General features: G+C 63.7%; 61 protein-coding genes, 1 tRNA gene and 1 riboswitch (1 of these 63 cut by a window edge). Of the genes, 36 read left to right on the top strand and 26 right to left on the bottom strand.

Features of this window, described 5'->3' with window-relative positions:
- Positions 1–494, bottom strand: the beginning of a protein-coding gene (locus ACFMPD_RS13275; RefSeq protein ID WP_380995169.1) for a pentapeptide repeat-containing protein. The gene continues 1423 nt to the left of window position 1, outside the view; 494 of the gene's 1917 nt are visible here — the first part of the coding sequence; the start codon lies at positions 492–494; its stop codon lies beyond the left edge, outside the window.
- Positions 495–834: 340 nt separating this feature from the next.
- Between ACFMPD_RS13275 and ACFMPD_RS13270 the strand changes: the two genes are divergently transcribed.
- The 4 genes from ACFMPD_RS13270 (at position 835) to ACFMPD_RS13255 (ending at position 4029) form a co-directional block, all read left to right on the top strand.
- Complete coding sequence (locus ACFMPD_RS13270) at positions 835–1482, top strand: 50S ribosomal protein L25/general stress protein Ctc (RefSeq protein WP_380995167.1); 648 nt, start codon at positions 835–837, stop codon at positions 1480–1482.
- Positions 1483–1679: 197 nt separating this feature from the next.
- On the top strand, positions 1680–2384 hold the full coding sequence (gene pth, locus ACFMPD_RS13265; RefSeq protein WP_380995164.1) for an aminoacyl-tRNA hydrolase: 705 nt from the start codon (positions 1680–1682) through the stop codon (positions 2382–2384).
- Between the two features lie 84 nt (positions 2385–2468).
- On the top strand, positions 2469–3653 hold the full coding sequence (locus ACFMPD_RS13260; protein WP_380995161.1) for a serine hydrolase domain-containing protein: 1185 nt from the start codon (positions 2469–2471) through the stop codon (positions 3651–3653).
- Entirely contained in the window at positions 3643–4029 is a 387-nt protein-coding gene (locus tag ACFMPD_RS13255) for a DUF2237 family protein (protein ID WP_380995158.1), read from the top strand. Before ACFMPD_RS13260 ends, ACFMPD_RS13255 begins: the two co-directional genes overlap by 11 nt.
- On the opposite strand, the gene ACFMPD_RS13250 is transcribed toward ACFMPD_RS13255, so the two are convergent.
- The 12 genes from ACFMPD_RS13250 to trmB form a co-directional block, all read right to left on the bottom strand.
- Positions 4023–4829 carry a hypothetical protein gene (locus ACFMPD_RS13250; RefSeq protein ID WP_380995156.1) on the bottom strand — a complete coding sequence of 269 codons (807 nt, stop codon included), beginning with the start codon at positions 4827–4829 and terminating at the stop codon, positions 4023–4025. The genes ACFMPD_RS13255 and ACFMPD_RS13250 overlap by 7 nt on opposite strands.
- Positions 4830–4906: 77 nt before the next feature.
- On the bottom strand, positions 4907–6136 hold the full coding sequence (gene trpB / locus ACFMPD_RS13245) for a tryptophan synthase subunit beta (RefSeq protein ID WP_380995154.1): 1230 nt from the start codon (positions 6134–6136) through the stop codon (positions 4907–4909).
- Between the two features lie 106 nt (positions 6137–6242).
- Positions 6243–6695: a c-type cytochrome gene (locus ACFMPD_RS13240; RefSeq protein WP_380995151.1), complete on the bottom strand. Its 453-nt coding sequence runs from the start codon at positions 6693–6695 to the stop codon at positions 6243–6245.
- Between the two features lie 57 nt (positions 6696–6752).
- Complete coding sequence (locus ACFMPD_RS13235; protein WP_380995148.1) at positions 6753–7403, bottom strand: phosphoribosylanthranilate isomerase; 651 nt, start codon at positions 7401–7403, stop codon at positions 6753–6755.
- A 7-nt stretch (positions 7404–7410) separates the two neighbouring features.
- Positions 7411–7761, bottom strand: coding sequence for a lipopolysaccharide assembly protein LapA domain-containing protein (locus tag ACFMPD_RS13230; RefSeq protein ID WP_380995145.1), 351 nt, complete (start codon positions 7759–7761; stop codon positions 7411–7413).
- A gap of 4 nt (positions 7762–7765) precedes the next feature.
- Positions 7766–8047 carry an integration host factor subunit beta gene (ihfB, locus tag ACFMPD_RS13225; protein ID WP_027263109.1) on the bottom strand — a complete coding sequence of 94 codons (282 nt, stop codon included), beginning with the start codon at positions 8045–8047 and terminating at the stop codon, positions 7766–7768.
- Positions 8048–8332: 285 nt separating this feature from the next.
- Positions 8333–10009, bottom strand: coding sequence for a 30S ribosomal protein S1 (gene rpsA / locus ACFMPD_RS13220; RefSeq protein ID WP_380995141.1), 1677 nt, complete (start codon positions 10007–10009; stop codon positions 8333–8335).
- Between the two features lie 239 nt (positions 10010–10248).
- The gene (locus ACFMPD_RS13215) at positions 10249–10503 is read right to left on the bottom strand and encodes a hypothetical protein (protein ID WP_380995138.1); all 255 of its coding nucleotides are present in this window, start codon (positions 10501–10503) and stop codon (positions 10249–10251) included.
- 134 nt (positions 10504–10637) lie between these two features.
- Positions 10638–11261, bottom strand: a complete 624-nt coding sequence (locus tag ACFMPD_RS13210) for a (d)CMP kinase (RefSeq protein ID WP_380995136.1) — start codon at positions 11259–11261, stop codon at positions 10638–10640.
- A 46-nt stretch (positions 11262–11307) separates the two neighbouring features.
- Positions 11308–11814: a hypothetical protein gene (locus ACFMPD_RS13205; protein WP_380995133.1), complete on the bottom strand. Its 507-nt coding sequence runs from the start codon at positions 11812–11814 to the stop codon at positions 11308–11310.
- On the bottom strand, positions 11811–13175 hold the full coding sequence (gene aroA / locus ACFMPD_RS13200) for a 3-phosphoshikimate 1-carboxyvinyltransferase (RefSeq protein ID WP_380995131.1): 1365 nt from the start codon (positions 13173–13175) through the stop codon (positions 11811–11813). Before aroA ends, ACFMPD_RS13205 begins: the two co-directional genes overlap by 4 nt.
- A 110-nt stretch (positions 13176–13285) precedes the next feature.
- Positions 13286–13987, bottom strand: coding sequence for a tRNA (guanine(46)-N(7))-methyltransferase TrmB (gene trmB / locus ACFMPD_RS13195; protein WP_380995128.1), 702 nt, complete (start codon positions 13985–13987; stop codon positions 13286–13288).
- A gap of 417 nt (positions 13988–14404) precedes the next feature.
- Between trmB and ACFMPD_RS13190 the strand changes: the two genes are divergently transcribed.
- Complete coding sequence (locus ACFMPD_RS13190; RefSeq protein WP_380995126.1) at positions 14405–15208, top strand: hypothetical protein; 804 nt, start codon at positions 14405–14407, stop codon at positions 15206–15208.
- A gap of 82 nt (positions 15209–15290) precedes the next feature.
- Here the strand turns inward: ACFMPD_RS13190 and metK are convergent, their stop codons facing one another.
- The 4 genes from metK to ybeY all read right to left on the bottom strand — a co-directional run bounded on the left by metK (position 15291) and on the right by ybeY (position 19518).
- Positions 15291–16472 carry a methionine adenosyltransferase gene (gene metK / locus ACFMPD_RS13185; RefSeq protein ID WP_380995124.1) on the bottom strand — a complete coding sequence of 394 codons (1182 nt, stop codon included), beginning with the start codon at positions 16470–16472 and terminating at the stop codon, positions 15291–15293.
- A gap of 5 nt (positions 16473–16477) precedes the next feature.
- A riboswitch (SAM-SAH riboswitch) is annotated at positions 16478–16527 on the bottom strand.
- Positions 16528–16577: 50 nt separating this feature from the next.
- Positions 16578–18077, bottom strand: coding sequence for an apolipoprotein N-acyltransferase (gene lnt, locus ACFMPD_RS13180; protein WP_380995121.1), 1500 nt, complete (start codon positions 18075–18077; stop codon positions 16578–16580).
- The gene (locus ACFMPD_RS13175; RefSeq protein ID WP_380995118.1) at positions 18074–18982 is read right to left on the bottom strand and encodes a hemolysin family protein; all 909 of its coding nucleotides are present in this window, start codon (positions 18980–18982) and stop codon (positions 18074–18076) included. Before ACFMPD_RS13175 ends, lnt begins: the two co-directional genes overlap by 4 nt.
- A gap of 41 nt (positions 18983–19023) precedes the next feature.
- Positions 19024–19518 carry an rRNA maturation RNase YbeY gene (gene ybeY / locus ACFMPD_RS13170; RefSeq protein ID WP_380995115.1) on the bottom strand — a complete coding sequence of 165 codons (495 nt, stop codon included), beginning with the start codon at positions 19516–19518 and terminating at the stop codon, positions 19024–19026.
- A 128-nt stretch (positions 19519–19646) separates the two neighbouring features.
- Between ybeY and ACFMPD_RS13165 the strand changes: the two genes are divergently transcribed.
- Positions 19647–20459, top strand: a complete 813-nt coding sequence (locus ACFMPD_RS13165) for a hypothetical protein (protein ID WP_380995113.1) — start codon at positions 19647–19649, stop codon at positions 20457–20459.
- Between the two features lie 4 nt (positions 20460–20463).
- On the top strand, positions 20464–21117 hold the full coding sequence (locus ACFMPD_RS13160) for a Fe2+-dependent dioxygenase (protein ID WP_380995111.1): 654 nt from the start codon (positions 20464–20466) through the stop codon (positions 21115–21117).
- A gap of 69 nt (positions 21118–21186) precedes the next feature.
- Here ACFMPD_RS13160 and ACFMPD_RS13155 read toward each other — a convergent pair whose 3' ends face one another.
- The 3 genes from ACFMPD_RS13155 to miaB all read right to left on the bottom strand — a co-directional run bounded on the left by ACFMPD_RS13155 (position 21187) and on the right by miaB (position 24596).
- Positions 21187–22203, bottom strand: coding sequence for a PhoH family protein (locus ACFMPD_RS13155; RefSeq protein ID WP_380995109.1), 1017 nt, complete (start codon positions 22201–22203; stop codon positions 21187–21189).
- A gap of 163 nt (positions 22204–22366) precedes the next feature.
- Positions 22367–23101: an outer membrane protein gene (locus tag ACFMPD_RS13150; protein ID WP_380995106.1), complete on the bottom strand. Its 735-nt coding sequence runs from the start codon at positions 23099–23101 to the stop codon at positions 22367–22369.
- A 166-nt stretch (positions 23102–23267) separates the two neighbouring features.
- Positions 23268–24596 carry a tRNA (N6-isopentenyl adenosine(37)-C2)-methylthiotransferase MiaB gene (gene miaB, locus ACFMPD_RS13145; RefSeq protein WP_380995103.1) on the bottom strand — a complete coding sequence of 443 codons (1329 nt, stop codon included), beginning with the start codon at positions 24594–24596 and terminating at the stop codon, positions 23268–23270.
- A 122-nt stretch (positions 24597–24718) separates the two neighbouring features.
- On the opposite strand from miaB, the gene ACFMPD_RS13140 reads away from it, so the two are divergent.
- Positions 24719–25585, top strand: coding sequence for a hypothetical protein (locus ACFMPD_RS13140; RefSeq protein WP_380995101.1), 867 nt, complete (start codon positions 24719–24721; stop codon positions 25583–25585).
- Positions 25586–25601: 16 nt separating this feature from the next.
- Here the strand turns inward: ACFMPD_RS13140 and ACFMPD_RS13135 are convergent, their stop codons facing one another.
- Entirely contained in the window at positions 25602–26414 is an 813-nt protein-coding gene (locus ACFMPD_RS13135) for a phytanoyl-CoA dioxygenase family protein (protein WP_380995098.1), read from the bottom strand.
- 60 nt (positions 26415–26474) lie between these two features.
- The gene (gene irrA / locus ACFMPD_RS13130) at positions 26475–26900 is read right to left on the bottom strand and encodes an iron response transcriptional regulator IrrA (protein WP_380995095.1); all 426 of its coding nucleotides are present in this window, start codon (positions 26898–26900) and stop codon (positions 26475–26477) included.
- Positions 26901–27170: 270 nt separating this feature from the next.
- Here irrA and ACFMPD_RS13125 point away from each other — a divergent pair, with 270 nt between their 5' ends.
- From ACFMPD_RS13125 to ACFMPD_RS13045, 17 genes are all read left to right on the top strand, one after another.
- The gene (locus ACFMPD_RS13125; protein WP_380995093.1) at positions 27171–28043 is read left to right on the top strand and encodes a DUF2189 domain-containing protein; all 873 of its coding nucleotides are present in this window, start codon (positions 27171–27173) and stop codon (positions 28041–28043) included.
- Between the two features lie 127 nt (positions 28044–28170).
- The gene (gene fabA / locus ACFMPD_RS13120; RefSeq protein ID WP_380995090.1) at positions 28171–28683 is read left to right on the top strand and encodes a bifunctional 3-hydroxydecanoyl-ACP dehydratase/trans-2-decenoyl-ACP isomerase; all 513 of its coding nucleotides are present in this window, start codon (positions 28171–28173) and stop codon (positions 28681–28683) included.
- Between the two features lie 36 nt (positions 28684–28719).
- Positions 28720–29949 carry a beta-ketoacyl-ACP synthase I gene (gene fabB / locus ACFMPD_RS13115; RefSeq protein WP_380995088.1) on the top strand — a complete coding sequence of 410 codons (1230 nt, stop codon included), beginning with the start codon at positions 28720–28722 and terminating at the stop codon, positions 29947–29949.
- 10 nt (positions 29950–29959) lie between these two features.
- Positions 29960–30751, top strand: coding sequence for an enoyl-ACP reductase FabI (locus ACFMPD_RS13110; RefSeq protein ID WP_380995086.1), 792 nt, complete (start codon positions 29960–29962; stop codon positions 30749–30751).
- 309 nt (positions 30752–31060) lie between these two features.
- Positions 31061–32146 (top strand): tyrosine-type recombinase/integrase, encoded by a 1086-nt coding sequence (locus tag ACFMPD_RS13105; RefSeq protein ID WP_380995084.1) that lies wholly within the window; start codon positions 31061–31063, stop codon positions 32144–32146.
- A gap of 272 nt (positions 32147–32418) precedes the next feature.
- Positions 32419–32622, top strand: coding sequence for a helix-turn-helix transcriptional regulator (locus ACFMPD_RS13100; protein ID WP_380995082.1), 204 nt, complete (start codon positions 32419–32421; stop codon positions 32620–32622).
- Positions 32623–32627: 5 nt separating this feature from the next.
- Positions 32628–35036 (top strand): TOTE conflict system archaeo-eukaryotic primase domain-containing protein, encoded by a 2409-nt coding sequence (locus ACFMPD_RS13095; protein WP_380995080.1) that lies wholly within the window; start codon positions 32628–32630, stop codon positions 35034–35036.
- Between the two features lie 611 nt (positions 35037–35647).
- Positions 35648–35917 (top strand): hypothetical protein, encoded by a 270-nt coding sequence (locus ACFMPD_RS13090; RefSeq protein WP_380995077.1) that lies wholly within the window; start codon positions 35648–35650, stop codon positions 35915–35917.
- Positions 35914–37263, top strand: a complete 1350-nt coding sequence (locus ACFMPD_RS13085; protein ID WP_380995074.1) for a DUF4055 domain-containing protein — start codon at positions 35914–35916, stop codon at positions 37261–37263. Before ACFMPD_RS13090 ends, ACFMPD_RS13085 begins: the two co-directional genes overlap by 4 nt.
- A gap of 3 nt (positions 37264–37266) precedes the next feature.
- Entirely contained in the window at positions 37267–37875 is a 609-nt protein-coding gene (locus tag ACFMPD_RS13080) for a hypothetical protein (protein WP_380995072.1), read from the top strand.
- Between the two features lie 148 nt (positions 37876–38023).
- On the top strand, positions 38024–38407 hold the full coding sequence (locus tag ACFMPD_RS13075; protein WP_380995069.1) for a hypothetical protein: 384 nt from the start codon (positions 38024–38026) through the stop codon (positions 38405–38407).
- The gene (locus ACFMPD_RS13070; RefSeq protein ID WP_380995066.1) at positions 38400–38729 is read left to right on the top strand and encodes a hypothetical protein; all 330 of its coding nucleotides are present in this window, start codon (positions 38400–38402) and stop codon (positions 38727–38729) included. Before ACFMPD_RS13075 ends, ACFMPD_RS13070 begins: the two co-directional genes overlap by 8 nt.
- Positions 38726–39334, top strand: coding sequence for a hypothetical protein (locus tag ACFMPD_RS13065; RefSeq protein ID WP_380995064.1), 609 nt, complete (start codon positions 38726–38728; stop codon positions 39332–39334). The genes ACFMPD_RS13070 and ACFMPD_RS13065 overlap by 4 nt, the downstream gene beginning before the upstream one ends.
- Positions 39327–40106 (top strand): terminase large subunit domain-containing protein, encoded by a 780-nt coding sequence (locus ACFMPD_RS13060; protein ID WP_380995061.1) that lies wholly within the window; start codon positions 39327–39329, stop codon positions 40104–40106. The genes ACFMPD_RS13065 and ACFMPD_RS13060 overlap by 8 nt, the downstream gene beginning before the upstream one ends.
- Complete coding sequence (locus ACFMPD_RS13055) at positions 40099–40809, top strand: hypothetical protein (RefSeq protein WP_380995059.1); 711 nt, start codon at positions 40099–40101, stop codon at positions 40807–40809. The genes ACFMPD_RS13060 and ACFMPD_RS13055 overlap by 8 nt, the downstream gene beginning before the upstream one ends.
- Positions 40810–41080: 271 nt before the next feature.
- The gene (locus ACFMPD_RS13050; RefSeq protein ID WP_380995056.1) at positions 41081–41254 is read left to right on the top strand and encodes a hypothetical protein; all 174 of its coding nucleotides are present in this window, start codon (positions 41081–41083) and stop codon (positions 41252–41254) included.
- Positions 41251–41517 carry a hypothetical protein gene (locus ACFMPD_RS13045; RefSeq protein ID WP_055191820.1) on the top strand — a complete coding sequence of 89 codons (267 nt, stop codon included), beginning with the start codon at positions 41251–41253 and terminating at the stop codon, positions 41515–41517. The genes ACFMPD_RS13050 and ACFMPD_RS13045 overlap by 4 nt, the downstream gene beginning before the upstream one ends.
- A 154-nt stretch (positions 41518–41671) precedes the next feature.
- On the opposite strand, the gene ACFMPD_RS13040 is transcribed toward ACFMPD_RS13045, so the two are convergent.
- Positions 41672–42343 (bottom strand): hypothetical protein, encoded by a 672-nt coding sequence (locus ACFMPD_RS13040; RefSeq protein ID WP_380995053.1) that lies wholly within the window; start codon positions 42341–42343, stop codon positions 41672–41674.
- 99 nt (positions 42344–42442) lie between these two features.
- Positions 42443–42880, bottom strand: a complete 438-nt coding sequence (locus tag ACFMPD_RS13035; protein WP_380995050.1) for a hypothetical protein — start codon at positions 42878–42880, stop codon at positions 42443–42445.
- Positions 42881–43075: 195 nt separating this feature from the next.
- Between ACFMPD_RS13035 and ACFMPD_RS13030 the strand changes: the two genes are divergently transcribed.
- Together ACFMPD_RS13030 and ACFMPD_RS13025 are read left to right on the top strand one after the other, a co-directional pair.
- Entirely contained in the window at positions 43076–45283 is a 2208-nt protein-coding gene (locus tag ACFMPD_RS13030) for a hypothetical protein (RefSeq protein WP_380995047.1), read from the top strand.
- A 13-nt stretch (positions 45284–45296) separates the two neighbouring features.
- Positions 45297–45370: transfer RNA gene (locus ACFMPD_RS13025), tRNA-Gly, on the top strand.
- Between the two features lie 729 nt (positions 45371–46099).
- Here ACFMPD_RS13025 and ACFMPD_RS13020 read toward each other — a convergent pair.
- Complete coding sequence (locus ACFMPD_RS13020) at positions 46100–46531, bottom strand: FKBP-type peptidyl-prolyl cis-trans isomerase (RefSeq protein WP_380995044.1); 432 nt, start codon at positions 46529–46531, stop codon at positions 46100–46102.
- Between the two features lie 154 nt (positions 46532–46685).
- A complete protein-coding gene (locus tag ACFMPD_RS13015; protein ID WP_380995042.1) occupies positions 46686–47075 on the bottom strand; it encodes a VOC family protein in 390 nt (129 codons plus the stop codon).
- Positions 47076–47192: 117 nt separating this feature from the next.
- On the opposite strand from ACFMPD_RS13015, the gene ACFMPD_RS13010 reads away from it, so the two are divergent.
- The 9 genes from ACFMPD_RS13010 to ACFMPD_RS12970 form a co-directional block, all read left to right on the top strand.
- A complete protein-coding gene (locus ACFMPD_RS13010) occupies positions 47193–47882 on the top strand; it encodes a haloacid dehalogenase type II (protein ID WP_380995212.1) in 690 nt (229 codons plus the stop codon).
- Positions 47879–48709, top strand: coding sequence for an alpha/beta fold hydrolase (locus ACFMPD_RS13005; RefSeq protein WP_380995039.1), 831 nt, complete (start codon positions 47879–47881; stop codon positions 48707–48709). Before ACFMPD_RS13010 ends, ACFMPD_RS13005 begins: the two co-directional genes overlap by 4 nt.
- A complete protein-coding gene (locus ACFMPD_RS13000) occupies positions 48706–49683 on the top strand; it encodes a threonine ammonia-lyase (protein ID WP_380995037.1) in 978 nt (325 codons plus the stop codon). The genes ACFMPD_RS13005 and ACFMPD_RS13000 overlap by 4 nt, the downstream gene beginning before the upstream one ends.
- 37 nt (positions 49684–49720) lie before the next feature.
- Positions 49721–50545, top strand: coding sequence for a 3-oxoadipate enol-lactonase (gene pcaD, locus ACFMPD_RS12995; protein WP_380995034.1), 825 nt, complete (start codon positions 49721–49723; stop codon positions 50543–50545).
- Positions 50538–51251, top strand: coding sequence for an alpha/beta fold hydrolase (locus ACFMPD_RS12990; protein ID WP_380995031.1), 714 nt, complete (start codon positions 50538–50540; stop codon positions 51249–51251). Before pcaD ends, ACFMPD_RS12990 begins: the two co-directional genes overlap by 8 nt.
- On the top strand, positions 51251–52591 hold the full coding sequence (locus ACFMPD_RS12985; protein ID WP_380995028.1) for a lyase family protein: 1341 nt from the start codon (positions 51251–51253) through the stop codon (positions 52589–52591). The genes ACFMPD_RS12990 and ACFMPD_RS12985 overlap by 1 nt, the downstream gene beginning before the upstream one ends.
- Positions 52592–52647: 56 nt before the next feature.
- Positions 52648–53847 carry a TCR/Tet family MFS transporter gene (locus ACFMPD_RS12980; protein ID WP_380995025.1) on the top strand — a complete coding sequence of 400 codons (1200 nt, stop codon included), beginning with the start codon at positions 52648–52650 and terminating at the stop codon, positions 53845–53847.
- An 86-nt stretch (positions 53848–53933) separates the two neighbouring features.
- Positions 53934–55019 (top strand): Zn-dependent alcohol dehydrogenase, encoded by a 1086-nt coding sequence (locus ACFMPD_RS12975; protein WP_380995023.1) that lies wholly within the window; start codon positions 53934–53936, stop codon positions 55017–55019.
- 16 nt (positions 55020–55035) lie between these two features.
- Positions 55036–55237, top strand: a 202-nt coding sequence (locus tag ACFMPD_RS12970; protein ID WP_380995020.1) for a hypothetical protein, incomplete at its 3' end; no start/stop codon positions are given.

The raw sequence follows: 55237 nt of genomic DNA, 5'->3' as shown, positions 1-55237 counted from the left end.
GCCGGCCCCGCGATGTAGAGCAATGTCGCCGATGCGACGACACCAAGAATGCCGAGCGGGCTGGACTCGATACATGGCGGTTCATCTGGACGGCGCCACCGCCGCACGTGCAGAGCAAATTCCGATACAAGCCAAGGCTCGATCTGTGAGGCAACTCTTTGGTCGTCGATGCACGATGGCAGTTGCGCCAGACCGCGCCAAAGCTTTTCAAGAAAGACATGAATATAGATATTCACCGCAGTGACGATACCCGCGCCAAACAAGAAAAAGAGTGGAACAGGCACGGAGACACCGATTAGCGGAAGCTCGGCCCCACGGTCGAGAGCGAAAAAGTCTACATCCTCGACATCCAGCAGTGTGACCGTAACGAAAGCCAGCGTAATTAGATACGTGAACCAAGTCGTCCGAGCTACTTTTGTGACGGTGCTAATCCTTTTTAGCACCTGAGTCTGGCTGTGGTCAGGCATCGTGCAATCTTTTTTCAAACGGGACAAACGCTGCGATATTAGCACATTCCACCGAAGCTGGCATTCGTCCAACCCGCAACGGGTCCGCCTTGGGCTCGATACCGACGTTATCGTTCTTTGGCCTGAAGTCTCGGCAAGGCAGGAGCCGCAGAAAGGGCGGCGCGAATTGGCCGATGCTTTTGGACAAAGCGAAGCGTTGGGCGCCCCGTTGGTCCGGACTGGCGCGCCCGGGGCGAGGCGGGCGCCTGAAGTTGGTGTTCCGGCGAACGGATTGGTCCTTTTCAAAGCGCGATTTCCGGTCTATACGCGCGGCTTCACGCGGGGATACAGCCTTGGAGGATCCCCGCCCTAACTTTGGAGAAATATCATGGCCGGAGAGATCCCAGATCTTCACGCCGAGGAACGGACGGGGACAGGCAAGGGCGCCGCTCGTCAGGCACGCCGCGACGGCAAGGTTCCCGGAATCGTTTTTGGTGGCGACACTGACCCGCTGCCGATCAACATCCCGTTCAACGCCCTGTTGACGCGGCTCAAGCAGGGGCGGTTCAAGTCCACCCTGTTCAATCTCAAGGTCGACGGCCATGAGGACGTCCGGGTCATCTGTCGCGATGTGCAGCGCGATGTGGTCAAGGATTTGCCGACGCATCTGGACCTGATGCGCCTGCGCCGCACCACCAAGATCAACCTGTTCATCCCCGTCGAAGTGGTCGGCGAGGACGTGTCGCCGGGACTGAAAAAAGGCGGGGTTCTGACCCTGATCCGTCCCGAGGTCGAGTTGATGGTTACCGCGGGTGACATTCCCGATCACATCACCATCGACGTGTCCGGGCTTGAAATCGGCGACAACGTGTCGATTTCGGCAGTGACCCTGCCCACCGGCGCCAAGCCGACCATCGACCGCGATTTCGTCATCGCCAACGTGTCCGCGCCCTCTGGGCTGCGCTCGTCGGAAAGCGAAGAAGACGAAGACGAAGTGGCCGCCGACGAGGTCGAGGCAATCAACGTCGAAGACTGATCCGCACAACAGTACCGAATGTTCGACGGGGCCCTTCAGGGCCCCGTTTTTCGTTGCGCTGCACCGGACGGCAATGACCGACCGCAGGGACGCGGGTCCGGACAACCGGATTGTCCGCTTGGATCACGGGGCGGGGCTGGAAAATCACCGCGCTATCGGGCATGACGGCAACATTCCAACGCGCGGCGAGGTAGATCATGAAACTGATTGTCGGATTGGGAAATCCCGGGGCGAAATATGCAGGGAACCGACATAATATCGGATTCATGGCGGTTGACCGCATCGCCGGGGATCACGGGTTCGGCCCCTGGAAGGCCAAGTTCCAGGGCCGCATCTCCGAAGGCCGTTTGGGTGGCGAAAAGGTGGTGCTGCTCAAGCCCGAGACCTTCATGAACAATTCCGGCCAGTCCGTGGGCGAGGCGATGCGGTTCTTCAAGCTGACCCCGGCCGATGTCACGGTGTTGCATGACGACCTGGACCTGGCCCCCGGCAAGGCGCGGGTCAAGCAGGGGGGCGGCCATGCCGGTCACAACGGGCTGCGCTCGCTGCACGCCCATATCGGCGAAGGCTACGACCGGGTGCGTCTGGGCATCGGTCACCCCGGGCGCAAGGAGATGGTCGCCGGCTACGTGCTGCGCGATTTTGCCAAGGCCGATGCGGATTGGCTGGACGATCTGCTGCGCGGCATCTCGGACGGCGCCGGCCACCTGGCCCTGGGCGACAACGGCCGTTTCATGAACGCCGTGGCCCTGCGGGTCGCGCCGCCGCGCTCGTCGACCACGGCACCGGCCAAGCCTGCCCGCGACGCTACCTGCGACCCCGCCCCGGGCTCCGACCCGGGGCCTGACCCGGACCGGGACACACGCACGGCGCTGCAGAAACTGGCCGACCGGTTTCGCTGACCCGCAGACGATCCTGTGCTGCCGAGTCGGCTTGCCTGAACCGGCCCGCTGCTGTCATCTGATCAAAAGCACGAAAGGCACGCGATGCGACGCTTGGGAAGACAACTGGGCCGGCTGCTGCTGGTGCTGCTGCTGGCCGTCATCGCGACAGCCCTCTGGAAGCGCGAGGAACTGACGCGGCTTTGGGCGGTCACCACATTGTTCGCCGAAGACCGGATCGTCGGCAATTTCTCAAATATGGGCGCGGCCTTTCTAACCGTTCCCGTGCCACGCGGCGAGGGGCCGGTCAGCGCATTGCCCGACGGTCCCGCCATCCGCCTGCCGCCGGAAAGCGCGCAATGGATCGCCACGCGCCGGATCACCTCGTTGCTGGTTGTCAAGAACGGCAGTATCCGGCACGAATCCTATCACCTGGGCACCGGCCCTTCGGACCGGCGTATCTCGTGGTCGATCGCCAAAAGCTATCTGTCGGCCCTGTTCGGCGTGTTGCTCGCTGAGGGCACGATCGCCTCGCTGGACGATCCGGTCACTCGATACGCCCCGAAACTGGCAGGCAGCGCCTATGACGGGGTCAGCCTGCGTCAGGCGCTGAACATGACCAGCGGCGTGCGCTTTGACGAGGATTACCTCGACAACAATTCCGACATCAAACGAATGGGCCGCGTCGTCGCGCTGGGCGGCGCGCTGGACGACTTTACCGCCGGCTTTACCCGTCGGTTCGCTGCGCCGGGCCGGACCTGGAAATATGTCTCGATCGACACCCATGCAATCGGCATGGTGATCCGCGGCGCCACCGGCCGCCCCATCGCCGAATTGCTGTCCGAAAAGATCATCGCGCCGCTGGGTCTGGAACGGGACGGCTATTACCTGACGGACGGCACCGGCGCCGCCTTTGTGCTGGGCGGGCTGAACATGACGACGCGCGACTATGCCCGGTTCGGCCAGATGATCCTGCGGAACGGGCGCTATGGCGGGCAGCAGGTCGTGCCCGCCGACTGGATTGCGGCGGCCACGGTTGCCAGCGCGCCCACCAGACCGGACCAGACTGGATACGGGTATTTCTGGTATGTGCCGCGCGGTGCCCATGCCGGCGAGTTCATGGGCCGTGGCATTTACGGACAGTATCTCTATATTGATCAGTCACGGGGCGTCGTGATCGTCGTGACCGCTGCCGACCGGCGGTTCCGCGACCCCGGCGTCACGGATTTCGATGTTGCGATGCTGCGCCGGATCGCCAACAGCCCTTCGGGAGACAGCCATGACCCCTGACGACAGTATCAACGTTCTGGGTGCGCCGCTGGCCCCCTGCTCGACCGCCCCGGTCACCGGCTTTTTCCGCGACGGCCATTGCAACACCTGCGCCGAGGATCGCGGCAGCCACACGGTCTGCGCGGTGATGACCGGCGAATTCCTGGCCTATTCGAAATATGTCGGCAACGATCTGTCCACGCCCCGACCCCAGTTCCAGTTTGCCGGTCTCAAGCCCGGCGACCGTTGGTGTCTGTGCGCCGCGCGGTTCCTGCAGGCGCATGACGAGGGCTGCGCGCCCAAGGTCGATCTGGCCGCCACCCATCGTCGCGCCCTGAACATCGTACCGCTGGAGGTCCTGCAGATCCACGCGCTGGAGGGCGAGGGCGATCAATAGCCCGGATCGGGCATCCGGGTGCAGTCGAGCTGGCTGTCGCGGGGAAAATTCAGCCCCTGGATAACCGCCCGTTGTCCGCAAAGAAAGGGTTTGCATCTCCAGTCCACATCGGTCAGACGCAGCCCTTGCTCTGGCGTCACCATGATCTCGATCCGGCAGAGCGTGCCATCGTCCATCCGCTGTTCATGGACCCAGCCGCCCTGAATCGATCGAACCGCCCCCTCGGCGCCACAGCTGTGGCCATTGGCCTGCATACTGAACATGGAAAAACTGCCGCCGCCACCTGCCGACCCCAGGTCCAGACGCAGGCCGTCCTGCCCCATGCGGTAGCAATAGGCAGAGCGGACGCTGAGCGGGCAGTCGATCTGGGACACGCGCCAGCCCGGCCCGGCAATGTCGTCGATCTTCCAGAACCCGTCCTCGATGACAAAGTCATAGGCGATCCGCGCAGCCTGCCCAAAGGTGGTGAACTGCGCTTCGATGCGTTTGCGCCCGGCACCGCCCGACGCGATCAGCGTCAGACTGCGCCCGATCTCGACCGCGTCATAGTCGTTGCCCGGCACGGCAAAACCGAAATCGGCGCAGGCCCCGCCCTGACTGTCATTGGCCGCGTGAAAGGCGCTCATGCGGCGCGAGAAGAACTGATCGCGGCGGTCCGGGGCGGCGAGGTACTCCAGCCCCTGCACCCCGCGTTGCGACAGCGAGGTGTAGATCCAGCGGACCGTATCTTCGGGCGTCTGCGCCACAACCTGCAACGTACCGCACATCAGCAGCACAAAACTGATGATCAATCCGAACATGGTCGGGCCTCCACCCGGTCACGATAGAACAGAGGCCACGCCACGATCAAGCGCCGCCCGGTGCCGTTCGCCGAGCGTCAGTCCTTTTCCGCCATCTCGAATCCCAGCGCCTTGGCGACGGTGAATATGTCCTTGTCGCCGCGCCCGCACATGTTCATGCAGATCAGATGATCCGCCGGCAGTTTCGGCGCGATCTTCATGACATGCGCCAGCGCATGGCTGGGTTCCAGCGCCGGGATAATGCCCTCCTGCTCGCAGCACAGCTGGAACGCCTGCAGCGCCTCGGCATCGGTGATGCTGACATATTGCGCCCGTCCGGTATCGTGCAGCCAGGAATGCTCGGGGCCGATTCCGGGATAGTCCAGCCCGGCGGAGATCGAGAACCCTTCGAGGATCTGCCCGTCGTCATCCTGCAGCAGATAGGTGCGGTTGCCATGCAGCACGCCAGGGCGCCCGCCGGTCAGGGACGCGCAATGTTCCATCTTGTCATTGACCCCCTTGCCACCGGCCTCGACGCCGATGATGTTGACCGAGGCATCGTCCAGGAACGGAAAGAACAGCCCCATGGCGTTGGAACCGCCGCCAATGGCGGCGACCAGTGTATCGGGCAGCCTTCCCTCGGCCGCCTGCATCTGTTCCTTGGCTTCCTTGCCGATGATGCTCTGGAAATCGCGCACCATCGCCGGATAGGGGTGCGGGCCGGCCACGGTGCCGATGCAGTAGAACGTGTCGCGCACATTGGTCACCCAGTCGCGCAGGGCATCGTTCATCGCGTCCTTGAGCGTGCCGCGTCCCGAGGTCACCGGGATCACCTCGGCGCCCAGCAGGCGCATGCGAAAGACGTTGGGCGCCTGCCGCTCGACGTCATGCGCGCCCATGTAGACCACGCATTTCAGCCCGAACTTGGCACAGACGGTGGCGGTGGCGACGCCATGCTGGCCGGCGCCGGTTTCGGCGATGATCCGGGTCTTGCCCATGCGCCGCGCCAGGATGATCTGCCCCAGCACGTTGTTGATCTTGTGCGCGCCGGTATGGTTCAGTTCGTCCCGTTTCAGATAGATTTTCGCCCCGCCCAGATGCGCGGTCAGACGATCGGCGAAATACAGCGGGCTGGGCCGCCCGACATAATGCGTCCAAAGATCGTTCATCTCGTCCCAGAACGACTGGTCGGTCTTGGCCTTTTCGTATTCTTCCTCAAGGCTCAGGATCAGCGGCATCAGGGTCTCGCTGACGAACCGTCCGCCGAACTTGCCGAAGCGGCCGTTCTCGTCCGGCCCGGTCATGAAGGAATTGAATAGATCGTTCATCGCTGGCTCTTTCTCGTCGGGGCTGCAGACATGACGTGAATATGGGACGGCGCGGCAAGTTTCCAGCGCAATCGCGGCCCCCTTCTGCGGGTCCGGCAGCCAAGCACTATTCGCGATAGACCGTGTGACAGGATTTGCACGCGCCGCCGATGGCCACCAGAGCCGGCCCCAGATCAGCCGGCGACGCGATCCCGCGCGCGGCGCGGTCGGCGGCGATGCTCAGCTGTTGCGCCCGGTCGGTGAAATCGTCGAATTGCTGCCAGATTGCCGGCCGTGCCTCGGATTTCGGATCGTCCTCCGGGGCACGGAACAGCGCCGGCATCCGGTCAGCACCGGACGCGATCGCAGCGGCGGCCTGGCGTGCCACGGCGGCCTCAAAGGCGCGCTCGCCCTTGGCCATGGCACCCAGAGCCTTGGTGTTGTCGGCAATGATCCGCATCGCGTCCATGCGCTGCATCACGGCCGGGTTCTTGACGCCCTGATGCGCCAGCGCGGCCGTCGCGGCCGCCAGCCCGACCGCAACGATCACACCGCAGAGAAAATGAGCCGTCCCGGTCATGCCCATCTCGGCACCAGGATGGTCATGGCGCGGCCCATGCGCCGCCGTGCGCGCCGGTCAGACATCGCTGCGGGCGGCCGCAAGAAAGGCGCGGATCAGGTTCGCATCCTTGACCCCTGGCGCGCTTTCCACGCCCGAGGACACGTCGACCTGCCGCGCCCCGGTCATGGCAATGGCCTCGGCCACGTTCTGCGGGGTCAGCCCGCCAGCCAGCATCCACGGGACCGGCCAGCGACGCCCAGCGATCAGCCGCCAGTCAAAGGCCAGCCCGTTGCCGCCGGGCAGAACCGCGTCTTTCGGCGGCTTGGCATCGACCAGAACCTGGTCGGCAACCCGCAGGTAATCGTCCAGCGCCGGCAAATCGGCTTCGTCCGCCACGCCGACCGCCTTCATCACCGGCAAGCCAAACCGCTGGCGCAGCTCGGCCACCCGGTCGGGGCTTTCGCGTCCATGCAGTTGCAACATGTCCAGCGGCACGCGGTCCACCAACTGGTCCAGCGTAGCGTCGTCGGCATCGACGGTAAGCGCCACCTTGCAAACGCCCTCGGGCACATCGGCCGCCAGGTCCGAGGCCCTGGCAGGCGTCAGATGCCGCGGTGATCTGGCAAAGAACACGAATCCGACATACCGCGCACCGGCATCCACCGCCGCCCGCACCGCATCAGCCGACCGCAGACCGCAGATCTTGACGTGAACGCCCTGTGGCATGGCCCCGTCAGCTGGTTTCTTCGAGAATGGCCAGAACCTCGTCCTTGCCCTGGTGCTTTTCGGTCTTCAGCCGACCCACCTGGCGTTCCAGCTTGCGCACCTGACGCGCCTTTTCCGTGGCTTCGCGGCGATGCTTGTATTCGCGCATCCATTCCCACAGGAAACCGATCACCAGACCGGCGACGATGCCCCCCAGAACCACCATGAACAGCGGCAGGGATATGCTCATGTTGAAGCCCAGCAACTGCGCCAGGGCATCCGGCATCAGTTTCAGCGGCACCAGACCGCGATTTGCCAGCGACACCGAGACCAGGATGATCCCCAGCGCCGCCAGAAAGGCATAGCGAATATACCGCATCAGTTCACTTTCCGTTCAGACGATCCCGCAACAATTTTCCGGTTTTGAAAAACGGGACATGTTTCTCTTCGACATGCACGGTTTCACCCGTTCTGGGATTGCGACCAATGCGCGCGTCACGCTTTTTGACCGAAAACGCCCCGAACCCGCGCAACTCGACCCGGTCGCCGCGCGCCATCGCGCCCGTGACCTCCTCGAACACCGTGTTCACGATGCGCTCGACATCTCGCTGATAGAGGTGCGGGTTCTCGTCAGCGATTTTCTGTATCAATTCCGACCTGATCATAGAGCCGTTCCCTCCCAAGGCACCCCGTTCGAACACTACCGGTTCTCTGACTATAAGAGCAATTTTCCGGTTCTGAAACCAGAACCGTTTACAGATCAACGAAAAAATCGGGGACAACGGGGTTAATACGGTGGCAATTGGCACCGTCTGCGTCCGCCGGTCGCAGCAGCGCGCGCCTGCGAACGGCCGAACGGAGCGCGGCCAGAATTTGATTCGCGACGTGAAAAGGCCCCGCCCCTGTTAGGGGGCGGGGCCACTGTTTTCGCAGCGCATTTGCGCGGGCGATCAGTCGCCCTTGAGAGCGGCGCCCAGGATGTCGCCCAGCGATGCGCCCGAATCCGAGCTGCCATACTGTTCGACGGCCTCTTTCTCTTCGGCGATCTCGCGGGCCTTGATCGACAGGCCCAGACGGCGGGTCTTGCTGTCGACATTGGTCACGCGCACATCGACCTTGTTGCCGACGCTGAACCGCTCGGGACGCTGCTCGGCGCGGTCGCGAGACAGGTCGCTGCGACGGATGAAGGATTTCATGCCCTCGTACACGACCTCGATGCCGCCGTCCTCGATCGCGGTGACCTCGACGGTGATGATCGAGCCGCGCTTAACGCCGCCAACGGCCTCGGCGAACTTGTCACCGCCCAGCGCCTTGATCGACAGGCTGATGCGTTCCTTGTCGACATCGACCTCGGACACGACCGCCTGGACGATATCGCCCTTGCGATAGCTCTGGATCGCATCCTCGCCACGCTCGTCCCAGCTGAGATCGCTGAGGTGAACCATGCCGTCGATATCGCCGTCCAGACCGATGAACAGACCGAATTCGGTGATGTTCTTGACTTCGCCCTCGACCTCGGTGCCCTCGGGATGGGTCTCGGCAAAGACTTCCCACGGGTTGCGCATGGTCTGTTTCAGACCCAGCGACACGCGGCGCTTGGCGCTGTCGATTTCCAGCACCATGACTTCGACTTCCTGGCTGGTCGACACGATCTTGCCGGGATGCACGTTCTTCTTGGTCCAGGACATTTCCGAGACGTGCACCAGACCCTCGACGCCGGGCTCCAGTTCGACGAAGGCACCGTAATCGGTAATGTTGGTGACGCGGCCGGTATGCACCGAGCTCAGCGGGTACTTGGCGCCGACCAGATCCCAGGGATCTTCCTGCAGCTGCTTCATGCCCAGGCTGATGCGGTGGGTTTCCTTGTTGATCTTGATGACCTGAACCTTGACGGTCTCGCCGATCGACAGGATTTCGGACGGGTGGTTGACCCGGCGCCAGGCCATGTCGGTGACGTGCAGCAGCCCGTCAACACCGCCCAGATCGACAAAGGCACCGTATTCGGTGATGTTCTTGACGACACCGTCAACGGCCTGACCTTCGTGCAGGTTGCCGATGACCTCGGCGCGCTGCTCGGCGCGGCTCTCTTCCAGGATGGCGCGGCGCGACACGACGATGTTGCCACGGCGGCGGTCCATTTTCAGAATCTGGAAGGGCTGTTTCAGACCCATCAGCGGGCCGGCATCGCGCACCGGGCGCACATCGACCTGCGAACCGGGCAGGAACGCGACGGCACCGCCCAGATCGACGGTGAACCCGCCCTTGACGCGGCCAAAGATCGCGCCCTCGACGCGCTCTTCGTCGGCATAGGCTTTTTCCAGACGGTCCCAGGCTTCCTCGCGGCGGGCCATCTCACGCGAAATCACGGCTTCGCCGCGCGCGTTCTCGACCTGGCGCAGGAACACTTCGACTTGATCGCCTGGGGCGATTTCAGGAGCTTCACCGGGGTTTGCGAATTCTTTCAGATCGACACGGCCTTCCATCTTGTAGCCGACATCGATGATGGCCTGTCCCGCCTCGATGGCGATGACCTTGCCCTTGACCACAGACCCTTCGCGGGGCGTGTCCATTTCGAAGCTTTCGTTCAGGAGGGCTTCGAACTCCTCCATGGATGCGTTAGCGGACATATATACGTCGTTTCCTTTTTCACATTTTTGCGGGCCGCGCGGTTGTCTCCGCCGGTCTTTCGAATTCAGGTTGGCCCCTGCGGGCGGTCCAAACAGACGAAGGGCCGCGGATTTCCCCGGCCCTGCTCATGCTGTCTGCGATCTGGACTGCCGCTTGGACATCGGCGCGTATAGTAGAGTGCACCGCGGATCGCAAGGATTCATTGCAGTCACCCCGGGCACCGGGGCAACGCCGGCCCCTAGCCGAACAGCGGATCCTCAAAGCTGCCTGTGGCCGGGATGACCGGGTCCACATGCATGCCGTCCAGCGCCACCCCGTTGGTGCCCCAAATCGCCATCGGGTCGATCGCGCCGCCATCGCCAGAGCGGTCAAAGGAGCCGTCGCCGACGCTCAGGCCGGCTCCGGGATCGAACTGGCTTTCGCCGGCGATATCGGGAATTTTCAGATAGGACCGGGTGGCATCGCCGCTGCTGAAAAAAACAAAATTATCCATGACAAAAGCCCTCTTAAATGATTTCAGGCGGGGCGGCGACGCCACCCGGCACGGATCATACTAAGCGCGCGGCCGCGATGGTCTCATACCGGTTTTCATGACCTTGGTTCCAAAAGAGGTAGGGTATTCCCGACCTATGACGCAACGTCGGGCGCGCGCCGCGCCTCGACCGCCGCGATGGCCGTCGCCACGGCCGCCTCGATGCTCATCTCCGAAGTGTCGATGATCACTGCGTCGTCGGCCGTCTTCAGCGGCGCATCGGCGCGGGTCATGTCGCGGTCGTCGCGGGCGCGCACATCCGCCAGGACCTCTGGCAGGCTGGTCTCGGCCCCCTGTTCCAGCAATTCGCGATAGCGCCGCTGGGCGCGAATCTCGGCACTGGCGGTGACAAACAGCTTGGCCTCGGCCTCGGGGCAGATCACCGTGCCGATATCCCGCCCATCCAGTACCGCACCCCCGGCGCGCCGGGCAAAGGCGCGCTGAAAGTCGACAAGGGCGGCACGAACCTGCGGAATCGTCGCCACCTTGCTGGCCGCCTGCGCCACGTCGGCGCTGCGCAGCGTGTCGGCTTCAAGGTCCGCCGCCGACAGGCAGCGGGCGGCGGCCTCGGCATCCTCGCCGGTCAGCACCCGCGCCCCGACCGCGCGATAGAGCAGCCCGGTGTCCAGATGCGCCAGCCCGAAATGCGCCGCCACGGCGCGGGAAATCGTACCCTTGCCGGCCGCGGCCGGACCGTCGATCGCAATCGTAAAGCTCATCGGGTGCATATCCTTTCCTGCAGCAGCCTCTCTTGTGCGCGAACGATCAGCGCGGCCGCAGCACGCGCAGCAGCAGACCGGCCAGCAGACTGACCGCCAGCAGCACGAATTTGGTAATCGTGAAATGGCTGGCCAGCGACACCGTTTCCGGGTCCAGATGGGCCGCCGTATGGGCCAGCATCTCCTGGATCAGCGCGTTTTCGCACAGATCCATCAGCACATAGCCCGACGGAAACAGCAACAGGACCAGGCGCGACCATTGGTTCAGATAGGTCGTCACGCGCCAGTAGAAGACCCCCATCGACAGGCCCAGCAGCGCCGGAAACAGCAGGTCCAGCCAACGCGCAAGCCCCTGATACAATGCATAAGGCTCGGGATCGAGCCGCGTAAGATAATCGCGCGCATCTGCCAGGGTATAACCGCCGAACCGGCTGTCAAACGAGCGTAGCCCGCCGTCGACCTCAAGATGCGCGGCATGCAGCCAGAAAACCCAGATCGAAACGCCCAGCGTGGCGGCCAGCAGGCTCAGCAGACAAAGCCTGGCGAGGCTCACGCCGCACCCCGTTCGGAGGGCCGATGCAATTGTGCCCCCAGCGCCGTCATCAGCGTCCCAAAGATCGGAAAAGAAGTAGCGATCGGGCTGCCGTCATCCACGCTGACCGGGTTTTGCGCCGCCATGCCCATCACCAAGAACGACATGGCAATCCGATGGTCCAGATGGCTGGCGCAGGTGGCACCGCCGGCGACCGAACCGGGGCCGTGCCCGGTGACCGACCACCAGTCCTCGCCGTCTTCGACCGCGACGCCATTGGCGCGCAGACCGGCAGCCATGGCGTCGATCCGGTCGCTTTCCTTGACCCGCAATTCCCGGACCCCGCGCATCATCGTGACGCCCGCGGCATTGGCGGCGACCACCGACAGAACCGGGTATTCGTCGATCATGCTGGCGGCGCGCTCGGGCGGCACGTCGATGCCGCGCATATCCGGCGAGAACCGCGCGCGCAGATCGGCGACCGGTTCGCCGCCCTCGATGCGCTCGTTCTCATAGGTCAGATCGGCGCCCATGTCGCGCAGGGTGGTAAACAACCCGGCGCGGGTCGGGTTCAACCCGATCCCGGGCACCAGCACGTCCGAGCCCGGGACGATCAGGGCGGCACAGACCGGAAAGGCGGCGCTGGAAGGATCGCGCGGCACCACGATGGTCTGCGCCAGCAGTTCCGGCTGGCCGGTCAGGGTGATAACGCGGCCCGCATCGCTGTCTTCGGTGGTGATCTCGGCGCCGAATCCGGCCAGCATCCGCTCGGTATGATCGCGGGTTGCCTCCTGCTCGATCACCACGGTCTGCCCGGGCGCGTTCAGCCCGGCCAGCAACACCGCCGATTTCACCTGCGCCGAGGGCACCGGCACCGTATAGCGCACCGGCACCGGATCGGCGGCCCCGACGATGGTCATCGGCAACCGCCCGCCGGACCGCCCCACGGCACGGGTGCCAAACAGCGCCAACGGATCGGTGACACGCGCCATCGGGCGCTTGTTCAGGCTGGCGTCGCCGGTAAAAGTGACACTGATCGGGCTGGTCGCCATCGCCCCCATGATCAGCCGCACGCCAGTACCGGAATTGCCGCAATCGATCACCTGATCGGGCTCGGCGAAACCGCCCACCCCGACGCCATGCACCGTCCATTCGCCGCCGCCATGGTCGCGCACCTCGGCGCCAAAGGCGCGCATGGCGCGGGCGGTATCCAGCACGTCCTCGCCCTCGAGCAGGCCAGTGATGCGGGTCTGCCCCACCGCCATCGCCCCCAGGATCAGCGAGCGGTGCGAAATCGATTTGTCGCCCGGCACCTCGGCCACGCCGGACAAGGGCCCGCAGGGGGCAGAGCTCATCGGAATCGGAGTGCCGTGACCGGACATTGCGCACCTTTCTTCAAGTCGACCTCATCCGCATTAACGCATGCTCGCGACGGGGTCCACAACTGGCTTTTTCCGCGCAGTTTCGGGCCTGGCCGTGCAACGGAACAGCCCTATCGGCGGCGAAAGGTCAGGTAATGCGGCACGCGGCCCTCGCGCAGCGCCTTTTGCTCATAGCGGGTCGACAGCCAGTCGTCCCAGGGCGTGCGCCAGTCGGCGGGACGCTCGGCCAGCCACCGGAACCCGGCCCGGGGCACCTGTTCCAGGGTCTGGCGCACATAGTCGGGAATGTCCGTCGCCACCCGCAGGACCGCGCCGGGCGCCATCACCCGGTGCAGCGGTCCGAGATGTTCGGGTGTCACGAACCGGCGGCGATGGTGCCGTTTCTTCGGCCAGGGATCGGGATAGAGCAGAAAGGCGCGCTGGATGACGCCATCGGGCAACACGTCCATCAGGTCGCGGGCATCGCCCGGATGCACCGCCAGATTGCTTACCCCCGCCCGGCGGATCTTGCCCAACAGCATCGCCACGCCGTTGATATAGGGTTCGGCACCGATGATGCCGATATCCGGGTTGGACGCCGCCTGATGCACCAGATGTTCGCCGCCGCCAAAGCCGATTTCCAGCCAGACCGGGCGATCGTCGAACAGCGCCGCCAGATCCAGCGGTACCCGCTGGGGGTTTTCATCCCAGCCGACGGCGCCCGGAGAGAGGGCGGCCAGATCCTGGTCTAGATATTCCTTTTGGCTACGCTTCAGGCTCTTGCCTTTGAGACGGCCATAGAAATTGCGGTGCGGGCGGGTCGGAGTGCTCATGACCGGCGGTTTAGCCGCAAGCCGGGCAGGCTGCAACGGGCACCGCAGCTTTGACACATGCGGGCCTCATCGCTAGATGTCAAAGCTATCTGCGCCAGAAGGATTGCGTGCGTGAAGCGGATTATTTCCACCATCGGCCGAACATGTATCGGACACAAAAGCGGCGACATCCGGAACAGGACAACCCGGGAATGCAGACCCCGGGAAACCCTCCATCCATCTGAAATATCTCGGATATTCCGATGCTTCGCGGGCCGAACCAGCACCGGCGCGCAGCCATTTCGCGCCCGGTTCTGGGGGCCACTGATCGCCGCCGGGCTGTCAGCCGGGCTGCAGTCGCCGGCCGCCGCGCAGGCGGTCACCGGCGGCATCGACGGCATCTCCGAGCGCGCCCTGGCCACGCTGGGACTGGTCACGGTGCCCACGCCATCCGCCTCGTTCCTGTCATTTTCGCGCTTTTCCGGGGCGCAGAGCACCTTTCGCTCGGGCCAGATCGGCGGCGGGTTCAACCCGGTGGTCGGCACACCGCTATATCTCGAAGCTTACCTGGGCTATCAGAACTATTCGCCGGAATTCCTGTTGTCGGGGCCGGTCCCGGGGCTGGATGTCAGCGCCCGCTGGTCTTCGTATGCCGTGACCGGCGGCGTCGGCTGGGATTTCGCCCTCAACCAGTACTGGGTGCTGCGTCCGGTCGTGAACCTGTCCCTTGGCCGGATTGCCGCCGATGCGAACCTCTCGGGCCAGAACCCGCCCGGTGGTGGAAACACCGATCTGGATTTCCTGAAAAGCGGCGATATCACCGCCGGCGGCTATGGCGGCGCGGTGATGCTGGTCTACAAGCGATATCTGCGCACGCGCGAGGTCGATTTCTCGTTGCGCTACAGCGAGATGATGCTGCATCCGATCGGCGGGTCCTCGGACCTGAACGCCAAGGCGCGGATCACCACCGCCACCGCCCTGGGGCGGGTGCGGATTCCGATCCAGGGCTGGCAGGCCTTTGGCAAACCGGTCAAGGCGGTGTTTCAGGGCAGCCTGTCCAGTTTTCCGGGCGATCAGGGCGATGTGGTCAATCTGGACTGGCTGGGCAAGGTCGGGGTCGGCGTCGAGATCGGCACGGTAAACACCGGCGTGCCCTATCTGGCGGGTGCGCGGCTGATGCTGTCCTATGCCTTCAGCGACGATTACGATGGCTATTCCATCGGGCTGGGCGTCAGTTTCTGACCCCGTCCCCGGCGCCACCGCCAGGTCGCGAGTCGGGCCGGGTGGCGGCGCCGCCGCCCGAACATGGATGTCGTGACAAGACTCAGACCGCTGCTTTCAGCGTCTCGACAAGGTCGATCTTTTCCCAGCTGAATCCGCCATCGGCATCCGGCTCTCGTCCGAAATGGCCATAGGCCGCGGTACGCTGATAGATCGGCTTGTTCAACTGCAGATGTTCGCGGATGCCGCGCGGAGTGAGGTTCATCACCTGCCCAACGGCCTTTTCGATCTGCGCATCCGGCACCTGTCCGGTGCCATGCGTGTCGACATAGATCGACAGTGGCCGAGACACGCCGATAGCATAGCTCAGCTGCAGGGTCGCGCGGTCGGCGAGACCGGCGGCCACGATGTTCTTGGCCAGATAGCGCGCCGCATAAGCGGCCGAGCGATCGACCTTGGTCGGGTCCTTGCCGGAAAACGCGCCGCCGCCATGGGGCGCGGCCCCGCCATAGGTGTCGACGATGATCTTGCGCCCGGTCAGCCCGGCATCGCCATCAGGCCCGCCGATCACGAACTTCCCGGTCGGGTTGACATGCCATTCGGTCTCGGCATTCAGCCAGCCCTCGGGCAGCACCTGGCTGATATAGGGCTCGATAATGTCGCGGATGTCGCCGCTGCTGAGGTCCGGGTCCAGATGTTGGGTCGACAACACGATCGAACCGACGCCGACCGGCGCGCCGTCGCGATAGATCACCGACAGCTGGCTTTTGGCATCCGGCCCCAGCGCCGGTTCCGACCCGTCCTTGCGCACCTCGGCCAATCGCCGCAGTATCGCATGGGCATACTGGATCGGTGCCGGCATCAGCGCCGGTGTCTCGTTGGTGGCGTAGCCGAACATGATGCCCTGATCGCCGGCCCCCTCGTCCTTGTCCTCGGCCGCGTCCACGCCCTGGGCGATATGGGCGGACTGTTCGTGCAGCAGATTGGTGATCTCGCATGTCGCGTGATGGAACTTGTCCTGCTCGTAGCCGATATCCTTGATGCAGGCGCGGGCGATCTCGTCGATCCGGCCCATATAGTCGGTCAGCTTGTCCTGATCGCTCAGCCCCACCTCGCCACCGATCACCACGCGGTCGGTCGTGGCAAAGGTTTCTGCGGCCACCCGCGCCTCGGGCTCTTCGGCCAGAAAGGCATCGAGGACGGCGTCAGAAATGCGGTCGCAGACCTTGTCGGGGTGACCCTCGGAAACCGATTCCGAGGTGAAGACATAATTACTACGGGACATGAAAGCGCTCCATTGGGGTTTACTCCGCCACGTCAGGAAGCCGTTGTGGCAGGTCGCGGTCGGGTTAAGCCCCGCAACCGCCGAGGTCAATCAACTAAACGGGTTTTATTTGCTGCGTTGCCGAAACCACCCCATCAACGCGGCCGCCAGCAGCACCGCCAAGATCGGCCAGTCACCCGTTCGGGCATACAGCGTCGCCGGCAACGGGGCCGGCAGCGCGGCATCGAGATAGCCGGCCTGGCCCAGCGGCAGTTCGGCGATCGTCCGCCCCCAGGGATCGATCATCGCAGAAACACCGGTATTGGCCGCGCGCACCAGCGGCAAACCCTGCTCGATGGCCCGCATGCGCGCCTGTGCCAGATGCTGATAAGGGCCGATATACCGGCCGAACCAGGCGTCATTGGTGATCTGCAACAGGAAATCCGGTCGCTCGGCTGCACCCGCCACATCCTGCGGAAACACCGCCTCGTAGCAGATCAGCGGCAGGCCCCGTCCCGCCGCGCCAAAATCGATCACCTGCGGCCCGGGTCCGGCGCTGTACCCGTCGCCCTCGCGCGCCGCAAAGCCGCGCAGCCCGAACCGGGCCGCCAGATCGCCGCCGGGGAAATACTCGCCGAACGGCACCAGATGGTGCTTGTCATAGATCGCGGCCACCTGCCCCGTCCGGTCCAGATGCACCAGTGAGTTGTAGCTGCGCGCGCCCTCGCTGCGTTGGATGCCCAGCGCCAAAGGCGTACCCTGCGCGGCGTCGGCGATAGTCGCAAAGGCCGGACCGGCCCATTCCAGCAGCGTCGGCACGGCGGTTTCCGGCCAGACGATCAAGTCGGGATGCGGCGTCTGCGCCGTATATCCCACAAGCCGGTCGAAAAACACCGGCATCATCTGCGGGTCCCATTTCTGGTTTTGTGGTGCATTCGGTTGCACGACCCGCACGACGGCGGTCGCGGCGATATTCTGCGGCAAGCGCCCGGACAGCGCCGCCCCGGCAACCAGCAGCACCGCAAGCGGCAGCAGGCCGGCCAGGCGCGGCGGCCATGGTCCGGGCCGGATCATCGCCAGCCCTGGCAGCAGTGCCGCCAGCAGCGTCGCCAGCGCCAACCCCTGCGGCCCGATCCAGGCCAGCAGCAGCGCGACATCGCTGCCGGTCCAGATCTGCGCCAGCGCCGCCCAGGGAAAGCCTGTCAGGACATAGGCACGCGCAAGCTCGGCCAGAGACAGGGTCACGATCAGCGCGAAAACCCGACCGGCCGGCCCCGTTGCAAACCGATACGCGGCCCAAAAGGCGGCGGCCCAGAACAGCGCCAGACCACCGGCCAGAAACACCAGGGCAAAAGGCGCCATCCAGCCATGCCGCGCCACGTCCACCTGAAAGGGTTCGACGATCCAGATCAGTGCATGCGCAAAATAGCCGGTGGCCAGCGCCCAGCCGATCCACCCGGCCTGACCGGGCCGCTCTGCGCCCGACAGCAACAGAGGCAACAGCGCCAGCGCCAGCAAGGTCAGGGGCCACGCCTGGTAAGGGGCTAGGCCCAGCGCCGCCGCACCGCCCAAAAGGGCAGCCAACGCCATGCGTGCCGGCAGACGCCAGCGCCGGGCTGGGCTCATCCCGTACGGTCCGGCAGGCGCACCCGCAGCCGCTTGATGCGGCGCGGATCGGCGTCGATCACCTCGAACTCCGGGCCGTCCGGATGCGGCACCACCTCGCCCCGCGCCGGAACCCGGCCCGACAGCATGAAGACCAGCCCGCCCAGCGTGTCGATCTCTTCCTCGTCGACCTGGTCGTGATCGGTCAGCGATTGCCCGATTTCGTTCTCGAAATCGGCCAACGGCGTCTTGGCCAGCGCCAGATAACAGCCCGGTTTCTCGCGGATCCAGGTCTGGTCCTCGTCGGTGTCATGCTCGTCCTCGATCTCGCCTACCACCTGTTCGATCAGATCCTCGATGGTCAGCAGTCCATCGACCCCGCCATATTCGTCGATCACCAGCGCCATGTGCCGCCGCTCGGTCTGCATCTTGGCCAGCAGCACCCCGATCGGCATCGAGGGCGGCACGAACAGCAGCGGGCGCAACATCGACATGAGGTCGAATTCGGCCGTGCCGCCATTGAATCCGTGGGTCAGCGCGAAATCCTTGAGGTGGACGAAACCCAAGGGCGTGTCCAGCGTGTTCTCGTAGACCGGAACCCGGGTCATGCCGCTGTCGCGGAACACCTGCACCAGTTCGTCCAGGCTGATGCTGTTGGCGACCGCGACGATGTCGGCTGTCGGGATGGCGACATCCTCGACCCGCATCCGGCGCAGGTTGATCATGCCATGCGGAGCCGTGACGGCGCCATTCACGATGTCGCCCTGCGCCTCGTCGGCCGGTGCCAGCGCTTCGAGGATACGCCCGAAAAACCCGGCCCGTTCCGCCGCCTCGCCCTGATCGGGACCCGAGCCCGCCTCTGGTGCCGTATCGTCCTGGGACCGCGCGCCTTGCGCCGCGTCAGAACTGCCGTCTTTGTCGTCCATCAATCCTGTCCGAATGGGGGCCTCGTGGCCTCGTGTGTCTCTCAATATGGGTCATCAAGCCCCAGTCTGCCAAGTATCTCGACCTCAAGTCGCTGCATCAAAGTGGCATCCGGGTCACGAATATGGTCATACCCCAGCAGATGCAGCACACCGTGCACCACCAGATGCGTCACGTGGTCGGCCATGGGCTTGCCCGCCGCGGCGGCTTCGCGCGCGCAGGTGTCATAGGCAAGGGCAATGTCGCCCAGGGCGATCTCGCCGGTGAAATCCGGCTGTGGCAGGGACGGAACCGCCCCCGACGCCTCGGCCGCCAGGTCCACCGCCGGCCAACTCAGCACGTTGGTGGGCCCCGCCTGGCCGCGATGGTCGCGGTTCAGATCGGCAATCGCCGCATCGTCGCAGCCCAACAGCGAAATCTCGCACAGATCGGGCTGCAACCCGAGATGCCGCAACGCCGCGTCGGCGGCGGATTCGGCCAGCCCGGCCAGATCACAGCCCTGCCACCGCGGGTCCTCGAGTCTTGTATCAACGCACATGCCGGCCTGTCTAACCGTCCGCGCCGGGCGAACAAGATAAAACCGGTCAAATTCCCGCCATTGACATCCTGACTGTTTTACTATGAAAAGTACCTGATAGATTTACTAGGTTAAAATTGGAGCCTTCTATGACACAATCCCCCGCCAAACCCGTCCGCCGCGTTCGGCCGCGCAAGCTGGCCCTTTTGACGGCCACCTCGCTGGCCGCCGCCGCACCTCTGGCCCTGCCGGTTCTGACTGCAGGCGCTGCGGTCTATGCCGCCTCGGCCGAAGCCGGTGAAGCAGGCGAGGCAGGCGAAGCCGGCATCACTCTGGGCGACGGCCCCTCGGTCTTTCTGACCGAGCTGGGGTATTTCGAGGGCACCTATCTGATTATCGCCCAGCTATACCTGTCCGGCGCGCGCGATGCGGCACGCGCGCATATGGAGGAGTCCCACCATGCGATCTATGAGGATATCGCCCCGAAACTGGCCGAACTGAACGCGCCGGGCTTTGACGAGGCCGCCGCCAGCTTTGCCCAAGCCGTGACACAGGACGCAGCCGACGAACAGGTGGCGGCAGCCCGGGACGCAGTGCTGGCGGCGGTGGCAGCATCGGGTGCTGCAGCGAACCTGTCGCTGCGCGACCGGATTCTGGCGATCAAGGATCTGCTGGTTCTGGCCCATGCCGAGTACGAGGGCGGCGTCACCGATGGCAGCGTCGAGGTGCCGATCGAATACCGCGACAGCTGGGGTTTCTATGAAACCGCCCGCCGCCGGGCCGCGGCGCTGGCGGTCGATCCGGATCCCGCTGCCGCAAAGGCCGGGCAATCCCTGTTGGCGAAACTGGACGGGCTGGACGCGCTCTATCCCGAGCTGACCGCCCGGAACGCAGCCACCGACCCGTCGGCTCTGGCGGCAGCGGGCGGTTGGGCCGAAATCATCGCTCTTCAGCAGGACTAGGGTCATGCAGGCGGTTCTGTCCGACATCTTCGGCGCGGCCGAATGCGCGGTTCTGTGCGAGGCGGCGCTGAATTTGCAATTCGAGGATGGCCGCAAGACCGCTGGCGCCGCGGCCCGGCGGGTCAAGGACAACCTGCAGGCCGCCCCCGGCCCCGAAACCGAGGCGGTGCTGGCCAAGGTGCGCGCGGGCCTGACGGCGCATCCGCTGTTTGCCGCGCTCGCCTATCCGCGCGGGTTTGCCCGGATGATCGTTTCGCGCACCCAGGGCGGCGGTCGCTACGGCGACCACGTGGACAACGCCCTGATGAGCGGTGCCCGCAGCGACCTGTCGTTCACGCTGTTCCTGTCCGAACCCGACAGCTATGATGGCGGCGAACTGACGATCAGCGACCGGCTCGAAGAGCGGCAGTTCAAACTGTCGCGGGGCGAGGCCCTGCTCTACCCTTCGACCACGCTGCACCGGGTCGAACCGGTGACGCGGGGCAGCCGGATCGTGGTGGTGGGCTGGATCACCAGCCATGTCCGCCACGCCGAACAGCGCGAGATTCTGTTCGACCTGTGGCAGGCAATGTCGCAGGCGCAGACGCGCGATGACGATGCGCAATATCAGCTGCTGGCCAGATCGCGCAGCAACCTTTTGCGCATGTGGGCCGAATAGGGCGCCGGATTCGGGTCGTCGGACCCGGGCCGGCGGGTTCTGGGCGCGGGGTTCTGGCCGCCGCGCCGGTCAGGCCGCCGGCGGGTCGGCCTCGTAGGCTTCGATGATCGCCGCCACCAGCGGGTGGCGCACCACGTCCTTTGAGGTGAAATAGTTGAAACCGATCTTGGGAATGGCCGACAACAGCCGTTCCGCATCCGCCAGCCCCGAGGGCACACCGCGCGGCAGGTCGACCTGGGTGCGGTCGCCGGTGACCACCATGCGGCTGCCCTCGCCCAGCCGCGTCAGGAACATTTTCATCTGCATCGACGTGGCATTCTGCGCCTCGTCCAGAACGACAAAGGCATTGGACAGGGTGCGCCCGCGCATAAAGGCCAATGGCGCGATCTCGATGCGCTTTTCCTCGATCAGCTTGGCCAGTTGCTTGCCCGGCAGAAAATCGTTCAGCGCGTCATAGAGCGGCTGCATATAGGGATCGACCTTGTCCTTCATGTCGCCGGGCAAAAAGCCCAGGCGCTCGCCGGCCTCGACCGCCGGGCGCGACAGGATGATCCGGTCGACCTGGCCGCCGATGAACATCGACACGCCCACGGCCACCGCCAGATAGGTCTTACCGGTGCCCGCCGGACCGATGCCAAAGGCCAGTTCATTCGAAAACAGCGACTGCACATAGGCCTTTTGCGCCGCGGTGCGCGGTTCGATCAGCTTTTTGCGGGTCTTGATCTCGACCTCGCCGCCATTGAACATTTCCAGCTGATCGCCATCCCGGACGCCGGTGCCGGCATCCGAACCGCCCATGCGCAGCTCGCGGTCGATATCGCCGGTTTCCACGTCGCGCCCGACCTCCAGCCGGGAATACAGCGACTGCAACACCTCGGCGGCCTGTTTCTGGCTGTCCTCGTCGCCGAGGATCGACAGCTGGTTGCCGCGGCGCACGATCTGGACGCCGATCTTCTGTTCGATGTCGGCCAGGTTGCGGTCATATTCGCCACAAAGGTCGATCAGCAAGCGGTTATCCGGGAATTCGACCAGCACTTCGGGGGCTGACATGTCGGTCTGCGGTGGGGTCAGGGCACCTGTGGCCAATCCGCTCTCCTGCTCTTGCCATTGCGGCGGTCTGGCACAAGCGTGCCAAGTTCGCGGCCCCGACGCAAGCCGCCCGGCGCGAATTTCACGAGATTGAAACAAAAAACGACCGTACTACGCCACCTAGAGAGGGGTCACCGCGAAACAGCCTATGGTTGCGCGCTCAGAATCGATAGTTCAGACCGATGCGGATGTTCTGGTATTTCGGCGTCGCCTGGGTCGACGAGCCGTTCGCATCCGTCAGGCGCTGACTGCCAAAGTTCAGATATTCCCATTCGCCGAACAGCGACAGCCGGTCGGTCAACTGACGTTCCGCGCCCAGCCCCAGCACATAGCCATTCGCCGACAGCCCGGTATTGATCGCGATCGTGTCGCCCGCCGCCGTGCCTGCCACCGCATAGTCGAAATCGCCGCGGGCATAGCCCAGGATGCCATAGAACAGCGTGTTGCGCGCGGCGTTGGTCAGGCCGGATTTCAGGCGCAGCGACAGCACGTTGTTCAGCGAAACAGAGGCAGTATGCGTGGCCGTCGCCAGGGAATCGTCCGCCTTGCCCGCGTCATAGCCAAGTTCGACACCATAGACAAAGGACCGGGCGCCCTGGCTGCGCTCGCCGCGCCACCCCAGCCGCAGCCCGTAGTTGACGCCGCTTTGTTCCAGCGTGCCGGGCACCGCCACCATCGCGCCACCGGGGTTGCGATGACCGACGCGGTCATCCCCGTTGAACGCATAGGCGACACTGGCCCCGGCATAGACGCCGCGCCAGACCGGCGCGGGCGTGATCACCGCCGGATCGGCGGGCACCGGCGCGACATTGCCGGCCTGCGCGGTCGCAGCGGCACCGCCCAGAACCAAAGCCATCGCGGCCGCACGGACCGGTTTTTCCATTCGCAGAAACATGACGCCCCCTCTCTGGCTGCGCGCGTGCCGGTTCGAAAAACGGGCCGAGCGCTCGGCGGCCCCTTACCGGATTCAGCCGAAAGTTGCACATAAAAAGGGCGCATTCGCGCGATTTGCCGCCATTTCCGGCAGCCGCGTTGCCCGGACGCATCACCTTTTTCGGGGATCAGCCCGCCCGGATCACCCGGCCCGCCAGTGAATTGGCCCCCGAACCGGTGATCAGCACCCGGCACAGATCGCCGGCGCGGACATCGGCATCGGTGACATGCACCGCATGCAGATATTCCGACTTGCCGACCATCTGGTCGTCAAACCGGCCGGCCCGCTCGAACAGGACATGCGCGTGGCGCCCGACCATGGCGTCCTGCACGGCGCGCTGCTGGCGGGTGATCAGCGCCTGCAGCCGCTGCAGGCGGTCCGAGGCCACGTCCTCGGCCACCTGCGGCCGCTCGGCCGCCGGGGTGCCCGGGCGCGGGGAATATTTGAACGAATAGGCCTGACCGTAGTGGACCGCCTCGATCAGATCCATCGTGGCCTGGAAATCCTGTTCCGTCTCTTCGGGGAAACCGACGATGAAATCGCCCGACAGCAGAATATCGGGCCGCGCCGCGCGGATGCGTTCGATCAGCCGCAGATAGCTGTCGGCCGAGTGGCTGCGGTTCATCCGCTTGAGGATGCGATCGCTGCCGGACTGCACCGGCAGATGCAAATAGGGCATCAGCTTGGCGCATGACCCATGCGCCGCGATCAGATCGTCGGTCATGTCGTTGGGGTGGCTGGTGGTGAACCGGATACGCTCCAGCCCGTCGATCCCGTCCAGTTCCCAGATCAGCTGCGCCAGCGTCATGTCGCCATCCGGCCCGGCGCCGTGATAGGCGTTGACGTTCTGGCCCAGCAGGGTGATCTCGCGCACGCCGCGCTCGACCAGATCGCGGGCCTCGGTCAGGATGCGGTCGACAGGGCGGCTGACCTCGGCGCCGCGGGTATAGGGCACGACGCAAAAGGCGCAGAATTTGTCACAGCCCTCTTGCACCGTCAGAAACGCCGTTGGTCCGCGCGCCGCCTTGGGCCGTTTGCGCAGAACCTCGAACTTGTCCTCGGCGGGAAAATCGGTGTCCAGCGCCTTTTCCCCGGCGCGGGTGCGGGCCTCAAGCTCGGGCAGACGGTGATAGCTCTGGGGGCCGACCACCAGATCGACCATCGGCTGGCGGCGCATGATCTCTTCGCCCTCGGCCTGGGCGACACAGCCGGCCACGCCGATCTTGAGATCGGGTTTTTCCGCCTTGAGCCCCTTGAACCGGCCCAGTTCGGAATAGACCTTTTCCGCCGCCTTTTCCCGGATGTGACAGGTGTTCAGCAGGATCATGTCGGCGTCGTCCTGGCTGTCGGTCGCGACATAGCCCTGTCCGCTCAGCGCCTCGGTCATGCGCTCGCTGTCATAGACGTTCATCTGGCAGCCATAGGTCTTGATGAACAGTTTCTTGGGGGCGGTCATGCGCTTTGCCTCACAAAGATGGATCAGCGGCCTGACTTAGACCGATTGGCGATGGCTTGCAATGCACCGGGAATTACCCGAGTTTCGGCCGAAAGACCAGAATGGCAGCACCGGGCACCGACATGAGCTATTCCTCACTCGACGCGTTTCTGAAACAGGGTCGCCCGGTTCTTGACCGGGGTCCGGTGGCACTGATCTTTGTCGAGGACGAGGTCGAGCTGGACAGCACCCTGCGCCATCACCTGGATTGCGGGTTCGCCGCGGTGCTGGCCCTGATGCCGCCCAGCTTTGCCCTGCCCGCCGAGCTGGGCGCGCGGGTGCATCGCATCGACCATGATTGCGGCCCGGCAATGGCGGTTTGTGACGCGGTAAACCGGTTGATCGCGGCGGCCCCGGGCACCTGGTTCTACTACGGCTACAACGCGGAATACCTGTTCTATCCGTTCCGCGAGACCCGCAGCGTCGGCGAGATGCTGGCCTTTCACGCCGGCGAGCGGCGCGACGCCATGCTGACCTATGTGATCGACCTCTATGCCGACGACCTGGCCCGGTATCCCGATGCGGTGTCCCTGGATCGCGCCTGTTTCGATCGTTCGGGATATTACGCGCTGGCGCGCCACGCGCCCGACACCGGCGAGCCGCTGGAACGGCAGCTGGATTTCTTTGGCGGCCTGCGCTGGCGGTTCGAGGAACACGTCCCCGCCGCCAGCCGCCGCATCGACCGGATCGCGCTGTTCCGGGCGGCGCGCGGGCTGCGGCTGCAGCCGGATCACACCTTTGATCAGCCGGAATACAACACCTATTCCTGCCCCTGGCACCACAATCTGACCGCGACGGTCTGTTCGTTCCGCGCCGCCAAGGCGCTGCAATGCAACCCCGGCTCGTCCCAGGCCATCAGCAGTTTCGCCTGGCACAATACGGTGCCGTTCACATGGACCTCGCAACAATTGCTGGATTTGGGGCTGATGGAACCGGGTCAGTGGTTCTGAGGCTGCAGCGTCCGCGTCAGCCGGGGCTGGCGCCGCGCGGCCAGATCACCGGGAACCAGTCGCCGCGCAGCTTTTGCCCCGCCGACATGCCATGGCCCGGAAACGGTGGCGAGGTCGGCCCGGGCCGCTGCACATAGCGCGCGTCATCCCCGACCACCCGCAGCGAGAACGCCCGGCGCCGCGCCGTACTGGTATTGCCGCGCGCACCGTGCAGGGTGCGAAAATGAAAGGCTACCGCATCTCCCGGCTGCATCGGAAATTCGACGATGCGCATGCCCTCGGCGTCGGGATCGGGCACCGGCATGTACTGGCCCGCGTCGGGAAAGAAACCTTCTTGCGACACCCAGCGCGTCGGCAGCACGTCCTTTTCCCACAGATGCGAGCCGGCGACACAGCGCAGGGTCGCCTCCGTGACCGCGTCCAGCGGCGACCAGAAACTGAGCGTCTGCCGTCCCTGCACGAAATAATAGGGCCCGTCCTGATGCCAGGGCGTTGCCATCGATGTGCCCGGCTCCTTGACCAGCACATGATCGTGAAACAGCTGTACCGTCTCGGCGCCCATCAGGTCGGCGGCCACCTCGGCAGCGGGCGAGTCGCGGATCACCTGCGCAAATTCCGGGATCCGCTGCCAGTTGCAGTAATCGTCAAAGAACCGCCCGGTCTGCCCGGCCTTGCGGTTTTCCGAGGCATAGGGGCCGGGATCGGCCATGTTCGCGGCGATGCCCGCGCGCAGGGTTTCGACATGATCGGCGAACAGACCACGGATCAGCACCACGCCATCGCGGCGAAAACCGTCGATATCGGCGCGGCTGACCAAGGGATGAGGCATGCTGGGCGGCCTTTTCGGCAAAATCGGTCTGGCGGGCGACCGGGTGACGGGCGGGCGGCCTCAGGTCCGCCGCAGGCGAATGACCACATCCACCGCGGCGATCTCGGCACCATCCGGCGCCCTGGGCAGACGGGTGATCACCAGCTGATCCGAAGGCGCATCGGTCAACCGACCCTCGTCTTCCCAATAGAAATGCGGGTGATCACGGGTGTTCGTGTCGAAATGGCTTTTCGATCCGTCCACCCCGACCTCTTGCAGCAGCCCGGCATCGCAGAACGCCCGCAGCGTGTTGTAAACCGTGGCCAGCGACACTGTCGCCCCGGCGGAACGGGCCGCTTCGAACAGGCTTTCGGCGGTGACGTGGCGATGCTGACCATCGCCCACCAGCAACTCGGCCAGCGCCAGGCGCTGGCGCGTCGGGCGCAGCCCGGCCGACCCCAGCCAGGTCGCGGCGGTCTCGTTGGCGCTTGGCATCGGCTTTGGCATCGGCCCCGTTTCCCTTTCGTGACCCGATATATAAGGGGCATCGGGCTCGGAATTCAAATGAAATTCATTCGCAACAGGCCGCCGCCGCCTCCCGCCGCACAGACGCCCGCAGCGCACGTCTGCGTGAAACCGCATCGTGCAGGGCGACAGCAGCCGGCGCATTTGCTAGCATGGGGACGGATGGATCCCCATGGGCCTGGCCCGCGGGAATGCGATATGCCCGCCCGGTCGTTGGCCCTTTGACACACACTCAGTGCAAGCGAGGGCAACATGGTCAAGACAATAGGCAACCCGATTTCATGGATCGCGCAACTGTTCGGCCGCGGCTCGCACAGCATCGGCTCGGGCGCGGGCGAACTCTCGGGCGTGGACACCGCGCCGATCGTTCTGCGCAACATCACGCTGGCGGATCTGCGCGCCGCTTTGGCCAAGGGCTACGAGGATTTCACCGCCATGCGCACGGACGTCATGTTCATCGCGCTGGTCTATCCGGTGCTTGGACTGGTTCTGACATGGTTCGCGATGAACCGCGACCTGCTGCCGCTGTTGTTCCCGCTGCTGTCGGGGTTTGCGCTGGTCGGACCGGTGGCGGCTATCGGCCTGTACGAGTTGAGCCGGCGCCGCGAAGCCGGTCTGGACACCGGATGGGGTGACGCGTTCGGTGTTATCTCTTCTCCCTCCTGCACGCCGATCGTCGTGCTGGGCGGCTACCTGGCGGTCCTGTTCATCGGCTGGATGTTCGCCGCCGGCGCGATCTACAAGCTGACCCTGGGGCCGGAACCGCCGCAATCGCTGGTTCTGCTGCTGCAGGCCACTTTCGGCTCGCTGGCCGGATGGGCGATGCTGATCGTCGGTCTGGCCGTCGGATTCGGTTTCGCCATCGTCGCCCTGGCCATCAGCCTGGTGTCCTTTCCCCTGCTGATCGACCGCCATGTCGGCCTGCCGCGTGCGGTGATCACTTCGGTCCGGGTCGCCCGGCGCTCGCCGAAAACCGCCGCCGCCTGGGGGCTGATCGTCGCCGGGTCGCTGGCCGTCGGCATGGCGACGCTGTTCGTCGGGTTGATGGTGATCCTGCCGGTGCTGGGCCATGCGACCTGGCACCTCTATCGCCGCGCTGTCGTGCCGGCCAATCCGCGCGACTGATGCGCCAGGTGCCGCGGGCGCCGCTGCTGGGCCGCTCGGCCCGGCGATTGCGCCGCACTTGCAGGACCCTAAGCGCCGATGCTAGACGGGATTGCAACAGCATTACCCGAGCAGGAGAGCCGGCAGGATGGCGCAATTCCCCAACAGTTTTGACAAAGAGGGCTTGCTCAAATGCGCCCGTGGCGAACTTTTCGGCCCGGGGAACGCGCAACTGCCCCTGCCCCCCATGCTGATGATGGACCGGATCACCGAAATCAGCGCCGATGGCGGCAGCAAGGGATTGGGCCATGTCGTGGCCGAGTTCGACATCACGCCGGACCTCTGGTTCTTTGACTGTCATTTCCCCGGCAACCCGATCATGCCCGGCTGTCTGGGTCTGGACGGGTTGTGGCAGTTGACCGGTTTCAACCTGGGCTGGCGCGGCATGCAGGGTCAGGGCATGGCGATGGGCGTCGGCGAGGTCAAGCTGAAGGGCATGGTCAAGCCGGACCGCAAGATGCTGACCTACTATGTGGACATGACCCGCATCATCGACCGCAAGCTGAAGCTGGGCGTGGCAGACGGACGGGTTGTCGCCGATGGCGAAGAGATCTATGCCGTCAAGGACATGAAGGTGGGTCTGGCCGCAGCCCAGACCTGATCACGCCCGCACGGGCCGCCATAAAGGAGACCGCCGATGCGTCGCGTCGTTGTCACTGGGCTGGGTATAGTCTCGTCCATCGGAAATAATGCCGCCGAGGTTCTGGCAGCACTGAAATCCGGCAGTTCGGGAATCGAAGCCTGCCCCGAAATGGCCGAACACGGGTTCCGCAGCCAGATCGCCGGCACGCTCAAGATCACCCCCAGCGACCATGTGGACAAGCGCACCCTGCGGTTCATGGGACCGGGGGCGGCCTATGCCCATATCGCCATGGCCGAGGCGATCGCCGATGCCGGGCTGGAAGAATCCGACATCGTCAATCCGCGCACCGGCCTGGTCGCCGGCTCGGGCGGCCCCTCGACCAGCGCCATGCTGACCGCGCATCAGACGGTGCTGAAATCCGGCGCCACCAAGCGCATCGGCCCCTTTGCCGTGCCCAAATGCATGTCCTCGACGATTTCGGCCAACCTGGCCACCGCCTACAAGATCAAGGGCATCAACTATTCCATCACCTCGGCCTGCTCGACCAGCCTGCATTGCATCGGCAATGCCGCGGAACAGATCATGCTGGGCAAGCAGGACGTAATGTTTGCCGGCGGCGGCGAGGAACTGGACTGGACCCTGTCCTGCCTGTTCGACGCCATGGGCGCGATGAGCAGCAAATACAATGACGCACCTCAGACCGCCAGCCGCGCCTTTGACGCCAATCGCGATGGTTTCGTGATCTCGGGCGGCGGCGGTATCGTGGTGCTTGAAGAGCTGGAACATGCGCAGGCGCGCGGCGCGAAAATCTATGCCGAGGTCACCGGTTATGCCGCCACCAGCGATGGCCATGACATGGTGGCCCCGTCCGGCGAGGGCGGCGAACGCGCCATGCGCCTGGCCCTGCAATCCCTGCCCGAGGGCCGCAGTGTGGACTATATCAACGCCCATGGCACCAGCACGCCGGTCGGCGATGTCGGCGAGGTCGAGGCGGTGCGCCGGGTCTTTGGACAAGGGTCCACCCCGCCGATCAGTTCGACCAAGTCGATGACCGGCCATGCCCAGGGGGCTGCCGGCGCGCTCGAGGCGATCTTCAGCCTGCTGATGCTGGACAACGACTTTATCGCCCGCTCGATCAATGTCGAAACCCTGGACCCGGCGCTGGATGCCTCGGAAATCGCGCTGGAAACGGTGCAGAATGCCGGGCTGGACAGCGTGATGACCAACAGCTTTGGCTTTGGCGGCACCAATGGATCCATGATCCTGTCGAAATTCAAGGACTAGGGATCGGATCATGTCAGAACTGCTCAAGGGAAAACGCGGCCTGATCATGGGCGTGGCCAATGAACGCTCGATCGCTTGGGGCATCGCCCGCGCGATGCACCAGGCCGGGGCCGAGCTGGCCTTTACCTATCAGGGCGAGGCCTTTGGTAAGCGGCTGGAACCGCTGGCCGCGTCGGTCGGTTCGGATCTGATGGTCGATGTCGACGTCACCGACGATGCCTCGCTGGACCGCGCCTTTGATCAGCTGGCGGCACGCTGGCCGAGCATCGACTTTCTGGTGCATGCCATCGCCTTTTCGGAAAAGACCGAACTGACTGGCCGGTTCCTCAACACCAGCCGGGCCAATTTCAAGAACACGCTGGATATCAGCGCCTATTCCTTTATCGAGGTGGCGCGCCGCGCCCATCCCCTGATGATCGACAACGGCGGCACCCTGATGACCCTGACCTATCAGGGCAGCAACCGCGTCGTGCCCAATTACAACGTCATGGGTGTGGCCAAGGCGGCCCTGGAATCCGCCACCCGCTATCTGGCCAACGATCTCGGTCCCGAGGGCATCCGGGTGAACGCGATCTCGCCCGGTCCGATGAAAACCTTGGCCGGCGCCGCCATTGGTGGCGCGCGCAAGACTTACAAGCACACCGACCAGAACGCGCCCTTGCGCAGCAACGCCACGCTTGAGGCTGTCGGCGGCACTGCCGTCTACCTGGCCTCGGATGCTGGCGCCTGCACCACCGGCGAAATCATCCACGTCGATGGCGGCTATCACGTCCTGGGCATGCCGCAGCCGGAATATCTCTGACACCGGATCGACCAGTGCGCATCGGATCGCCGCCCTGACCTGGGCGACGGCCCGGTGCCCGCAATTCCCTGGTATGCGCCCATTCGCCCTTGAATCCGCCCCCACCCGGACATAACAAGAGATCAGCGCGCGGGTGTAGCTCAATGGTAGAACAGCAGCTTCCCAAGCATAGCAATACACTACCGGCTTCTTGCAATACCTCCCAAAGCGGTTGATTTCATTGCACAAATGACCGCAACGTCGTCCCGACGTGTTATACCGCGTTGCAATGCGCTGCCTACAAATTCACTGCAAAATGGGACGACGAAGATGCCAACTGAACGCTTGAAGCTCACTGACGCCGCCTGCAAAAACGCCCCTCCGAACGCCAAACTCTGGGACACCGAGATCAAGGGTTTCGGCTTGTTCACGGGCAAGGCGAAGAAGACGTTTTACTACCAAAAGGACGTGCACGGCAAAACGACGCGCACGAAGTTGGGCACCTACCCTGAGACGCGCCTCGTGGACGCTCGCTACGAGGCCGCGCAACTCGTTGCACAATATGCGACGGGCGCTGTTGCACGCCGCCTGCGTGCCGCCCGCATCCCGACACTCGAACAAGCGACCGAAGACTATCTCGCTCGCCCCAAGCTGCGCTCGGAACATAACAAGAACCAAGTGCGTGGTCAGATGCACAACCATCTGACCGAGTGGCTGTCGATGCCCCTCGACGAAATCACCAAGGCCGACTGCGTTCGCGCTCATGCCCGCATCGCCAAGTCAGGTGAGCGCGGCGCGAACCACGTCCTCAAGTCGTTTCGTTCGATCTACAACCATGCGCGGCGCATCCACGACCTGCCCGAATGCCCGACCATCGCCATCGAATGGTTTGCTGAAGAACCGTCGCAGCGCATCATCACCGACCTGACTGAATGGAAGAAGGTTGTCGATGCGTTGGAGAACCCTATCCACACGGCGTTTTTCCGGCTGCTGCTGACAACGGGCCTGCGCAAGACCGAGGCGCTGTCGCTTCGTTGGGATCAGGTGCGCGACGATCACTTGCACCTGCCTGAGACTAAGAACGGTCGGGCTTTCGATCTGCCATTGCTGCCCGAACACCATGCGATCCTCGCTGACATACCCCCGATACGGTCAGACTATGTGTTTCCCGGAAAGCGCGACGCCCTGCACATGAAAGAACCCGCTCGCATCCCGTGGACAGCGCACGACCATCGCCGCACGTTCGCGACCTTCGCGACGACTGAGGCAGGCTTGCTTGAGGAGACGGTTGGGCGGCTGCTGAACCACACCCCACAATCTGTCACGGGGTCGCGGTATATCGTGGTTGACCATCGGAAACTGCGCGAGCCAATGGAACAGATCATCTCAGCGTTTAAACGCAAAGACCTGATTTAAATCAGAAATAGGTTCTTTTCATAACTCGGTTATGTTGCAATTCGGTCGAACAGTCCCTATGTTCGTCCCACGTGAAAATGCCGACGACCCACGCAACTGAACAACGTGAGGGGGTCTGAAAGCTCCGGTCGCCCGAGAGGGTGAGGACCTGCGACCTGCAATGATGCAGGGGGCAGCGGGATAGGCCCCGACACTGCGGGCCGTTGACACCGTTACAGCAGGCCGCGCGGACAGAGGCACCTAATCCCCGATGGGGAGAAAGGTGCATTGTTATGCGCGCCCAAAATGACGACCCATATCTCGACACGGCAAACGCCGCCCACTACCTCGGATACTCCACAAGCACCCTCGAATGGTGGCGCACTTGCTCGCCGCGTCGTGGCCCGCGCTACTACAAAATGGCTGGCCGCGTCCGCTATCGGCAGTCCGACCTCGATGCTTGGATGAAAAACGGCCTCGTTGAGACGCGGGGCTAATCGAGATGGAGTGTCTGAAACAGTGGCGAAACATCGCCAACCAAGACGGCCATTCCGTGCGCGAATGGAACTCAAAAGAGCAGAAGTGGTGGTATCGCCCAATCAACGAGCCTCTATCGGACGAGTTGATACGAGAACACCTGACGCGCGGCGATGACTGCCGCGCGATCTGGCTAAACGTCGGCACAGAGACCAAGCCTGACAAGCTCGACCACACCCGTTTCATGATCTTCGACTTTGATGATCACAATGAGCGGCTGACCACGGATGAAATCCAAGACCACGTCGCGCGGGTCGTAAACGTGTTGACCGAGTCCGAATTGCCTCACCGGATGTTCTTGTCCGGTGGGGGTCATGGTATGCACATCTGGGTCACGTTCGACGCGCCCAAGCGCATTGACGTTATGAAAGACCTTGCCGATCACATTCTTAAGAAAGCGGCTCTCGAACGGAAAGCGGGCGGTGAACTCGCTGATGGCTTTGTCGAGGTGCTGCCCAAGGGCGTGGGTCAGCAGGTGTGCGCGCTTCCAATGGGTCGCGCATCGGTCAGAATGACCGTGAGCGACGATGGCGTGATGCGCGAGACAGTCCCGCAAGATACTATCATCGAGCACTACGTGGGCAAAAAGCGCGGGCGCAAATCGACGACCGAAACAGCCGAGATAAATCGGGACGCCGCCTTTGAGTGTTTCATCCAGAAGTATGATCCTGACAATCGCGATGATTGGGGTGCGGCGGGCATCTGCCTTCAAGAGGCGTTCGGTCGCGAGAACGAATGGGCGCGCGACCGCTGGGTCGCTTGGTCGAAATCGTCCTCTGCTTACGAGCCAGGTGATGAAAAAGAATGGGACAAACTCTCGGGCGCTCAGAAATACACGCCCCTGTCGTTTTGGCGGTTCGCCCAACAGCATGGCTATGGCGGCAAGCAACCTTTCACTGCTGCCGAAAAGCGCAAACTCCTTGCCCTCGACTTTCTGACAGACGTTCGCATCATCCGCGATCAGTCAGACGTGGCCTATGCCGAATTGAAAGAGCGTGACTGGGTTCGTATCGACACCAACGACTTCAAGAACGCCTGCGCCCTCGGGATGCTTCGCGCCTATCAGAAAATGCCCGCTGAGCAGGACGTGAAGTCAGCCCAGATGATTGCCCTCGCAGAAGCCGCCGAGGCGGCACCCGCTCATGTCGATCTGCGTTTCGCGCGTGTGGGCGGTAAGCGGTATGTCTTCTTGGCCGATCCCGACCGCAACATCCTCGAAATCGACGCAGACGGATGGCGCATCAACAATGACGCGTCCGTTCACTTCCGCAAAGGTGTTGGCCTGCCAATGTCGATCCCCGAAGATGGCAACCTGTCCGACCTGATCGATTTCCTCAATGTGGATGGTGACTCGATGGTGTTCCTGCTCGCTTGGATGGTGACGGCGATCATCAATCCCGGCAAACAGTGCCCTATCGCGATCCTTGACGGCTCAGCGGGATCGGCAAAGTCGTCAACGCTCACCACGCTTATCGAAATGCTCGACCCAAAAGTCGGCGCACAGGCTGGCGAACCGAGCGGCGAGGATGACCTTGTCGTCTCCGCGTATCAGTCGGCTGTCATGTCGTTTGACAACGTGGACACACTTGCGCGGCTCTCTGATGCGCTCTGTCGCCTGTCTACAGGCGGCGGCTTGTCGAAGCGCAAGCTGTATTCTGATGGCGATGTGTTTGCGGTCGATGCGATGCGCCCGCTGCTGATCGCTGGCCTCGATCCGACGTTCTATAAGCAAGACCTGATTGAGCGGATCATACGCATCACTTTGACTCGACCCGCTCACTACATGGACGAGGAGGAGTTTGCGGCATACCGCAAAGAGAACATGCCGCGTTGGCGGGGTGCGCTCTACAGCCTCGTTGCGGCGGTTCTGCGTGATGTCCACACGGTCAAGCAAACGAGTTCACGGTTCGGCGTCTTTGCCCGTGTGGGCGAGTGTGTCGCGCGACTCCTCGGTCGCGAAGATGGATGGTTCACCGAGGAGTATGCGAAGGTGCGTCTCGAAATGGCGCTTGAGGCCGGGACAGCGGATAGCGTCTACCTCTTTCTTGCCGACTTCCTGATGGGGATCGACAAAGGCGTCGGGTCGAAGTGGGTGTGCACATCCACCGAGTTGTTCATTCAGATGAAGGACGCGTTCGCGGACCTGAGCCAGCTTGTTGCCGTCAAAGACTTTCCGGGCAATGCGCGGGCGATCTCGCCGCGGATCGTGCAGGCGAGCGGGTTAATCGAGAAGGCGCATGGGTGGCGAGTGACACGCGGGCCTCGGCGGGAGTTCATCTTCGAGAAGGTCAACGACGTTGAGGCGTCTGCCGATGCTGTGCTTGAGATGTTCAAGGAATACCAAAGCAGGGCGGCGGACGAGGCTGGCTACTGAGGGTGCACGCAAAATCGCAAACGGCGTGCGTTCTTGGATCTCATACATCAATTAAATGGATGGATGGTTCGTATCGTCCATCCATCCATTTATTTCGCGCAAGGGAAATGAAATCCAAGTGATTTTACGAATTTGCGTGCACGACGGCATTCCTCGCCATCCTCACTCGGGGCGGCGTCTCCGCAGTATGTCAACATGGCTGATGTAGTTTGATCGGCATCGAATTGCCTTCGCCTACAAGCCACCTACAAACCAACGACTAACCGCTTGAAATCATGGGCAGCACATAAGTTGTCTATGCGTATGTTGAGCGCGTCCGCACACATAGGCACAATAACCTCGGGCATCCGTGCACAAATCCGCAGACCCTGCAAAGGGAACCCCCTGCCGCTGATCCACGACCCCCGCCCCACGGTCGGACAGAATTTTTCTGCCAATCCACGACCCCGCCCAAGGCCCGAACGCAGTCGAACAATCTGCACCACACCCCCGGTCGGAGTTCTACCGTGCAGCGTCCATATTCGTGCTGCGCGGCTCGGCTTGATCGAACGGCCATCCTCGCGCCTTGACCCTTTCGGGATGGCCGTTCACCCAAAACAGAAAGCAACACCATGCGCATCACATTCGAGGAGAACGGCGACGCCTGCACGCTCCACCAAACCTCCAACTCGTCCACGACCGCATTCTCGATCCCGGTCAGCAAACCCGCCCTGCAATCCGCCTTCCGCGAACTCCTGACGGACCCCGAGAAGCGCGAGGTCATGGTCGGCGCGGTGATGGTTGATCGCTACCGCGAAGGCCTTCGCGTGCACGCGGGCAGCGGGCGGTTCGAATTGCCTTTCGTCAACCTGTTCCCCCTCGTGCTTGAGGCATCCGCATGACGCGCGCTCGCTGGGATCAACTGCAAGCGCAGTATCACCTCATTCGCGACTGCCTCGACGGCGAGGATGCCGTGAAGGATCAGGGGCAACTGTATGTCCCGAAACCGGACGGGATGACTTCTGCCAACTACGCCTACTACCTCGACCGCGCCTGCTTCTACGGCGCACCCGAGATGACCCTTCGCGCGCTCGTCGGTCTTGCCCTGCGCAAGGCCCCCGTCGTGAAGCTGCCCCCGCGCCTCGAACCCATGCGGCTCAGCGCCACCTACGAAAACGCGCCGATGGACGTGTTGATCGAGGAGATGGTGCGCGAGGTCGCGTCGATGGGGCGTTTCGGAATTCTGCTCGACTTCCCCGCCGAAGGCGTGAGCGTCAATACCACCCCGCACATCTCGACCTTCCGCGCCGAAACCATCGAGGACTTCGAAACCGCCTATGTCGGCGGTCGCAAGGTTCTGACGCGCGTGCACCTGGCCTCGGATGAGGATTGGGAGGGGTCAGCCGTCACCTACGAGTTGATCCTTGAGGCAGGCGTCTATCAGTTTCGGCGGTTCGTGCGGGATCAGCACAAGAACCGCGTCGATGTGGGCGAGAACCATATCCCGCTCGTGAACGGCCAGCCGCTCGACTTCATCCCGTTCATCATGGTCAGTCATGAGGGCCTGCGCCCCGAGGACGTGACCCCGCCTTTCCTGTCCCTGTGCAAGGTCGCAATCTCGCACTTCAAGAACAGCGCGGATCGGGAGCACGCAATCTTCCTGACGGCCAGCCCGACACCTTGGATCGCGGGATCGCTGTCAGCCGACAAGGTGCCGACGCAGATCGGCGCGGGCGCTGTCTGGCTGCTGCCCGAAGGTGCAGAGGTCGGGATGCTGGAATTCGCGGGATCGGGCGTCGCGGCCATGAAGGAGATCATGGAGGAGAAATCCGAGACGATGATCTCCCTCGGCGCGCGGATGCTGTCCTCGACGGTCAACCGCAACGAGACAATCGACACAGCGACGCAGCGCACGCGGTCAGAGCTTGCGTTGCTGCATGGCGTGGTGGCGTCGGTCGAAGCTGGCTTGAACCGCCTTCTGCGCCTCGCTGCTGAATGGGTCGGTGACGATCCCGACGAGGCATCAGTCACCCTGTCGCGCGACTTCATCGAGTCCTCGATGGAGCCGAAGATGATCGAACAGCAGATGAAACTCTATCTGTCCGGGGTCATCAGCCGCGCGACGCTGCACGAGAACCTGCAAAAGGGCGAGATCGTCCGAGCGGATCGCTCGTGGGAGGACGAGAAGGACATGATCGAGGAGGACGGGGGCGACATTTCTCCGATCATCGGCACCCGCGAGGTGTGACCCGTGATCCTCGATCCCGACTTCGGCGACCACGCCTCGCGCCCTGACGGCCCGCAATCACTCTACCGCGCGGTGCTCGCCCGCGCGGTCCTCGACCTGTTCGGCAAGGCGCTCCCGGCGTCCGGGGGCGACGATGAAACCCTGCTTGCACGTCAGGAGGCGCTTTTCCTGCTGACCCGAAGCGGCGGTGCGTGGGCGGAGTCGCGTGTGCGCTTGTGCGGCGCGTGCGGGATCGACCCGGACGCCTTGCGTCTGAACATCCTCCGCATCCTCGACGGCGGCGAAATCGTCGGCGCGGACGCTCGCAACGCCTTCGGCGGCATCGAGATCGCGCGGAGTCTGTGGAAGGCTGAGCAGGCCCCTGCACCTCGCCCGAAAGCACCCAAACGCAAGAAGCGTGACAGGCCTCCTCGCGGGGTATCACTGAGTTATAGCGAGGTCCGCTCTGCTGTCCTGCCGCTGCTCTCTGAGCCGCGCCGCTTCAAGGATCTGATCGTCGCGACGGGCGGCGAATACAGCGAGGCGAAGATCCGCAAGGTGCTCGAAAACGCGATTGGCAAGGGTGAAGTCGTGCGCGACGAGAAGAACCGCACATACGCTCTGGCGGCCTAGAACACAGTGGTAAACGCTCTGGTCGTAAACCGACCCACAGCTACCGCATATTGACGATGCAAGACCGGGCGTCAGGCATCTTCACGTTCATTGAAGGGCAGGCTCTCGGGCCTGCCTTTCTTTTTGTGCGAACGTGAAGGAGATGCACATGCCTGACGATACCAACGACCGCCTGATGGAGCAATTCATCGAGCGCGCCACCCCCAAGCTGCTCGAAGCCATGCAGGAGTCGCTGTCCAAGCAGATCGAGAACTCTATCGGCGGCCTGAAAAGCAACGCCGAGAAACTGCTCGACGAGGTGAAGGACGCAAAGCGGGAGCGCGAGGCACGCGAGAAGCAGCAGGCCGAAGAAATGGGCCAACTGAAAACGTTGCTCGAACGCGGCGACGCGCCAAAGGAGATTCATCGCAACTTGTCGCCCGAACCAATCCGCCTGACCCGCCAGCAAGCGCGCGACGCGCAGCTCTATCGCAAAGCCAAGGCGCAGGCCGAGAAGGCAGGCACCACGCTTGAGATTGTGTCCGATGACTGAGAGCATTGCAGCCCGCATCGCCGCCGCCCGCTTCATCTGCGGGTTGAAAGGCATCACCCCGGATCGCATCGACACAGATAACTCGGGTCGGCTGTTTGTCGATTACGAACTGATGGATCAGTCGATGCGCAATCGCGTCGGCGTTCTGACGGTCATCATTCTCGACTGCGTCGGGGGTGATACGGACCAAGATATTTCCAACCGGATCGGGGAGCATCAGGCCCACAGCGCGGATACACGGTGGGTAGCGAAGCATCTTCGCAATGGCGAGATCATCGGCATTGTCGAGGACTTCCTGTCGCTGCGCGGTGCGAGCGCATGAGCATCCGCATGGATCGCGTTCTCCGGGTGCTGCCCAAGGAAGAAGGCGCAGGCCGTCGCGGCGTGATCCGCAATCGGCCCGACGTGGGCGAGATCGTCTGTGATCTCGTCCTGTCCCGCCGTCCGCAGAGCGAGATCGCCAAGCGGGCGGGCGTCGATCTGACGACTGTGCAGCGGTTCAAGCAGAAGTTCATCACGGACGAGGTGCGCAAGGTTGTCATGGCCGAGGCAAGCGTCGCGGAACAGCATGACCTCGACGACAAGATCAACTCAGGCCAGGACGACGTGCAGCAAGGCCTGCGCTCGATCATCAAAGAGCAGAAAGAGATCTACGGCCTGATGAAGGACAAGATCGCTGACGGCCGCGACGTTGAAGACCTCGCCCCCGCCCTCGGCCAGCTTCTCCGCGATCAAGGGCAGTCGTTCGAACGCCTGCTGAAATCCTACACGGCGTTGAAGGAGCGCACGACGGTCGTTCTTTCGATCAACGAGTCGCCCGAATGGAGCAAGTTGCAGGAGGTGCTTTTCGTGGTGTTCGAACAGCACCCGAAGGCCTTCGACCTGTTCCGCTCGCTCGTCCAAGAGCGGAGGCTGCGGATTGAATGATCTCTCCCTCTACCTACGCACGCTCGAGGAGCGCCTTGATCCGACTGCGCTTTTCGAGCGTGTCGTAGGTGGACCCTGTGACCCGTGGCAACGGCAACTGCTGACCACGAGCAGTCCTTTCGCGATGTGCCTCGCCTCTCGGCGTATTGGCAAGTCGCAGACGACGGGCGTGCTCGCGGCTCAGACGGTCGCCGCGCCCGGTCGCACGGTCCTGATCCTATCGCCCACGCTGAGCCAATCCACCCTGCTATTCAAGAAATGCTTGCAGGCGTGGCACGCGATGGCGCTGCCGATCCAGAAAACGCGCCTCACGCAGCAGGTGATGGAACTCGAAAACGGGTCGGCCATCGTCTGCGTCCCTGCGGGGCAAGACGGGGAGTCGGCTCGTGGCTGGGGCGTGAAAGATGGCGGCATCCTGATCTACGAGGAAGGCGCGTTCATCCCGGATGCGGTCTATGACGCGACGCTGCCCATTCGCGAGGACGGCGGGCGCATCCTGCTTATCACCACCCCCGGCAAGAAAGGCGGCTTCGCGCACTCGCTCTGGTTTGACAATGACGAGGTGGAGAAGATCACCGCCCGTTCGACCGAACTCCCGCGCATGGCCGAAAAGGTGGCGTTTGACCGCCGCTACATGCCGCCGCTGCAATTCGCCGTGGAACACGAACTGCGCTGGGTCGGTGGCGGTGTCCCGTTCTTCGCGCCCGAGACCATCGAGAACGCTTTCACCGATACCCCGGAATTGAAATTGGGAGATTTCCTCCATGCCTGAACTTGTGCAACGCGGCGAAGACTTGATCTTGCCCTGCTCCGATCCTGCGGTGACGGTGACGCCCGGATACCGCCGCTACATCGTGGGCCTCGACATTGCCCAAAGCATCGACGCGAACGCCTTCGCGATCATCCTCGACGAGCGGGTGCCGCAATGGACGACCTACGCCCAAGAACTCGGTCCACGCCGCCGCGAGATCGTTCGAGCGGAGCGCATCCCGCAGATGGCTTACACAGAACTTGCGCTGGTGGTCCGCAACCTCATGATGCAAGAACCGCTGGCGTCGGCTGGCTATCTCGTGGTCGATGCGGGCGGGCCGGGTCGCGCCTTCGCGGACATGTTGGACGCGCGGTCGGTTCAGAACACGCGGATGCAGATCGTCGGGGGCGACAACGAGAGCGAGACCAAGGAACGCGGACGCACCTTCAACAACGTCGGAAAGAACATGCTCCTCGGCTCGCTCAACTCGGCGCTGCACACGGGGGACTTGCGCATCGGCAACTTCCCCATGCGCGCCGAATTGCAGCACGAGTTGGAATCTTTCGAGGCCTCTATCGGCTCCTCGGGGCGCATGAAGATCGAGGGAGGCACGAAGGCAGGACATGCGGACATCGCAATGGCCGCCGCAATGGCATACTGGCTGAGCGATCATCGCAGTGTCGGGGCGCATGTTGGCGCGGTGCCGCTTCGGGGGTTCTGGTGACAAAACCCGCGTTCTCGCTGTGCTCGTGAGAATCGCGCGGGTCGATATGCCAAGAGCGCCGTCAGAGACCCCCGATTTTCCCGGCGCTGACGGGCGACTCGGTCATTTCCCCCGTCATGGTAGGGCGAACAGCGCGACCGCCTTCGCTGACGCGCTGCTGCGGTTCGGGCTGGCGGCAGCGTTCTCGAACCCACTGCAAAGTTCCAACAGCGAAGTTTGATGCCGCAATTCGTATCTTCTTCTCACGAGCCAAGTGAAGAAAGGAGCTCTAATGAAAGTACTTAACCCCGCCGCGCTCAAGCGGCGCGACTTCAACCGCCTCGGCAAGTATCTGCTGGCGAACGGCGTGAGAGAGATCACTATCACACGCGCTGACAGCAAGCAAACGATGAAGTTCCACAAATACGGCTTCTGGCGAGTGACGAAGGAAGAGGTGGCGCAATGACCGTGCTCGAAAAGCTGCCGACGCGCCCGCTCAACATGCTCGTTCCGCAATCCGATCTCGAAGCCATGCTGGCGCGCGAGATCGACGAGCGGTGTCACCGGAAGGTGACCAAACGTCTGGCGCTGCAACTCGCGCAAGCCGTTCTGCAAGACGACCACGACGGCATGTTCTTTGCCGAGAAGTTGGCGGAACGACTCCAAGTGCGTCTGCGCAAAGAGGTCGCGCTGAAAGAAATCTACATTGATCGGCCTAGCCGCAAGTAGATCTTGAAAAGCAAAACGGGCGGCTTGATGGTCGCCCGTTTTCATTTGCGCGGTGGCGCGCCCAGCGACCCCCGAAAAATCGCGCGCTGATGGGCGTCTTCAAGTTTTGGGCATCGTTACGCCCGCCAACCCGCCAACCGCGTCACGCGGGCGCTCAGTCGGGTATGCGCAGCAGCACCACCTCAGCCTCGTCACGGTCTTCGCAGGTGAACGCTACGTCGCCTCGGTAAACCTCCATTTCCAAGACCACAGGATTGGGATTGTTCAGGCCTCTGTGCCCATACGCAAAGGCCTCAGCGACCTTCCGGTCGCGCGTCCACGACAACCCCTTTTCTGCGTCGGTGTCCTGCCCGCGATACACGGTCAAGGTTTCTGGCACATCGCACGGCGGAACACTGTCCAAAAATGTCTCGAACAACTCTTCATATTCGCTGTGCGGAATCCGATCAAAGCCATCCCAGCAGGTAGTCACAACCTGCCAGAAAATCTTCCCGCATTCAGGCGGTAGCTGGTAGGCCCATTCAGAGACCAGCAGTGGGCGGCGCGCACTCCCGCCGTGTTTCCCTACAAACGCAATCACGCTTTCGGGGTCGCGCATCGGGCCGAGTGTTTCCATCAAGTACGAGATCGGCGGCTGCTCAAAATGGCCGATTTCTGGATAGACGCGCGTACCGGAGCCATCCGGAAAAAATGCTGCCCAGATATTGCCGCCAAGCTGTTCCACTTTTTCGACTTCGAAAGGTGGTGAATGTTCAGCAAAAAGCGCCCGGACGCCCGCCTCGGTATTCGGGTAGGGTTTCTTGTCTTTCGTTCGGTAGGTATTCATAGAACCGCCTCACTTTCTTATCCTGTGGCATCCGCTCACCCAACGCAACAACGGGCGCGCCAAAGCACGCCCGCCGCAGGCTCGCGAATGTCGCAATACCTACTTGCACGCAGCCACGAGGGCGTCCGCGCGGGTGGTGTCCGCGTCATGCGCCGGGATGCGCTTCACGCCCTTGGGCATCAGCAGGTAGTATTTGCCCGCCTTGCGCTCGACGCCCAGCCCGAGCGCGCCCATGTCGGTGCGCAGCGCGGACGACACGGTGTCCTTGTTCCAGCCGAGCGTTTCCATCAGTTCCTCGATGGTCGCGCCCTTGGCCAGCACCTCGGCCATCAGGTGCCGCTTGCTGCCTGCCTTCGTCGCTTTGACGTCTTCCGGCTTGCCGGGTTCGAGCATCACGCGGTCGGGCAGTTCGCGCGGCTTCCGAGCCTTGGGCTTCTGAGCGTCGGCCATCACCTGCAATTCCGCGAGCGAGGTCTTCTTGAGTTGCGATGCTGTGAGCGGCGTGGTGAGGCGGGCGTTGAGTTCGGCTTTGGTCATGTCTGTTACTCCGTTGATGGTTGGGTCAGCATTGCTGCCATAACCGACTTATCGGACCTGTCCCCGGCGCTGCTCAACCGGAGAATTGTGGAAACACCTACCTAAGGGGCAAACTGCTACATCCTGTGTTTGCTCGACTTTTCACCACAAGGCGGATAAGTTGACGTCTGCGGCACAACCCTAAGGCAAGAAAACATGACGGTCGGACCAGCAGCAGTACGAGTTAACGCGGTTCTTGCTGCGTTTCGCGATGACGAGAACTCGGACGTCATTGATGCCCTTTGCTACTTCTACGTTCCCATTCTTGACAAGCTCCACGGAAAGCCGATCACCGCGTCATTGTTGGCGAAAGCTGCTAAGCTCATCTATGGGTGGAACCTCACGGAGTCAGTCGGGCATGTCTTCGTGGAGCGACTGGTTGCGCAAGGGCATCTGGTCGAGGAGCAAAAGAACGGTCAGACGATTTTCGTCGCGCAGCCAAGCCCCGAGCTAGCCGCCGATGTAGAAACGTCTATCCAAGAATCATTTGATCAAGTCACCGAGTTGTTCGGGAAATTTGACCTTGTTTCTGGCGATCTAATCTACAGGCAACTTACCCGTGAGCAGTTGGGCGATCTGCTCGTCCGTTTCCTCATATCGCTGGACGCCTATTCGAATAACGAAATTACGGCTTCCTTAAAGTCAGGAGACATTGCCAACGGGGAACGCAGCGCCCTTCAAGAGTTGACAAACGACGTTTCCGTTCTTTCGCAGTCTGAAACCCACGTCTGCGCACGATTTGTGCAGTGGCTCTCAAAGGAACAGCCAGAACTAGCCGAGAAACTCAGTCTTTTCGTCGCGGCAGGGCTTTTGGCTGAATTAGTTGAGGATTTCCGCAAGCCCTCCGCACTGGAAACCAAAAGTGAAACAACCTTCTTTCTAGACGGGCCAATGCTTCTCGGACTCGTTGGGACAAGCGGTGAAGCCCTTCAGGAAGAAGCAAGAACGATTGTTGATGCTTTGAAGTCGATTGGCTGTCGCGTTCAGGTTTTTAGCGAGAGCTGTCGCGAGGCAGAACGGGTTCTCAGGTCCTACTTGAAGGCCTCGCCTTCGGATCGCTACGGTCGCACTCACACGGCAGTCCTCCACGGTGAGGTTGACCGAGCATACGTGCAAACAGTTGCAGCCGACATTGAGGCGGCCGCCGAAAAATTCGGTGTGAACGTTCGGGATTACAGCTTGGACGCCTTCCCCAATGATCATAAATACTTCGATGCCGAACGAAATACGGACGTTTACTCGTTCCTCTCTTGGGAAGGCTCACTTGCCCGTGAGCATGATGCGTTCGCTGTGACAGCCATCATGCGGATGCGCCATGGCAAGCACAAAAACGATCCGCTGCAAAATAGCCACGTATTCATTTCCTCGAATGAGAAGCTAGTCAGGAAAGCGCGGGAATACTGCTTGCAGTCTCAACTCGTTCGCGAGACACAGTGCGGCCCGGTCGTCGATACGCGAGACTTGGCGACAATCGCATGGCTACGAACTGGCTTCGAAAACTCCGAGAAGTTGCCAACATCGCACATGCTGGCACAATGCGAACGCGTCCTCCGGGTACGAAAAGACGTGATCGAAAATGCCCGTCAGCAGGTTGCCAAGTTCACCCCTGAAAAGGTGGAACAGTTTGAACTGCTCCTACAGGACAATCGCGCGGTTAGTTACCTGATGGATACTGCTCGCGGTTCGTCGGCCTCTTTCGACCCCGAGCGAGATCAAGAACTTCTGGATGGAATGCTGGATGCAGCCATTAAGGTTGTCCGCGACGAAACAGATGCCAAGCTGTCTGAAAAAGACAAAAAAATTCGTCAACTGCGCGCCGAGAACAAGAAAAGGCAGCAAGAAACCCAAGCAGAATACGAAGCAAGGCTTGAAGAAGAAGCCCGGAAGACCGCCGACGTAGAGGCTCGACTAGCCGAATTGGAGCGTCTGAGAGGGGAGGATGCAAAGCGCCTCGCCTCGGTTTCATCACGGAATGAGACTGTCATGCAGGAGGGCATCGAATATGCAAACAAGTGGATAGTCCGGTATCAGGTGCTGGGCGCCGCAGTTTTGGCCGCAGCAGGAATCCTCGCAACGCTAGGAGTGTTTTGGGATCCCTCCTCCCTGCCGCCCGTCGTGGACTGGTGTTCCAAGCTCGTGGCTTTGATAGGGGTTGGGTTTACTGTGCTCGCGCTTCTCGGGAGACCAGTGCCAGGCCTGTGGCAACTGATCGAGCGCCGGGGTGAGGTCTGGTACTCCAAGTACTGCGTGAACAAGGGCGTCCCAGCAATTGAGGCGCGAGAGCGTTTGTCGGTCGGGAAAAGTAGGCTTTTGCTGGCGGAACCAGACAAACAAGCACTTGATGCGATCAGCGAGGATGACTAAGAAGGGCGACGCGGCGGGTGTAGCTCAATGGTAGAGCATTTGCTTCCCAAGCAAGTGACGAGGGTTCGATTCCCTTCACCCGCTCCAATTTGCAGGCAATTTTTTTTCGCCTGCAAACTGCCTACAAAACGCGTCAGACGCACCCACTAACCGCTTGATCAAAGGCGGCAAACCAGCACTAGCGGTTAAGCTTCCCAAGCTGACGACGAGGGTTCGATTCCCTTCACCCGCTCCAATTTGCAGGCAATTTTTTTTCGCCTGCAAACTGCCTACAAAACGCGTCAGACGCACCCACTAACCGCTTGATCAAAGGCGGCAAACCAGCACTAGCGGTTAAGCTTCCCAAGCTGACGACGAGGGTTCGATTCCCTTCACCCGCTCCACTTTGCAGGCAATTTTTTTTCGCCTGCAAACTGCCTACAAAACGCGTCAGACGCACCCCCTAACCGCTTGATCAAAGGCGGTAAACCAGCACTAGCGGTTAAGCTTCCCAAGCGGACGACGAGGGTTCGATTCCCTTCACCCGCTCCATTTTCAGCGTATCGAGGGCGCGCGCTGTTCGCCGTGTTCCCACAGCTGCATCTTGCAATTTTTGAACCCACGGCCTGTTCGGTATCGGCATTCACCGGATTGCTGCCGAATTCCCCCCCGCTCCGCACCGCGCCACCTGCGCGAAGCGCCAAGGTGCATTGCCGGTTGGCCCGGTGGGGCGGTGGGGCGGTGGGGCGGTGGGGCGGTGGGGGCGGTGACAGGGTGGCGACCCCTGCCAAGGTGCTGGCAAGGGCGCAATCCGGGGCCGGTATGGCCGGGACCGGGTTATTCCGCGATCGACACCAGCTCGATGGCAAAGGTCAGGTCCTGACCAGCCAGCGGGTGGTTGCCGTCCAGGGTGACTTCGTCATCGCTGATCTCGACCACCGTCACCGGCACGGTCTGACCCTCGGAGGACTGCGCCTGCAGCTGCAGGCCGACTTCCAGCGGGATTTCGGCCGGGATGTTGCTGCGCGGGACGGCCTGGCGCATGCCCGGCTGGATTGGGCCATAGGCCTGATCACAGGGAACATTGACGGTTTTCTTGTCCCCGACCGCCATGCCCGGCAGGGCCGCATCCAGACCCGGGATGATCTGACCGGACCCGACCTGGAATTCCAGAGGGTCGCGCCCCTCGGAGCTGTCGAACGTGCTGCCGTCCAGCAGGGTGCCGGTATAGTGAATGCGCACGGTGTCGCCGGTTTTGACCTGGGTCATATCTGTCCAATCTGTTGGGGGGTTGCCGGGCAGAGGCCGCGTATCTGCGCGGGTACTCCGATCAACGCACCCTACAGGTCTGGCACGGGATGTAAAGTCGACCTCGCCCGCTCCGGCGCCCGGCTAATATGCGCGCTGCCAACGGGCGGCCGTCTCAGCCGGGTCTGACCGGACGGATCAGCCCCAGCAGCGCACCGACGGAATCCTGCACCATGGCGATGCGGCCCACATCGGGCACGTCGAACCCTTCGCGCAGCACCTGCCCGCCGGCAGCCCGGGTCCGGGTCAGCGCCTCGTCGATATCGTCAACGGCAATATAGGTGACCCATTGCGCCGGCGTGTCCTCGTGATCTGGCAACAGCGCCAGATCCAGCAGCCCGGCCACCGGCTGATCGCCCAGATGGGCGACAAAGTAATCCCCGCCATCGGCGGCCGGCGTCACCGAAAAACGCCAGCCGCAGATACGCCGGTAATAGGCCTGCGCGGCATCAACATCCCGGGTGGTCAATTCGCTCCACCAGATGGCACCGTGAATATAGGACATCGGTCTCTCCTTGCACGCGACAGCGCCAGTATGCCCGAAATTGCCGACAAAATCATCACCGCCGTCTTTTCCCCGTCCGGCGCCTGTGCCAGTCTGCGGCAAAACGGGGTTCCACGCATGCCGATTACCACCTGTGTCTTTGATGCCTATGGCACGCTGTTCGATGTCGCCTCGGCGGCGCGACTGGCGGCACAGGAGCCGGGCTTTGGCGATTTCGGATCGCGCTGGCAGCGGGTTTCCGAGCTGTGGCGCCTGAAACAGCTGCAATATTCCTGGCTGCGCGCCGTGGCAGGGGCCCATTGCGATTTCTGGGAGGTTACCCAGAACGGGCTGGACTGGGCGCTGGAGGCCACCGGCCTGCAGGGCGATACAGCACTGCGCCAGCGGCTCCTGGATCTTTATTGGGAATTGCAGGCCTATCCCGAAGTGCCCGCGATGCTTGCGACGCTGAAATCCGCGGGGCTGAACACCGCGATCCTGTCCAACGGGGCGCCCCGAATGCTGGACGGGGCGGTCCGGTCGGCCGGCATCGGCGACCTGCTGGACGATGTGCTGTCGGTGGAAAGCGTCGGCGTCTTCAAACCCGCCGCGGCGGTCTACGACCTGGTCGGTGAACGGTTCGGCTGCGCCCGCGACGCGGTGCTGTTCGTCTCGTCCAACGGATGGGACGCGGGCTGCGCAACCGGCTACGGATTCACCACCGTTTGGGTCAACCGCGCCCAGGAACCGGTCGACCGCCTGCCGTGGACGCCGCCCCATATCCTGACCGACCTGACGGCAATTCCTGACCTGGTACGAAAAACATGACCACTTTCAAGACTTCAGACGGGTTGAACCTGCATTTCGAGGATACCGGACAGGGCCAGCCGCTGCTGTGCCTGTCCGGCCTGACCCGCAACAGCCGCGATTTCGACTTTCTGGCGCCGCATATGCGGCATCTGCGGATGATCACGCTGGATTATCGCGGCCGCGGGCAATCGGACCATGCCGCCGATTTCAACAGCTACAATGTCGGCCGCGAGGCGCAGGACGTGGTCGAACTGCTGGATCATCTGGGGCTGGACCGGGTCACCGTTCTGGGCACGTCACGCGGCGGGCTGATCGCCATGGTGATGGCGGCAACCGTGCCCGACCGGCTGGCCGGCGTGATCCTGAACGATGTCGGCCCGCATGTCAGCGCCGAGGGCATCGCCCGGATCATGGAATATGTCGGCAAACCGCCCAACGCGAAAACGCTGCAGGCCGCCGCCGGCGCGTTGCAATCGGTGCAAGGCGCCCAGTTTCCCGGCCTGTCCCCGGCGGTCTGGCGCGCGATGGCCGAGGCCCAGTTCACGCCCGCCGGGGAAGGTCTGGCCCTGCGCTATGACGCGCGGCTGCGCGATGCGTTGCTAGCCCAGGCCGCAGCCGGACCGCCGCCCGATCTGTGGCCGGTCTTTGAGGCGCTGAAACCGCTTCCGACCGGTGTGCTGCGCGGTGCCAATTCCGACATCCTGCTGCCCGAGACTCTGACCGAGATGCAGGCCCGCCACCCGGATCTGATCGCCGCAACCGTGCCCGACCGGGGCCATGTACCGCTGCTGGACGAACCCGAGAGCCTGTCGCTGATTCACCGCGTGCTCGAGCAAAGCGCATGAGCAACCTGGCGATGATCGAGGCCGCGGCCGGGCGCCTGCACGGGCATGTCCGGCGCACGCCTCTTTTGTCCTCGCCGTTTTTGGACGAGATGGCCGGGCGCCGGGTGCTGGTGAAACCGGAATGCCTGCAGCATACCGGCAGCTTCAAGTTCCGTGGCGGCTGGTCGGCCCTGTCGGCGCTGGCACCGGATGCGCGCGCCCGCGGCGTCATCGCCTTTTCCAGCGGCAACCATGCCCAGGGAGTCGCACTGGCTGCCCGGGGCCATGGCACCGCCGCAGTCATCATCATGCCCTCGGATGCCCCGAAAACCAAAATCGACAACACCCGGGCCCTGGGCGCCGAGGTCATCCTGTACGACCGCGCCAACGAGGACCGCGACGCCATAGGCGACCGTCTGGCTGCCGAGCGCGGTCTGACCCTGATCAAACCCTTTGACGAACCGCAGGTCATCGCGGGTCAGGGCACGGTCGGGTTGGAAATCGCCGAACAGGCGACCGCGGCCGGTGTGACCGTGGGCGACGTTCTGGTCTGTTGTGGCGGCGGCGGGCTGACCTCGGGCATCGCCCTGGCGCTCGAAGGGCACGCGCCCGGCCTGCGGGTGCGCCCGGTCGAACCCGAGGGCTTTGACGATGTCACGCGGTCCCTGGCCAGCGGCGAAATCCGGCGCAACGACCGGCTGTCCGGCAGCCTGTGCGACGCCATCATCACACCGCAGCCAGGGGCCATCACCTTTCCGATCATGCAGCGTCTCTGCGGCCCGGGACTGGTGGTGACAGAGGATCAGGCCATGCGGGCCGTGGCGCTGGCCTTTTCCCGGCTCAAGATCGTGCTGGAACCGGGCGGCGCCGTGGCGCTAGCCGCGGCCCTGTTCCTGCCGGAACAGGTGACGGGCGATGCGGTCATTGTCGTCACCACCGGCGGTAATGTCGATGCCGGAACGTTCCGCACCGCCCTGGTTCCGGGGGACGGGTAGGCCGACACCGCCGCAGCCGGAAAAGGAGGGTGCCACCATGCATATCGCCGATCTGGACGGGGTCCGGATACATTATCGCATCGACGGTGACCCGGATGGCGCGCCGCTGGTCTTTGCCAATTCGCTGGGCACCGATCTGCGCCTGTGGGACGCGGTGCTGCCCCTGTTGCCCGCCGGGCTGAAGATCATCCGCTATGACCTGCGCGGGCACGGCCTGTCGGACGCCCCGCCGCCGCCCTATGCGATGGGCGGGCTGGTGCGCGATGCCGAACGCCTTCTGGATCATCTGCAGGTGCGCGATTGCGTGTTCGTCGGCCTGTCCATCGGCGGCATGATCGCCCAGGGTCTGGCGGTCAAGCGCCTGGATCTGGTGCGCGCACTGGTCCTGTCCAATACCGCCGCACGGATCGGCACGGCGCAGATGTGGACCGAGCGGATTGCCGCGATCCAGGCCGGCGGTCTGGACAGCCTGGCGGACGCGGTGATGCAGCGCTGGTTCAGCCCGGGCTTTCGCGACCGCCCCGACCTGACCCTGTGGCGCAACATGTTGGTGCGTCAGCCGGCGCAGGGTTATGCCGGTTGCGCGGCGGCGATCTCGGGGGCGGATTTCTATACCCCGACCAGCGGTCTGCGCCTGCCGGTGCTGGGCATTGCCGGCGACCGCGACGGTGCCACGCCGCCCGATCTGGTGCGCGAAACGGTCGATCTGGTGCCGGGGGCGCAATTCCACTTGATCCGCGGCGCGGGTCACCTGCCCTGTGTCGAGCGGCCCGGCGAATATGCGCAAATTCTGGGTGATTTTCTGACCGGGATCGGTCATGTGCCGGGCTCCGGCCCGCAGAGCGAGGAAAAAAATGGCTGATTTTCTGCTGGTTCACGGCTCGTTTCATGGCGCCTGGTGCTGGCGTGACCTGATTCCGGCGCTGACGGCGCGGGGCCATATGGCGCGCGCCATCGACCTGCCCGGCCACGGGCAGGACCACACGCCGCCCGAACAGCAAACGCTGGCGGGCTGCCGCGACGCGGTTCTGGCGGCCAGCACACCGCAGACCATCGTGGTCGGTCATTCCTGGGGCGGCTATCCGATTTCCGCCGCCGCCGAGGCCGACCCCCGGGCAATGCGCGCCCTGATCTATCTCTGCGCCTATGTGCCGGTTTCGGGCCTGTCGCTGGTCGACATGCGCAAGGCGGCCAAGGAACAGCCGCTGTTGCCGGCGATCCAGCGCGATCCGGACGGGCTGAGCTGTTCGGTACTGCCTTCGCGCGCGGTCGAAACCTTTTACCACGACTGCCCGCCCGACAGCATCGCCTATGCGCTGAACCGGCTGCAGCCCCAGATCATCGCGCCGCAAACCACGCCGCTGTTCGTCTCGGCACGTTTCGCCTCGGTGCCCAAGGCCTATATCCGCTGCGCCCGGGACCGCACCATTCCCCCGGAATACCAGAGCGAGATGACCCGCGACTGGCCCGCCGACCGGCTCTATCAGATGGACAGCGCGCATTCGCCGTTCTTTTCGGACCCGGCTGGTCTGGCGGCGATGCTGAACACCATCGCGGGGCGCTTGTGATGGCCGGGTCGGTATTTGACAGCAGCCTCTATGCCCGCCTGTTTCCCACCGGCGAGGTCGGTCGGCTGTTCACCGACAGCGCCGAAATCCGCGCGATGCTGCTGGTCGAGGGCGCATTGGCCCGGGTGCAGGGTGCCCGGTCGATCATTCCGCCCGAAAGCGCCGCCGCGATCGCGCGGGCGACCATGGAAGTGCAGATCGACGCGGCAAACCTGGCCGCGGCGACCGGCAGCAACGGGGTCAGCGTTCCGGGTCTGATCGCGGCCCTTCGCGACGGCATGCAGGCTCCCGAACATGCGCAGTTCGTGCATTGGGGCGCTACGTCGCAGGACATCATCGACAGCGCGCTGATGCTGCGCCTGCGTCAGGCGCTGGCGCTGATCGAGACGGATCTGCGCCCGGTATTGCGAACCTTGGCGGGGCTCGCCGCCCGCCATGCCGTCCTGCCGATGGCGGCGCGCACCTATGGCCAGCACGCTACGCCGACCAGTTTCGGCGCGGTGGCCGCGGAATGGGGCGCCCCGCTGCTTGCGCTGGCCGGCGAACTGCCCGGGCTGCGCGAAACCTGCCTGCTGGTGGCGCTGTCCGGAGCCGCCGGCACCGCCGCTGCGCTGGGTCCCGACGCCGGTGCTTTGCGCGGCGAACTGGCGCTGGCGCTGAACCTCGGGGATCCGGGGCGCAGCTGGCACAATGACCGCACTCCGATCCTGCGGCTGGCGGACTGGCTGACCCGATTGACGCTGGCGCTGGGCAAGCTCGGCGAAGACGTCGCTCTGATGGTACAATCGGATATCGGCGAGATCACGCTGGACCGGGCGGGCGCCTCGTCGACCATGCCGCAGAAACAGAACCCGGTCGGCGCCGCGGTGCTGGTGGCGCTGGCCCGCCAGACCGCCGGGCAGCAGGCGGTGCTGCAGGGCGCCGCGATGCCGCGGCAACAACGCGACGGGGCGGCCTGGTTCACCGAATGGATGGCCCTGCCGCAGATCGTGCTGGCGGCGGCAGCGGCGGTTCAGACCGCCGGACCGCTCTGCGCCGCCATCAACCCGGACTCCGCGAGAATGGCCGCTGCGTTGTCGGCGCATCAGGGCCTGATCCATGCCGAAGCGCTGAGTTTCGCGCTGGCCGCCAGGATGCCCCGCCCGGCAGCACAGGCCGCCGTCAAAACGTTGTGCCGCGCCGCCCTGGACAGCGCGACGCCGCTGGCCGATCTGGCGGCGCGCGATCATCCCGATCTGGAGGCGGCGGACCTGTTTGACCCGGCACAACAAATGGGACAGGCCCCTGCCCAGGCCCGCCGGTTTGCCGCTGACGCGACGGCATTCTTGCGTCCGGCGTGACTTTTTCCGGTTGCGCCCCTATCCCTAAGTGACGCCAACGGCACAGGAATTTCCGGTTGCGCCTGCCCGTTCTCTTCATTCTGGTCACAGTCCTGCTGGACGCCATGGGCATCGGGCTGATCATGCCGGTGATGCCGGACCTGATCCGCGAGGTGCAGGGTGGCTCGCTGGCCACCGCGGCATTGTGGGGCGGCGTTCTGTCGGCGGTTTTCGCGGTAATGCAGTTTCTGTTCAGCCCGCTTCTGGGCAATCTGTCGGACCGCTACGGCCGCCGGCCCGTCCTGTTGATCTCGCTGACGGTGATGGCGCTGGACTATCTGGTCATGGCGCTGGCGGGCTCGATCTGGCTGTTGCTGGCCGGCCGGGTCGTCGGTGGCATCACCGCCGCCAGCCAGTCCACCGCCAGCGCCTATATGGCGGACATCTCGGCGCCGGGCGAGAAATCCGCCAATTTCGGGCTGATCGGTGCCGCCTTTGGCCTGGGCTTTGTGCTGGGGCCGCTGATCGGCGGCCTGCTGGGCGAGCTGGGCACCCGCGCCCCGTTCTATGCCGCCGCCGGGCTGGCCGCGCTGAATACCGTGTTCGGCCTGTTGGTGCTGCGCGAGACCGTGACCGACCGCATCCGGCGTCCGTTCCGCTGGGCCCGGGCCAACCCGCTGGGCGCCTTTCGCAGCGTGGCGCGCCTGCCCGGGATCGGCCGACTGCTGCTGGTCTATTTTGTCTATTCGGTGGCCATCCATGTCTACCCGGCGGTCTGGTCGTTCTTTACCCAGGAGCGGTTCGGCTGGTCGCCGCAGATGATCGGCCTGTCACTGGCGCTGTTCGGCATCATGATGGCGATCGTGCAGGGCGGGCTGATCCGGCTGGTGCTGCGCTGGCTGGGCGAATGGAACACCGTGGTCTATGGCCTGGTGTTCGACACCATCGCGTTTGGCCTCATCGCCGTTGTCACCAGCGGCACCGTGGCGCTGATCCTGACGCCGATCACCGCGCTGGGCGCTGTGATCACCCCGGCCCTGCAGGGCATCATGTCCCAGGCGGTGCCGGACGATGCCCAGGGCGAGTTGCAGGGGGTGCTGACCAGCATCGGCGCCCTGTCAATGGTGGTTTCGCCCTTGATAATGACCTCGGTCTTTGCCGTCTTTTCCGGCGGGGCGGCAGCGATCTACTTTCCCGGCGCGCCGTTTCTGGTCTCGTTGCTGCTGATGTTGCTGGGGCTGGCACTGTTCCTGCGCGCGCGGCAAGTCCGGCGTTGATCGCGACCGTTAAATGGCGGTTTCGGCCTTGCGGTGTCCCCGCCCCCGGTCCACGCTGAACGCAGGAACCGACGAAAGGACCACGCATGCAGACCATAAAAGCCGCCGTGTGCCGGGAATTCGGCGCCCCGCTGATGATCGAGAACATCCGGCTGGCGGCACCCGGCCCCGCCGAAGTCGAGGTGACCTTGGATGCGGTGGCGATCTGCCATTCGGATATCTCTTACGCAGACGGCGCCTGGGGCGGGCATCTGCCGGCGGTCTATGGCCACGAGGCGGCGGGCCTTGTCACCGCCACCGGCAGCGACGACACCGGGTTCAGCGTCGGCGACAGCGTCGTGGTCACCCTGATCCGCGCCTGCGGCACCTGCCCTACCTGCGCCAGCGGCCGGCCCACCATCTGCGAAACCCCGCGCGACGACGTTGCCGGGCCGATCGTCACCACCGATGGCACGCCGCTGTTGCAGGCGATGGCCTGCGGCGCCTTTGCGGAAAAGGTCGTGGTGCATCGCAGCCAGGTCGTGGGCATTCCGGCGGACATGTCCAAAGAGGCCGCCTGCCTCTTGTCCTGCGGCGTCATCACCGGAGTCGGCGCGGTGGTCAACACGGCCGGACTGCGCGCCGGTCAGGACGTTGTGGTGATCGGCGCCGGCGGCGTCGGGCTGAACGCCATCCAGGGTGCCCGCATCGCCGGCGCCCGGCGCATCGTGGCGGTCGACATGACCGAGGAAAAGCTGGACATCGCCAAAAGCTTTGGCGCCACCGACGGGGTTCTGGCCAGCGATCCCAAGCCCTGGAAAGCGGCGCGACAGGCGCTGGGCGGGCGCGGTGCCGACGTGGTGCTGGTCACCGTCGGCGCCGCGCCTGCCTATGACGCAGCACCCCGCTACCTGGGCTGGGGCGGCAAAGCGATCATGATCGGCATGCCCCATGCCGAGGCCAATGCCAGCTACAACCCCATGGGCATGTCCTATCAGGGCCAGGGCCTGATCGGGTCCAAGATGGGCGACAGCGTGATCCAGCGCGACATCCCGTGGATGGTCGATCTGTACCGCCAGGGCCGGCTCAAGCTGGACGAGCTGATCTCGGGGCGCTGGACGCTGGAGCAGATCAACGAGGCGATTGCCGATACAAAGACCGGCGGCGCCAAACGCAACGTGATCGTTTTCTGACAATCGCCGGCGCGGCATGATGCAGTCCGCCCGCCTTGAAAACAACGGCGAGATCCCGCGCCGGGAGGTCATCGCCCGATCCACCGACGGCATCCGCAAGCGCCGCGAACAGGTCGATCGCCAGCGCCCCGCCGCTTTACCCCGGCCATCGCCCCAAAGGCTTTCCCGGGGATGCACGGGAACAGAGCACCGGCAATCTTCCCCTCTGGCCTATGCGC

The sequence above is a fragment of the Sedimentitalea sediminis genome (genome assembly GCF_042687825.1).
Lineage (GTDB): Bacteria > Pseudomonadota > Alphaproteobacteria > Rhodobacterales > Rhodobacteraceae > Sedimentitalea.
Note: the sequence above shows the minus strand (reverse complement) of the source record. Positions and strands in the feature narration are given on the sequence as shown.

Bases quoted from the DNA above. Each gene is read 5' to 3' on its own strand.
- ACFMPD_RS13270 (WP_380995167.1), top strand. From the start codon at position 835: ATGGCCGGAGAGATCCCAGATCTTCACGCCGAGGAACGGACGGGGACA.
- pth (WP_380995164.1), top strand. From the start codon at position 1,680: ATGAAACTGATTGTCGGATTGGGAAATCCCGGGGCGAAATATGCAGGG.
- ACFMPD_RS13260 (WP_380995161.1), top strand. From the start codon at position 2,469: ATGCGACGCTTGGGAAGACAACTGGGCCGGCTGCTGCTGGTGCTGCTG.
- ACFMPD_RS13255 (WP_380995158.1), top strand. From the start codon at position 3,643: ATGACCCCTGACGACAGTATCAACGTTCTGGGTGCGCCGCTGGCCCCC.
- ACFMPD_RS13250 (WP_380995156.1), bottom strand. From the start codon at position 4,829: ATGTTCGGATTGATCATCAGTTTTGTGCTGCTGATGTGCGGTACGTTG.
- trpB (WP_380995154.1), bottom strand. From the start codon at position 6,136: ATGAACGATCTATTCAATTCCTTCATGACCGGGCCGGACGAGAACGGC.
- ACFMPD_RS13240 (WP_380995151.1), bottom strand. From the start codon at position 6,695: ATGACCGGGACGGCTCATTTTCTCTGCGGTGTGATCGTTGCGGTCGGG.
- ACFMPD_RS13235 (WP_380995148.1), bottom strand. From the start codon at position 7,403: ATGCCACAGGGCGTTCACGTCAAGATCTGCGGTCTGCGGTCGGCTGAT.
- ACFMPD_RS13230 (WP_380995145.1), bottom strand. From the start codon at position 7,761: ATGCGGTATATTCGCTATGCCTTTCTGGCGGCGCTGGGGATCATCCTG.
- ihfB (WP_027263109.1), bottom strand. From the start codon at position 8,047: ATGATCAGGTCGGAATTGATACAGAAAATCGCTGACGAGAACCCGCAC.
- rpsA (WP_380995141.1), bottom strand. From the start codon at position 10,009: ATGTCCGCTAACGCATCCATGGAGGAGTTCGAAGCCCTCCTGAACGAA.
- ACFMPD_RS13215 (WP_380995138.1), bottom strand. From the start codon at position 10,503: ATGGATAATTTTGTTTTTTTCAGCAGCGGCGATGCCACCCGGTCCTAT.
- ACFMPD_RS13210 (WP_380995136.1), bottom strand. From the start codon at position 11,261: ATGAGCTTTACGATTGCGATCGACGGTCCGGCCGCGGCCGGCAAGGGT.
- aroA (WP_380995131.1), bottom strand. From the start codon at position 13,175: ATGTCCGGTCACGGCACTCCGATTCCGATGAGCTCTGCCCCCTGCGGG.
- trmB (WP_380995128.1), bottom strand. From the start codon at position 13,987: ATGAGCACTCCGACCCGCCCGCACCGCAATTTCTATGGCCGTCTCAAA.
- metK (WP_380995124.1), bottom strand. From the start codon at position 16,472: ATGTCCCGTAGTAATTATGTCTTCACCTCGGAATCGGTTTCCGAGGGT.
- lnt (WP_380995121.1), bottom strand. From the start codon at position 18,077: ATGAGCCCAGCCCGGCGCTGGCGTCTGCCGGCACGCATGGCGTTGGCT.
- ACFMPD_RS13175 (WP_380995118.1), bottom strand. From the start codon at position 18,982: ATGGACGACAAAGACGGCAGTTCTGACGCGGCGCAAGGCGCGCGGTCC.
- ybeY (WP_380995115.1), bottom strand. From the start codon at position 19,518: ATGTGCGTTGATACAAGACTCGAGGACCCGCGGTGGCAGGGCTGTGAT.
- ACFMPD_RS13165 (WP_380995113.1), top strand. From the start codon at position 19,647: ATGACACAATCCCCCGCCAAACCCGTCCGCCGCGTTCGGCCGCGCAAG.
- ACFMPD_RS13160 (WP_380995111.1), top strand. From the start codon at position 20,464: ATGCAGGCGGTTCTGTCCGACATCTTCGGCGCGGCCGAATGCGCGGTT.
- ACFMPD_RS13150 (WP_380995106.1), bottom strand. From the start codon at position 23,101: ATGTTTCTGCGAATGGAAAAACCGGTCCGTGCGGCCGCGATGGCTTTG.
- miaB (WP_380995103.1), bottom strand. From the start codon at position 24,596: ATGACCGCCCCCAAGAAACTGTTCATCAAGACCTATGGCTGCCAGATG.
- ACFMPD_RS13140 (WP_380995101.1), top strand. From the start codon at position 24,719: ATGAGCTATTCCTCACTCGACGCGTTTCTGAAACAGGGTCGCCCGGTT.
- ACFMPD_RS13135 (WP_380995098.1), bottom strand. From the start codon at position 26,414: ATGCCTCATCCCTTGGTCAGCCGCGCCGATATCGACGGTTTTCGCCGC.
- irrA (WP_380995095.1), bottom strand. From the start codon at position 26,900: ATGCCAAAGCCGATGCCAAGCGCCAACGAGACCGCCGCGACCTGGCTG.
- ACFMPD_RS13125 (WP_380995093.1), top strand. From the start codon at position 27,171: ATGGTCAAGACAATAGGCAACCCGATTTCATGGATCGCGCAACTGTTC.
- fabA (WP_380995090.1), top strand. From the start codon at position 28,171: ATGGCGCAATTCCCCAACAGTTTTGACAAAGAGGGCTTGCTCAAATGC.
- fabB (WP_380995088.1), top strand. From the start codon at position 28,720: ATGCGTCGCGTCGTTGTCACTGGGCTGGGTATAGTCTCGTCCATCGGA.
- ACFMPD_RS13110 (WP_380995086.1), top strand. From the start codon at position 29,960: ATGTCAGAACTGCTCAAGGGAAAACGCGGCCTGATCATGGGCGTGGCC.
- ACFMPD_RS13105 (WP_380995084.1), top strand. From the start codon at position 31,061: ATGCCAACTGAACGCTTGAAGCTCACTGACGCCGCCTGCAAAAACGCC.
- ACFMPD_RS13100 (WP_380995082.1), top strand. From the start codon at position 32,419: ATGCGCGCCCAAAATGACGACCCATATCTCGACACGGCAAACGCCGCC.
- ACFMPD_RS13095 (WP_380995080.1), top strand. From the start codon at position 32,628: ATGGAGTGTCTGAAACAGTGGCGAAACATCGCCAACCAAGACGGCCAT.
- ACFMPD_RS13090 (WP_380995077.1), top strand. From the start codon at position 35,648: ATGCGCATCACATTCGAGGAGAACGGCGACGCCTGCACGCTCCACCAA.
- ACFMPD_RS13085 (WP_380995074.1), top strand. From the start codon at position 35,914: ATGACGCGCGCTCGCTGGGATCAACTGCAAGCGCAGTATCACCTCATT.
- ACFMPD_RS13075 (WP_380995069.1), top strand. From the start codon at position 38,024: ATGCCTGACGATACCAACGACCGCCTGATGGAGCAATTCATCGAGCGC.
- ACFMPD_RS13070 (WP_380995066.1), top strand. From the start codon at position 38,400: ATGACTGAGAGCATTGCAGCCCGCATCGCCGCCGCCCGCTTCATCTGC.
- ACFMPD_RS13065 (WP_380995064.1), top strand. From the start codon at position 38,726: ATGAGCATCCGCATGGATCGCGTTCTCCGGGTGCTGCCCAAGGAAGAA.
- ACFMPD_RS13055 (WP_380995059.1), top strand. From the start codon at position 40,099: ATGCCTGAACTTGTGCAACGCGGCGAAGACTTGATCTTGCCCTGCTCC.
- ACFMPD_RS13050 (WP_380995056.1), top strand. From the start codon at position 41,081: ATGAAAGTACTTAACCCCGCCGCGCTCAAGCGGCGCGACTTCAACCGC.
- ACFMPD_RS13045 (WP_055191820.1), top strand. From the start codon at position 41,251: ATGACCGTGCTCGAAAAGCTGCCGACGCGCCCGCTCAACATGCTCGTT.
- ACFMPD_RS13040 (WP_380995053.1), bottom strand. From the start codon at position 42,343: ATGAATACCTACCGAACGAAAGACAAGAAACCCTACCCGAATACCGAG.
- ACFMPD_RS13035 (WP_380995050.1), bottom strand. From the start codon at position 42,880: ATGACCAAAGCCGAACTCAACGCCCGCCTCACCACGCCGCTCACAGCA.
- ACFMPD_RS13030 (WP_380995047.1), top strand. From the start codon at position 43,076: ATGACGGTCGGACCAGCAGCAGTACGAGTTAACGCGGTTCTTGCTGCG.
- ACFMPD_RS13020 (WP_380995044.1), bottom strand. From the start codon at position 46,531: ATGACCCAGGTCAAAACCGGCGACACCGTGCGCATTCACTATACCGGC.
- ACFMPD_RS13015 (WP_380995042.1), bottom strand. From the start codon at position 47,075: ATGTCCTATATTCACGGTGCCATCTGGTGGAGCGAATTGACCACCCGG.
- ACFMPD_RS13010 (WP_380995212.1), top strand. From the start codon at position 47,193: ATGCCGATTACCACCTGTGTCTTTGATGCCTATGGCACGCTGTTCGAT.
- ACFMPD_RS13005 (WP_380995039.1), top strand. From the start codon at position 47,879: ATGACCACTTTCAAGACTTCAGACGGGTTGAACCTGCATTTCGAGGAT.
- ACFMPD_RS13000 (WP_380995037.1), top strand. From the start codon at position 48,706: ATGAGCAACCTGGCGATGATCGAGGCCGCGGCCGGGCGCCTGCACGGG.
- pcaD (WP_380995034.1), top strand. From the start codon at position 49,721: ATGCATATCGCCGATCTGGACGGGGTCCGGATACATTATCGCATCGAC.
- ACFMPD_RS12990 (WP_380995031.1), top strand. From the start codon at position 50,538: ATGGCTGATTTTCTGCTGGTTCACGGCTCGTTTCATGGCGCCTGGTGC.
- ACFMPD_RS12985 (WP_380995028.1), top strand. From the start codon at position 51,251: ATGGCCGGGTCGGTATTTGACAGCAGCCTCTATGCCCGCCTGTTTCCC.
- ACFMPD_RS12975 (WP_380995023.1), top strand. From the start codon at position 53,934: ATGCAGACCATAAAAGCCGCCGTGTGCCGGGAATTCGGCGCCCCGCTG.